General features: G+C 71.6%; 43 protein-coding genes and 3 pseudogenes. 10 read left to right on the top strand and 36 right to left on the bottom strand.

Annotation, left to right across the window (positions count from 1 at the left end):
* From ABT297_RS10750 to ABT297_RS10735, 4 genes and pseudogenes are all read left to right on the top strand, one after another.
* Window positions 1-963, top strand: a pseudogene (locus tag ABT297_RS10750) (hypothetical protein); the annotation flags it as partial.
* Between the two features lie 178 nt (window positions 964-1,141).
* Window positions 1,142-1,894 (top strand): ABC transporter ATP-binding protein, encoded by a 753-nt coding sequence (locus tag ABT297_RS10745; protein ID WP_350547317.1) that lies wholly within the window; start codon window positions 1,142-1,144, stop codon window positions 1,892-1,894.
* A 3-nt stretch (window positions 1,895-1,897) separates the two neighbouring features.
* Window positions 1,898-2,635, top strand: coding sequence for an ABC transporter permease (locus ABT297_RS10740; RefSeq protein ID WP_350547314.1), 738 nt, complete (start codon window positions 1,898-1,900; stop codon window positions 2,633-2,635).
* Window positions 2,636-2,701: 66 nt separating this feature from the next.
* Window positions 2,702-3,364 (top strand): TetR/AcrR family transcriptional regulator, encoded by a 663-nt coding sequence (locus ABT297_RS10735; RefSeq protein ID WP_350547311.1) that lies wholly within the window; start codon window positions 2,702-2,704, stop codon window positions 3,362-3,364.
* Here the strand turns inward: ABT297_RS10735 and ABT297_RS10730 are convergent.
* The 3 genes from ABT297_RS10730 to ABT297_RS10720 form a co-directional block, all read right to left on the bottom strand.
* Window positions 3,358-3,750, bottom strand: a complete 393-nt coding sequence (locus tag ABT297_RS10730) for a hypothetical protein (protein WP_350547308.1) — start codon at window positions 3,748-3,750, stop codon at window positions 3,358-3,360. The genes ABT297_RS10735 and ABT297_RS10730 overlap by 7 nt on opposite strands.
* A 378-nt stretch (window positions 3,751-4,128) precedes the next feature.
* Complete coding sequence (locus ABT297_RS10725) at window positions 4,129-5,901, bottom strand: ABC transporter ATP-binding protein (protein WP_350547305.1); 1,773 nt, start codon at window positions 5,899-5,901, stop codon at window positions 4,129-4,131.
* On the bottom strand, window positions 5,898-7,760 hold the full coding sequence (locus ABT297_RS10720; RefSeq protein ID WP_350547498.1) for an ABC transporter ATP-binding protein: 1,863 nt from the start codon (window positions 7,758-7,760) through the stop codon (window positions 5,898-5,900). The genes ABT297_RS10725 and ABT297_RS10720 overlap by 4 nt, the downstream gene beginning before the upstream one ends.
* A gap of 117 nt (window positions 7,761-7,877) precedes the next feature.
* Between ABT297_RS10720 and ABT297_RS10715 the strand changes: the two genes are divergently transcribed.
* Window positions 7,878-8,537, top strand: a complete 660-nt coding sequence (locus ABT297_RS10715; protein ID WP_350547302.1) for a TIGR03085 family metal-binding protein — start codon at window positions 7,878-7,880, stop codon at window positions 8,535-8,537.
* A 138-nt stretch (window positions 8,538-8,675) separates the two neighbouring features.
* Window positions 8,676-10,517: an AMP-dependent synthetase/ligase gene (locus ABT297_RS10710; RefSeq protein ID WP_350547299.1), complete on the top strand. Its 1,842-nt coding sequence runs from the start codon at window positions 8,676-8,678 to the stop codon at window positions 10,515-10,517.
* 74 nt (window positions 10,518-10,591) lie between these two features.
* On the opposite strand, the gene yczR is transcribed toward ABT297_RS10710, so the two are convergent.
* Both yczR and ABT297_RS10700 read right to left on the bottom strand, forming a co-directional pair.
* Entirely contained in the window at window positions 10,592-12,067 is a 1,476-nt protein-coding gene (gene yczR, locus ABT297_RS10705) for a MocR-like transcription factor YczR (RefSeq protein WP_350547296.1), read from the bottom strand.
* 24 nt (window positions 12,068-12,091) lie between these two features.
* A complete protein-coding gene (locus ABT297_RS10700; protein ID WP_350547293.1) occupies window positions 12,092-13,027 on the bottom strand; it encodes an EamA family transporter in 936 nt (311 codons plus the stop codon).
* Window positions 13,028-13,098: 71 nt separating this feature from the next.
* Here ABT297_RS10700 and ABT297_RS10695 point away from each other — a divergent pair, with 71 nt between their 5' ends.
* Window positions 13,099-14,046, top strand: coding sequence for a LysR family transcriptional regulator (locus ABT297_RS10695; protein WP_350547290.1), 948 nt, complete (start codon window positions 13,099-13,101; stop codon window positions 14,044-14,046).
* A 4-nt stretch (window positions 14,047-14,050) separates the two neighbouring features.
* Here ABT297_RS10695 and ABT297_RS10690 read toward each other — a convergent pair whose 3' ends face one another.
* A complete protein-coding gene (locus tag ABT297_RS10690; RefSeq protein ID WP_350547287.1) occupies window positions 14,051-14,887 on the bottom strand; it encodes a CPBP family intramembrane glutamic endopeptidase in 837 nt (278 codons plus the stop codon).
* A 163-nt stretch (window positions 14,888-15,050) separates the two neighbouring features.
* Here ABT297_RS10690 and ABT297_RS10685 point away from each other — a divergent pair, with 163 nt between their 5' ends.
* Together ABT297_RS10685 and ABT297_RS10680 are read left to right on the top strand one after the other, a co-directional pair.
* Window positions 15,051-16,277 (top strand): sensor histidine kinase, encoded by a 1,227-nt coding sequence (locus ABT297_RS10685; RefSeq protein WP_350547284.1) that lies wholly within the window; start codon window positions 15,051-15,053, stop codon window positions 16,275-16,277.
* On the top strand, window positions 16,274-16,924 hold the full coding sequence (locus tag ABT297_RS10680; protein WP_350547281.1) for a response regulator transcription factor: 651 nt from the start codon (window positions 16,274-16,276) through the stop codon (window positions 16,922-16,924). Before ABT297_RS10685 ends, ABT297_RS10680 begins: the two co-directional genes overlap by 4 nt.
* 79 nt (window positions 16,925-17,003) lie before the next feature.
* Here the strand turns inward: ABT297_RS10680 and hisF are convergent, their stop codons facing one another.
* The 9 genes from hisF to ABT297_RS10635 form a co-directional block, all read right to left on the bottom strand.
* Entirely contained in the window at window positions 17,004-17,777 is a 774-nt protein-coding gene (gene hisF, locus ABT297_RS10675; RefSeq protein ID WP_350547278.1) for an imidazole glycerol phosphate synthase subunit HisF, read from the bottom strand.
* Between the two features lie 254 nt (window positions 17,778-18,031).
* Window positions 18,032-18,760, bottom strand: coding sequence for a bifunctional 1-(5-phosphoribosyl)-5-((5-phosphoribosylamino)methylideneamino)imidazole-4-carboxamide isomerase/phosphoribosylanthranilate isomerase PriA (priA, locus tag ABT297_RS10670; RefSeq protein WP_350547275.1), 729 nt, complete (start codon window positions 18,758-18,760; stop codon window positions 18,032-18,034).
* Window positions 18,761-18,777: 17 nt separating this feature from the next.
* A complete protein-coding gene (locus ABT297_RS10665) occupies window positions 18,778-19,092 on the bottom strand; it encodes a hypothetical protein (RefSeq protein ID WP_350547272.1) in 315 nt (104 codons plus the stop codon).
* A gap of 15 nt (window positions 19,093-19,107) precedes the next feature.
* Window positions 19,108-19,746 (bottom strand): imidazole glycerol phosphate synthase subunit HisH, encoded by a 639-nt coding sequence (gene hisH, locus ABT297_RS10660; RefSeq protein ID WP_350547269.1) that lies wholly within the window; start codon window positions 19,744-19,746, stop codon window positions 19,108-19,110.
* A 16-nt stretch (window positions 19,747-19,762) separates the two neighbouring features.
* Complete coding sequence (locus ABT297_RS10655) at window positions 19,763-19,906, bottom strand: CG2302 family histidine operon protein (protein WP_350547266.1); 144 nt, start codon at window positions 19,904-19,906, stop codon at window positions 19,763-19,765.
* Window positions 19,903-20,517, bottom strand: a complete 615-nt coding sequence (gene hisB, locus ABT297_RS10650; protein ID WP_350547263.1) for an imidazoleglycerol-phosphate dehydratase HisB — start codon at window positions 20,515-20,517, stop codon at window positions 19,903-19,905. The genes ABT297_RS10655 and hisB overlap by 4 nt, the downstream gene beginning before the upstream one ends.
* Window positions 20,518-20,602: 85 nt before the next feature.
* Window positions 20,603-21,679, bottom strand: a complete 1,077-nt coding sequence (locus ABT297_RS10645; RefSeq protein ID WP_350547260.1) for a histidinol-phosphate transaminase — start codon at window positions 21,677-21,679, stop codon at window positions 20,603-20,605.
* A complete protein-coding gene (gene hisD, locus ABT297_RS10640; RefSeq protein WP_350547257.1) occupies window positions 21,676-22,977 on the bottom strand; it encodes a histidinol dehydrogenase in 1,302 nt (433 codons plus the stop codon). Before hisD ends, ABT297_RS10645 begins: the two co-directional genes overlap by 4 nt.
* Before the next feature lie 266 nt (window positions 22,978-23,243).
* The gene (locus ABT297_RS10635; RefSeq protein ID WP_350547254.1) at window positions 23,244-23,717 is read right to left on the bottom strand and encodes a hypothetical protein; all 474 of its coding nucleotides are present in this window, start codon (window positions 23,715-23,717) and stop codon (window positions 23,244-23,246) included.
* Between the two features lie 572 nt (window positions 23,718-24,289).
* Here ABT297_RS10635 and ABT297_RS10630 point away from each other — a divergent pair.
* A complete protein-coding gene (locus ABT297_RS10630; RefSeq protein ID WP_350547251.1) occupies window positions 24,290-25,018 on the top strand; it encodes an LON peptidase substrate-binding domain-containing protein in 729 nt (242 codons plus the stop codon).
* 577 nt (window positions 25,019-25,595) lie between these two features.
* Here ABT297_RS10630 and ABT297_RS10625 read toward each other — a convergent pair.
* The 21 genes and pseudogenes from ABT297_RS10625 to ABT297_RS10525 all read right to left on the bottom strand — a co-directional run bounded on the left by ABT297_RS10625 (window position 25,596) and on the right by ABT297_RS10525 (window position 49,177).
* Complete coding sequence (locus ABT297_RS10625; RefSeq protein ID WP_350547248.1) at window positions 25,596-26,564, bottom strand: hypothetical protein; 969 nt, start codon at window positions 26,562-26,564, stop codon at window positions 25,596-25,598.
* 152 nt (window positions 26,565-26,716) lie between these two features.
* A pseudogene (dnaE, locus tag ABT297_RS10620) lies at window positions 26,717-29,980 on the bottom strand (DNA polymerase III subunit alpha); the annotation flags it as partial.
* A gap of 97 nt (window positions 29,981-30,077) precedes the next feature.
* Window positions 30,078-30,869 (bottom strand): annotated as a pseudogene (locus tag ABT297_RS10615) (MinD/ParA family ATP-binding protein); the annotation flags it as partial.
* A gap of 420 nt (window positions 30,870-31,289) precedes the next feature.
* Window positions 31,290-32,099 (bottom strand): hypothetical protein, encoded by an 810-nt coding sequence (locus ABT297_RS10610; protein ID WP_350547239.1) that lies wholly within the window; start codon window positions 32,097-32,099, stop codon window positions 31,290-31,292.
* Window positions 32,100-32,196: 97 nt separating this feature from the next.
* Window positions 32,197-33,126 carry an RluA family pseudouridine synthase gene (locus ABT297_RS10605; RefSeq protein ID WP_350547236.1) on the bottom strand — a complete coding sequence of 310 codons (930 nt, stop codon included), beginning with the start codon at window positions 33,124-33,126 and terminating at the stop codon, window positions 32,197-32,199.
* Window positions 33,119-33,568 carry a signal peptidase II gene (gene lspA / locus ABT297_RS10600; protein WP_502885545.1) on the bottom strand — a complete coding sequence of 150 codons (450 nt, stop codon included), beginning with the start codon at window positions 33,566-33,568 and terminating at the stop codon, window positions 33,119-33,121. The genes ABT297_RS10605 and lspA overlap by 8 nt, the downstream gene beginning before the upstream one ends.
* A gap of 122 nt (window positions 33,569-33,690) precedes the next feature.
* Window positions 33,691-34,122, bottom strand: coding sequence for a TraR/DksA family transcriptional regulator (locus ABT297_RS10595; RefSeq protein WP_350547230.1), 432 nt, complete (start codon window positions 34,120-34,122; stop codon window positions 33,691-33,693).
* A 441-nt stretch (window positions 34,123-34,563) separates the two neighbouring features.
* Window positions 34,564-36,081 carry a potassium/proton antiporter gene (locus ABT297_RS10590; RefSeq protein WP_350547227.1) on the bottom strand — a complete coding sequence of 506 codons (1,518 nt, stop codon included), beginning with the start codon at window positions 36,079-36,081 and terminating at the stop codon, window positions 34,564-34,566.
* The gene (locus tag ABT297_RS10585) at window positions 36,078-36,365 is read right to left on the bottom strand and encodes a DUF167 domain-containing protein (RefSeq protein ID WP_350547224.1); all 288 of its coding nucleotides are present in this window, start codon (window positions 36,363-36,365) and stop codon (window positions 36,078-36,080) included. Before ABT297_RS10585 ends, ABT297_RS10590 begins: the two co-directional genes overlap by 4 nt.
* Before the next feature lie 69 nt (window positions 36,366-36,434).
* A complete protein-coding gene (locus tag ABT297_RS10580; RefSeq protein ID WP_502885553.1) occupies window positions 36,435-37,001 on the bottom strand; it encodes a hypothetical protein in 567 nt (188 codons plus the stop codon).
* A 467-nt stretch (window positions 37,002-37,468) separates the two neighbouring features.
* Window positions 37,469-38,257 carry a DivIVA domain-containing protein gene (locus tag ABT297_RS10575; protein ID WP_350547218.1) on the bottom strand — a complete coding sequence of 263 codons (789 nt, stop codon included), beginning with the start codon at window positions 38,255-38,257 and terminating at the stop codon, window positions 37,469-37,471.
* 49 nt (window positions 38,258-38,306) lie between these two features.
* The gene (locus ABT297_RS10570; protein WP_350547215.1) at window positions 38,307-38,612 is read right to left on the bottom strand and encodes a YggT family protein; all 306 of its coding nucleotides are present in this window, start codon (window positions 38,610-38,612) and stop codon (window positions 38,307-38,309) included.
* 19 nt (window positions 38,613-38,631) lie between these two features.
* A complete protein-coding gene (locus tag ABT297_RS10565; RefSeq protein ID WP_350547495.1) occupies window positions 38,632-39,315 on the bottom strand; it encodes a cell division protein SepF in 684 nt (227 codons plus the stop codon).
* A 127-nt stretch (window positions 39,316-39,442) separates the two neighbouring features.
* Window positions 39,443-40,150 (bottom strand): YggS family pyridoxal phosphate-dependent enzyme, encoded by a 708-nt coding sequence (locus ABT297_RS10560; protein WP_350547212.1) that lies wholly within the window; start codon window positions 40,148-40,150, stop codon window positions 39,443-39,445.
* Between the two features lie 68 nt (window positions 40,151-40,218).
* Window positions 40,219-41,331, bottom strand: a complete 1,113-nt coding sequence (ftsZ, locus tag ABT297_RS10555; protein ID WP_350547209.1) for a cell division protein FtsZ — start codon at window positions 41,329-41,331, stop codon at window positions 40,219-40,221.
* 406 nt (window positions 41,332-41,737) lie between these two features.
* On the bottom strand, window positions 41,738-42,496 hold the full coding sequence (locus ABT297_RS10550; protein ID WP_350547206.1) for a cell division protein FtsQ/DivIB: 759 nt from the start codon (window positions 42,494-42,496) through the stop codon (window positions 41,738-41,740).
* Window positions 42,497-42,509: 13 nt separating this feature from the next.
* Window positions 42,510-43,949, bottom strand: a complete 1,440-nt coding sequence (gene murC, locus ABT297_RS10545; protein ID WP_350547203.1) for a UDP-N-acetylmuramate--L-alanine ligase — start codon at window positions 43,947-43,949, stop codon at window positions 42,510-42,512.
* 136 nt (window positions 43,950-44,085) lie between these two features.
* On the bottom strand, window positions 44,086-45,195 hold the full coding sequence (gene murG / locus ABT297_RS10540) for an undecaprenyldiphospho-muramoylpentapeptide beta-N-acetylglucosaminyltransferase (RefSeq protein ID WP_350547200.1): 1,110 nt from the start codon (window positions 45,193-45,195) through the stop codon (window positions 44,086-44,088).
* Window positions 45,195-46,601 (bottom strand): FtsW/RodA/SpoVE family cell cycle protein, encoded by a 1,407-nt coding sequence (locus ABT297_RS10535; RefSeq protein WP_350547197.1) that lies wholly within the window; start codon window positions 46,599-46,601, stop codon window positions 45,195-45,197. Before ABT297_RS10535 ends, murG begins: the two co-directional genes overlap by 1 nt.
* A 66-nt stretch (window positions 46,602-46,667) precedes the next feature.
* The gene (gene mraY, locus ABT297_RS10530; RefSeq protein ID WP_350547194.1) at window positions 46,668-47,789 is read right to left on the bottom strand and encodes a phospho-N-acetylmuramoyl-pentapeptide-transferase; all 1,122 of its coding nucleotides are present in this window, start codon (window positions 47,787-47,789) and stop codon (window positions 46,668-46,670) included.
* Window positions 47,786-49,177 (bottom strand): UDP-N-acetylmuramoyl-tripeptide--D-alanyl-D-alanine ligase, encoded by a 1,392-nt coding sequence (locus ABT297_RS10525; protein WP_350547492.1) that lies wholly within the window; start codon window positions 49,175-49,177, stop codon window positions 47,786-47,788. Before ABT297_RS10525 ends, mraY begins: the two co-directional genes overlap by 4 nt.
* Window positions 49,178-49,450: the final 273 nt, after the last annotated feature.

The raw sequence follows: 49,450 nt of genomic DNA, 5'->3' as shown, positions 1-49,450 counted from the left end.
ACCGCCGTCGAGGCCACCGAGGACTCGCAGGACGACGCGGCCGAGGAGCCAGCAGCCGAGGCCGAAGAAGCATCAGACGTCGAGCCCACCGAGGACAGCGCGGAGGACGCCGCCGCCGAAGCCGACGAGGCTCAGGAGGAAACCGCCGAGGAGCCAGGGGCCGAGGCCGTGGAGGACACGGCCGACGAACTGGTCGAGGCGATCGAGGCCGAGGTCGACAACACCGAGGATCAAGGGCCGGCCGAGGAGGTCAACCTCGTCGCGGACATCGGAGAGGTGACCGGCGAGGCCGACGAGGCAGGGGCCACCGACGAGGACGCCACGGGAGAGCCCCAGGCCGAAGCCGCCGACGAACACGACGCCGCGGACGAGCCCCAGGCCGAAGCCGCCGACGACGAAGGCGAAGCCGAGGACGTAGCGGAGGAGCCTGAGGCCGAAGCCGAGGACGCCACGGAAGAGCCCGAGGCCGAAGCCGCCGACGAACACGACGCCGCGGACGAGCCCGAAGCCGAAGCCGACGCTGAGGACGAGGACCAGGAGGTCCTGGCGCTCGTGGGCGACGTCGGGGGCGCTGAAGGCGGCGAGGCGGAGGACGCCGAGCCGGTCGCCATCGTCGTGGTCGAGGAGGACGAGGACGACGAACTCGAGTACGCGGCCGTCGCCGCGCCGTTGCGGCCCGGGGACATTGTCGAGCAGCGCATCGTGCTGTGGAAGCGGAAGCGGGCCGACAAGTTCCGGCAGCAGTTGGTGAAGGCGCAGTCCAAGTTCGTCGACGACCCGGTCAAGGCGGTCGCCCGCGCGTCCGCCGTGGTCAGCGACGCGATCGAGACCCTCGCCGAGAAGCTGGAGGAACAGCAGCACGCCCTCAACCCGGCCACGTCGTCGGAGCGGCCCGACACCGAGGCGCTGCGCGTGGCGATGCGGCAGTACAAGGACTTCCTCGAGCGGCTCCTGTCGCTCTGACGCAACCTGCAACCCCAGTACAGGGGACGGACCGGCACCGGTCCGTCCCCTGTCGCATTTACGGGTTTGACGGGCCGGGAAGATTTCATCTAGCGTTGAGTTCATCAGGCGTTGAGTTTCGAGACCTCAGCGTCGCACCGCCCGAAACCACTGACCGACCGCCCGGAAGGAACCCACGATGAGCAACGCGGTCGAGGTCGAACACCTCGTCATCGCGCGCGGCAAGAGGCGGGTGCTGCACGACTTCACCTGCACCGTGCCCAGCGGCAGCGTCACCGGCCTGCTCGGCCCCAGCGGCAGCGGCAAGACCACGTTCATGCGCGCCGTCGTCGGCGTACAGAAGGTCGCCAGCGGGACCGTCACGGTCCTCGGCCACCCCGCGGGGTCGAAGCCGCTGCGCGACAAGGTCGGCTACCTCACCCAGGCACCGAGCGTGTATGCCGACCTGACCATCCGTGAGAACACGAGGTACTTCGCGTCCCTCTACGGCCTCAGCGCGAAGCAGGCCGACGCGGCGATCAGCGACGTCGGGCTGAGCCAGGCCAAGGACCAGCTGGTCGGCCAGCTCTCCGGCGGCCAGCGCGCCCGCGCCTCGCTAGCCTGCGCGATCGTGAGCAAACCGTCGCTCCTCGTGCTCGACGAGCCGACCGTCGGCCAGGACCCGGTCCTGCGCAACGAGCTCTGGCAGCACTTCTACGCGCTGGCCAACGCCGGCTCGACGCTGCTCGTGTCGAGCCACGTGATGGACGAGGCCGGCCGCTGCGACCGGCTCCTGCTGATCCGCGAGGGGTACCTCATCGCCGACCAGACCCCCGCGGAGGTACGGCAGAGCGCCGGCACCGACGACCTGGACGAGGCGTTCCTCAGGCTCGTGCAGGCACAGGACACGAAGAAGCTCGCCCAGGCACAAGACACGAAGAAGGTGGGCTGACCCATGTCACTTCGGCTGACCTTCGGCACCGCCGGGCGCATCCTCCGCCAGCTCCGGCACGACCGCCGGACGATCGCCCTGATCCTCGTGGTCCCCACCGTCCTGTTGACCCTGCTTCGGTACCTCTACGACGACAATCCCCCGCTGTTCGACCGCGTCGGCCTCATCATGCTGGGCGTGTTCCCGCTGGTGATCATGTTCCTGCTGACGAGCGTGGCGATGCTGCGCGAGCGCACCAGCGGCACCCTGGAGCGCCTCCTCACCACGCCGATCGGCAAGGTCGACATCCTGCTCGGCTACGGCATCGCGTTCGCGGTGGCCGCCGCGGTACAGGCCGTGACCGTATCGACGCTCGCGTTCTGGCTGCTCGGCCTGGACACGCTGGGGCCAGCATGGCTCGTCGGCGTCATCGCGGTCGGCAACTCCGTGCTCGGCATGGCGCTCGGCCTGCTGGTCAGCGCCTTCGCGGACAGCGAGTTCCAGGCCGTGCAGTTCATGCCCGCCGTGGTACTCCCCCAGGTCCTGCTCTGCGGCCTGCTGCAGCCACGGGACCGGATGCCCGGCTGGATGGAGGCGATCAGCGACGTCATGCCCATGTCGTACGCCGTGCAGGCCCTCACCGAGGTCGGCACCCACACGGACCCGACGTCGATCATGTGGCGGGACCTCGCCATCATCGTCGGCTGCGTGATCGTGGCACTCTTGCTCGGTGCGGCCACGCTCCGCCGCCGCACCGCATGAACCATGCCCGCCCCGTCGACCCGGTGCGGGAACGCAAGAGGCAACAGGAACGGCAGAAAGAGGCTCATGGCCCGCACCGGACGACGCCCCGGCAACCAGGACACGCGAGAGGCCATCCTGGCCGCCGCCACCAATGCCTTCGCGGAGCGCGGCTTCGACGGGGCGTCCATCCGCCAGATCGCCACCAGCGCCGGGGTCGACCCGGCGCTGGTGCACCACTATTTCGGGTCGAAGGACAAGCTGTTCCTCGCCGCGATGAATGCCCCGCTCGACCCCGGCACGGTCCTGCCGAAGGTCTTCGAGCCCGGCCTGGACGGCGTCGGCGAGCGCCTGGTGCGCGCCTTCCTCACCGTCTGGGACTCCCCCACCGGCAACACGGCGGCCGCCCTGGTCCGCAGCGCGCTGCAGCACGAGTGGTCGGCCCGCATGCTGCGCGAGTTCCTGGTGAGCCAGATCCTGCGCCGCGCGACCCGCGCGCTCAACCTGGACCCGGCCGAGGCCCCGACGCGGACCGCTCTGGTCGCCTCGCAGATGATCGGCCTGGCAATGATGCGGTACATCCTGAAGCTTGAGCCCCTGGCCTCCATGACCCAGGACGACGTCGTGCGCAACATCGGCCCCACCATCCAGCACTACCTCGCCGACCCCCTCCCCGGACCGCCGGCCACAGCGGCACATGCCGACATTTCGGATGATTCGGTGTGGGGGACCGCGCCGAGAGGTCAGTAGTCGCCGAGGTCGGCGCAGTGGGTGCGGGCCTGGGGGGTCAGCAGCAGGGCGAGGAGCGCGGCGGCGCACAGGGCCGGTACGAGGCCGAAGAACAGCGGGGCGTCCAGCAGCCACACCAGGAGGGGGATCGTGGCGCCGACGAACGCCCAGAACACGAGGCTCGCCAGCCAGGCCCAGTGCTCGCCGCGCCGCACGCGGGTGCCCAGGAAGACCAGGACCGCCGCCAGCGGGGACAGGCACAGGATCGCGTTGAAGAACAGGACGAAGTCGAGGTAGCCGGTGCCGCCCTGGGCCACCGGGTCGATCTTCATGCCGGACAACAGCACGCCGAACGCGGTCAGCGCGAGCGTGCAGATGACGCCGCCGACCGCATTGAACCCAGTCACCGCGATGCGTACCTGCATTGGCACGGATCGGCGCCCCCCGGCTGACATGCGCCCAATGTAGGCCATCGGCGCGTTCGCCCCGCCCCGACGCATAGAGCCGCATGTACATGGAATCCGTCCCGGTGACAAACCCACGCCCCGGGCCCACGATCGAGACCACCGAAATCGACAAGCCCCGGACACGACACAACGCCCGAGCAAGCACCACACGACCGATCACCACAGCCGCGGCCAAAGCCCCGGACGCGGCCAAACAGCCCGCACAGAACCGACCAACGCGGACGGGACCGCGCGGCACAGACAGCCTTCGGGGCACAGACGGATCGCGCGGCGCAAAAGAACCAAGCGGCACAGAAGGACCGCGCGGCACAGGCGGGGTCAGCGGGTTTGTTCGAGCCAGGATGCGTAGAGGCGGGCGTAGATCGAGTCGGGCTCGGTGACCAGGCGGGCGTGCGGGCCGCGCTGGGCCACGCGGCCCTTGTCGACCACGATGACCTCGTCCGCGGCCTGGGCGGTCGAGAGGCGGTGGGCGATCGCGATCGTCGTGCGGCCGCGGGTCACGGCGTCCAGCGTGCGCTGCAGGCGGACCTCGGTGGCCGGGTCGACGGCGCTCGTGGCCTCGTCCAGGACGAGCAGGTCGGGGTCGGCCACATACGCCCGGGCCAGCGCCACCAGCTGCCGCTCACCCACCGACAGCGCCTCGCCGCGCTCGCCGACCTGGGTGTGCAGGCCGTCGGCCAGGCCCTCGACCCAGTCGATGAGGCCGAGCTCCGTGAAGGCGAGCTCGAGCTCCGCGTCGGTGAGGCCGGGGCAGGCGAAGCGGACGTTGTCGGCGACGCTCCCGTCGAACAGGAAACCGTCCTGCGGGACCATGACGACGCGGCTGCGCAGCGAGTCGAAGCGGACGTCGCCGAGCGGCACGCCGGAGAGCAGGACGCGGCCCCGGCTCGGGTCCATGAGCCGGGTCAGCAGCTTGGCGAACGTGGTCTTGCCGCTGCCGGTCTCGCCCACGACGGCGACCCGGGTGCGGGCCGTGACGGTGAGGTGGACGTCGGTGAGCACCTCGGGGCCGTCGGGGTAGGCGAAGTGGACGTGCTCGAACCGCACGTCGATCGGGCCGTCCGGCAGGGCGCGGCCGTCGGCGCCGGGGTCGGCGACGTCGGGCTCGGTCTCGATGACGTCGAGCACCCGCCGCCAGCCGGCGATCGCGTTCTGCGCCTCGTTGAGCACCTCGGTGGCCACCTGCACCGGCTGTATGAACAGCGTGGCCAGGAACAGGAACGCGGTGAGCTGGCCGGCGCTGAGCCGGCCGCCGACGCCGAGCAGGGTGCCGACGACCACGACGCCGGCCAGCGCGAGGCCGGCCGCGAGCTCGCCGAAGCTCATGCTGGTCACGTTGTTGGTCTGGGCGCGAAACTGGCTGCGCCGGTTGCGCTCGATCGAGCGGTCCAGCCGCTCGCCGGTGCGGCCCTGGATGCCGTGGGCGCGCACGACCGGAGCGCCCACGACGCTCTCGGCGATGACGCCGAGCATCGCACCGACGCTCTCGCGAACCTCGAGATACAGCACGCTGAGCCGGCGCTGGAAGAACCGCACGACGAAGACCAGCGGCGCGAAGGCGGCGAAGACGACGAGGGTCAGCTGCCACGAGTAGACGAGCATGACGATCGTGGTGACCGTGAGCTGGCCGAGGCTGATGATGAACAGCAAGCCGCCGAACTGCAGAAACTGGCTGATCTGGTCGACATCGCCGGTGACCCGGGAGACGAGTGCGCCGCGCCGCTCCGACTGCTGATGCAGCATCGACAAGTCGTGGATGTGCCGGAACGTGCGGGCGCGGATGCCGGCCAGCGCGGTCTCGCTGACGGTGAAGAGGCGCACGTTCATGAGGTAGGCGCTGAGCATGGTCAGCAGCAGCACACCCGCGGTGACCGCCACGATCGTGCCGACCACGCCGAGGTCGGGCCCGCCGGATGCGTGGAGGCCCAGGTCGATGCTCTTCTGGATGGCGACCGGCACGGCGACCCGGCCGGCGGTGGCGACCAGGGCCAGGCCGAGCGTGCCGGCCAGCCCGGTGAACAGCTCCGGGGACAGCGCCAGGCCGCGCCGCAGGATGCCCGCCCTGGGGGTGGCCTCGACGGTGCTCGTCACGCGCTCACGCTCTTCTCGTCCAGGCGGTCGTCCAGGCCGTCGTCCGAGCCGTCGTCCAGGCGGTCGCCGTCGAAGGCGTGCTCGCGCTCCCGCTCCTCCTCGGCCTTCTCGTAGGCCGTGACCAGGTCGGCGTAGCCGGGCGCGCGGTCCAGCAGCTCGCTGTGGGTGCCGCGGGCCACGACCCGCCCGCGCTCCACGTAGACCACCTCGTCGGCCAGGGCGATGGTGGCCCGCCGGTAGGCCACGACGAGGATGGAGGCCGGCTGCGTGGCGCCGTCGGCGCGGCGCAGAGCGGCGAGGATCGCGGCCTCGACGCGCGGGTCGACGGCGCTGGTCGCGTCGTCGAGCACGAGCAGGCGTGGGGCGCCGGCGAGGGCCCGGGCGATGGTGAGCCGCTGGCGCTGCCCGCCGGACAGCGACGTGCCGCGCTCGCCGACGGTCGTGTCGAGCCCGTCGGCGAGGTGCCCGACGAACCCGTCGGCCTGGGCCAGCCGCAGCGCCCGCCAGGCCGCGCCATCGTCGATGCCGGGCCGGTCGAGCGTGATGTTGCCGCGGATGGTGTCGTCGAAGACGAACGGGACCTGGGCGACCAGCGCGGTGCTGCGCACGAGCGCGTCCTGGGTCAGGTCGCGCACGTCGGCGCCGTCGAGCTCGACGACGCCGGAGACGGGATCGACGAGCCTGGCGGCGAGGGCGGCGATGGTCGACTTGCCCGAGCCGGTCGGGCCGACGAGCGCGACGGTGCGCCCGGCCGGCACGTCGAACGTCACGTCGGTGAGCACGCCGGGGCCGGCGCCGTCCTCGGCGGCATAGGCGAAGCCGACGCCGGTGAAGCGCAGCGCGGCCGGGCCGGTGCCGGGCAGGTCGGTGTCGCCGTAGACGGTGTCGCCCTCGGCGTCGAGCACGTGCCGGATCCGCTCCCAGCCCACGACGCTGCGCGGCAGCTCGGCGAGGACCCAGCCGATGGCCCGGACCGGGAAGGCCAGCACGGTGAACAGGAACGCGACGCTGACGACCTCGGAGACGTCGGCGGCGCCCTGCCGATAGCGCCAGCCGCCGACGACGAGCACCGCGAGGGTCCCGGCGCTGGGCAGCGCGTCGAGGACGGGGTCGAACAGCGCGCGGACGCGGCCGACCTGGATCATGGCGTCGCGCAGCTCGACGGCCTTCGCGGCGAAGCGCTCGGTCTCCGACGCCTCGCGCCCCATGGTCTTGATCACGAGCGCGCCGTCGAAGCTCTCGTGGGCGACCGCGCTGACCTCGGCGCGCAGCTGCTGGGCCCGGGCGACCCGCGGCGCCATGCGGCGTGAGTAGGCCACGTTGACGCCGAGCAGGGCCGGGAAGATCGCGACGCCGACCAGCGCCATCGCCCAGTCGGTGACGAACAGCGAGACGACCGCGACGACGAGCATGACCACCGTGCCGACCGCGAACGGGAAAGGCGCGATCGGATACCACGCCGACTCCACGTCGGCGTTGGCGTTGGACAGCAGCGTGCCGGTGGGGTGGCGCTGGTGCCAGGCCAGCGGAAGGCGCAGATAGCGGCGGGTCACCGCGCGGCGATACTTCGCCTGGAGGTTGAACTGCATGGCCCCGGCGCCCAGCCGGCGGCCGAAGATGCCGACGATCTTGCCGAGGCTGATCGCGAGGATCGCCAGGCCGGCGAGCAGCAGCGTGCCGGTGGCGACGTGACCTCGGTCCAGTGCCGGCACCACGATCCGGCCGACCACCGCGCCGGAGACGAAGGCGGTCGCGATCGTGAGGATGCTGAACAGCACGCTGCCGACGACCGAGACGACGAACATGTGAGGCTCGTCACGGACGGCGTGACCCAGCACCCGAAAGCCCTTCGCGAGCACCTTGCCGCTGGTCACATCAGCTCCCTGCTTTTCGCGGCCTCCGGCCCGGTAAGCGACCCCGACCGCCCGCCAACCTTACCGACGACCTACGACACTTTCGGGGCTAGCGTTACGTACATGACTTCCTTCGCCCGCGCCGAGCGCGCGGCGCTCGCCGACGCGCTGCTCGCCGCCGGCCCCGACGCGCCCACCCTCTGCGAGGGCTGGGCCACCCGCGATCTCGCCGCGCACCTCGTGCTGCGCGAGCGCCGGCCCGACGCGGCCGCCGGCATCCTGATCAAGCCGGTCGCCGGGCACACGAAGAAGGTTCAGGACCGCCTCGCCGCCGGCGACTACGCGGCGCTAGTCGAGAAGGTGCGCACCGCTGCGCCGCACGTGCGCCCCGCGTTCGCCGAGGAGGCCGTCAACCTCGTCGAGTTCTTCATCCACCTCGAGGACGTCCGCCGCGCGGCGCCGGGCTGGGTGCCGCGCGAGCTGCCGGAGGCCTACGCGCGGGCCCTGGGCTCCCGCGCCAAGGGCTCGGCGCGGCTGTCGGCCCGCCGGTTCCCGGCCCGCATCGTGGTGCGGTCGCCGGGCCTGCGGCCAACCGCTGAACCGATCGTGGAGCCGTTTACGGTCGGCAAGGGCGACCCCGACCCGGCCCGGCAGGTGACCGTCGAGGGTGATCCGGGCGAGCTGTTGCTGTTCTTCACCGGCCGCCAGGCCGCCGCCGGCGTGGAGCTCACCGGGCCGGAGGATCTGGTCGAACGCCTTCGAGGAGCGCGACTGGGCATCTGAGCGGCACCGGACGGATGCTCACGTTTCGGTTTCGGGTCTAGCCGGTAACGGGATCGACGGTTTACCTTCTGGTAACCGGAAGACGTGACGACAGTCACGGCGCCGGTGCTCGCTGCCGGACGCCCCGGAAGGCCGATCATGACCAAGACCCAGCGGATCGAACTGCCGTACCGCTCGATTCCGGACATGTTCCTGCACCGAGTGGCCGAGACTCCGGACGCCCTGGCCTTCGGCCACCCCGCCCCCGACGACGCCGCCGACCCGATCTGGTTGACCTGGCGCGAGGTCGGCGAGCGCGCCCGCGCCATCGGCGCCGGCCTGACCACGCTCGGCGTGCAGCCCGAGGACCGCGTCGCGGTGCTGTCCAGCACCCGCCTCGACTGGATCCTCGCCGACCTCGGCATCATGCTGGCGGGCGCCGCCACCACCACGGTCTACCCGACGACCGAGCCCGAAGAGGCCGTGTACATCGTCGCCGACTCCGGTTCCAAGGTGCTCATCGCCGAAAACCCGGCCCAGGCGGCCAAGATCCAGGGCGCGGACCTGCCGAACCTGACGGCGGTCGTGCTGATCGACGGGGCCCCCAGCGGTACCGAACCCGTGAAGACGACGACCCTCGCGGAGCTGGAGGAGGCCGGACGTGCGGTGACCACCGCGGACCCGGAGCTCATCGACCGGATCGCGGCCGGCGTCGAAGGCGACCAGCTCGCCACGCTGATCTACACGTCGGGCACCACGGGCCGGCCCAAGGGCGTCGAGCTGCTGCACGCCGGCTGGGTCTGGCAGGGCATGACGCAGCAGGACACGGGCGTGCTCAACGTCGACGACCTGCAGTATCTGTGGCTGCCGCTGGCGCACTCGTTCGGCAAGACACTGCTGTGCGGGATCCTGTACGTCGGCGTGCCCACATATGTCGACGGCCGGGTCGACAAGATCATCGACAACCTCGGCCGGATCCACCCGACGCTCATGTGCGCCGCGCCGCGGATCTTCGAGAAGGTGTACAACCGCGTGGTCACCGGCGCGCAGGCCGATGGCGGTGCCAAGTGGAAGATCTTCTCCTGGGCGGTCGTGGTCGGCAAGCGCGCCTCCGCCGAGCGGCTGGCCGGCCGCGAGCCGGGCGGGATGCTCAAGGTCCAGGCCGCGATCGCCGACAAGCTGGTCTTCAGCAAGCTGCGCGCCCGCCTCGGCGGCCGGATGCGCGCGATGATCTCCGGCTCGGCGCCGCTGTCCGCGGAGATCGGCGAGTTTTTCTTCGCCGCCGGCCTGCCCATCCTGGAGGGGTACGGGCTGACCGAGACGTCCGCGGGCTCGTTCGTCAACCGCGAGGGCCGCGCGCGGATCGGCACCGTCGGCCAGGCGCTCGGCGACCTCGAGGTGAAGCTCGACACCGACGGCGAGGTGCTGCTCAGGGGCACGCCGGTCATGCGGGGATACCACAACCTGCCCGACGAGACCGCCGCGGCGTTCACCGAGGACGGGTGGTTCCGCACCGGCGACATCGGCGAGCTCGACGCCGATGGCTATCTGCGCATCACCGACCGCAAGAAGGACCTGATCAAGACGTCGGGCGGCAAGTACGTCGCGCCCAGCTACATCGAGGGCCTGTTCAAGTCGGTGTGCCCGTACACCTCGCAGGCGATCGTCGTCGGCCAGGCCCGCAACTACGTGACGATGCTGATCACCCTCGACCCCGACGCGATCAAGGCGTGGGCGGAGGGCACCGCGCTGGCCGGGAAGTCCTACGCCGAGATCGCCGCCTCCAAGGAGGCCGAGGAGCTCGTGGCGGGCTACGTCAATGAGCTCAACACCAGGCTCAACCGCTGGGAGACCGTCAAGAAGTTCAAGATCCTCGGCCGCGACCTGTCCATCGAGGACGGCGAGCTCACCCCCTCGCTCAAGGTCAAGCGCCGCGCCGTGGAGAAGTCGTTCGAGCAGGACATCGACCGCATGTACGCGGGCGCGCTCGCGGAGATCTGACACAGGCCTCGCTCACACCCCACAGTGTCGTGGCCCCCGGGGACCGCCATCCCCGGGGGCCGCGACGCGACTGCTCAGGCCACGACCACCTGCGTCGACCACGAGTGGCGGCGCGGGCGGTCCAGGTCGGTGCGGGCCTCGGCGAGCCGGCGCACCGCCTCGACCAGGTCGGCCTCCGGCAGCGTGAACGGCAGGCGCATGAACCGCTCCATCGTCCCGTCCGCGCCGAAGCGTGGCCCGGACGCGACCCGCACGCCGAGCTCCTCCGCGGAGCGGGCCAGGGCGCTGGACACCGGCGCGTCGAGCTCGGCCCAGATGACCATGCCGCCGCGGGGCAGCACGAAGCGCCAGTCCGGCAGCTCCGCGCGCAGCGCCTCGGCGAGCGTGTCGCGCTGTACCAGCAGCTGCTTGCGCCGCGCGGCGACGATCGTGTCGCGGTGCTGCAGCAGGCGGGTGGCGACGAGCTGGTCGAGCACCGGCGAGGCCATGTCGACGCCGACGCGGGCCGCGGCGAGCCGGGCGATGAGCGGCGCCGGGCCGCGCACCCAGCCGATGCGCAGGCCGCCCCAGAAGGCCTTACTCATCCCGCCGATCGTGAGCACCCGCGCGGTGCGGTCGAACGAGGCCACCGCGGGCGGCATCCCGCCGTCGGCGAGCTCGGGGTCCAGGGCCAGGTCGACGAACGACTCGTCGACGATCAGGTCGGTGCCGGCGGAGTGCGCGGCCGACGGGAGCCGCTCGCGCAGCGACGCCGGCATGAGGTGGCCGGTCGGGTTGTGGAAGTCGGAGATGAGGTACGCGACCCGGGCCTGCGCCGCGCGGACCGTCGACAGCAGCAGGTCGGCGTCCCAGCCGTCGGGGCCGATCGCGTACGCGCTGAGCCGCGCCCGGCCGGCCAGGAACGCGCTCAGCGCGTTGGGATACGTGGGCGTCTCCACCAGGGCGCGCTGCCCGGGCGCGACGAGCAGCCGCAGCAGCAGGTCGAGGGCCTGCTGCACGCCGCCGGTGATCATCACCTGGTCGGGCTCGGTCGGCAGGCCGCGCTCGGTGTAGCGGCGGGCCACCGACTCCCGCAGCACGAGCAGCCCGGCCGGCTGGTAGCCGGGGCCGCACAGGTACGGCTCGAGATCGGCGACGGCCGCGGCGGCGGCCGCCGGCAGCTCCGGCGGGGCCGGCATCGCCGCGCAGCCCAGGTCGATCAGGCCGGCGTCGTCGCTGGGAGTCTCCAGCCCGGAGGCCCCGACCCGGTGCCCGGCCGGCAGCTCGGTCCAGCTCCCGGCGCCGCGGCGGCTGGACACGTGCCCACTCTCGCGCAGTTCCCGATATGCGGCGGTCACGGTGGTACGGCTGATGCCCAGCGCCGCCGCGAGCTCCCGCTCGGCGGGCAGCCGCACGCCCAGGGCCAGCCGGCCGTCGATGAGCAGGCCGCGCACGGCGTTGGCGAGCACGACATACTCCGGGCGGCGCCCGCCGGGGCCGCGCACCCCAACGGCAACCTTCCAGGCGTTGAGCATGCGGGCCAATTGCGCGCCGCGGACGATCGCAGACAAAGGCCAGTCTCCCTTGATTGGCTATCACACCGGACCGATTGGCCTCAGACTGGCACGTGCCGACTCGGCGGGCAAGTCCAATTCCGCACCGGACCTGGAGACCATTCGCGGCCCACCGGTCGCGCCCAGCAGCACCCCGCCGAGGATCGCCGCGCCGCCGACGAGGTCGTACCAGTGGATCCGCTCGTGCAGGAACAGTGCCGCGGACAGGATCGCGAAGACCGGCGCGAGGGCGGCGAACGGCGCGACGGTACCGGCGCCGTAGCGGGCGATGAGCCGGCCCCAGACACCGAAGCCGAGCAGCGTGCTGACGTAGGCGATGAAGGCGATCGCGCCGACGGCGGTCAGGTCCAGGCCCTTCAGCGCGCCCCAGACGTGCGACGGGCCGTCGACGGTCAGCGTGAGCAGGACCAGCGGCGGGGTCGCGACCGCGCTCACCCACACCATGAAGTTCAGCATGTTCTCGGCCGAGGCCTTGCGCATCGCGACGTTCGCCAGGCCCCAGGCCGCACCGGCCGCCAGGACCAGCAGGAACGCGCCGACCGGACGGTCCAGGCCCAGTTGCGAGGCGATGAGCACGATGCCCGCGCCGGCCAGCACCACGCCGGCGACGCGCCGCGGCCCCGGGCGGTCGCGCAGCAGGACGGTGGCGAAGACGAGCGTGAAGACGACCTGGCTCTGCAGTACCAGCGCGGAGAGCCCGGACGGCAGCCCGGCGGCCATACCCGCGAAGAGCAGCGAGAACTTGACCACCCCCAGTGCCACGCCGGTGGCGATCACCCAGCGCCACGGCGCCCGCGGCCGGCCGACGAGGAACACCGCGGGCAGGGCGGCCACGCCGAAGCGCAGCGCGCAGAACAGCAGCGGCGACATGCTGTCCAGGCCCACATGGATGACCACGAAGTTGACGCCCCAGATGGCGGTCACCAGGATCGCCAGGGCGAGGTCGCGAGGTTTCATGCCTCGATGATTGGCGCGGAAAATGTGAAGTACTATCGAAAAATTCTTCATCGTTGATTTAGCATTGCTTCATGCTTGACCTTCCCCGGCTCCAGGCGCTGCGCGCGGTGCAGACGTTCGGCACCGTCACTGCCGCCGCGGGCGCGCTGCACTGCACGCCGTCGGCGATCTCCCAGCACATCGCGAAGCTCGAGCGTGAGACGAAGGCCACACTCGTGGAGAAGGACGGGCGGCGGCTGCGGCTCACCGAGGCCGGCCGGATCCTCGCCGAGCATGCCGGGCTGGTGCTCGCCGCGGTCGAGGAGGCCGAGGCGGCGCTGGCCGCACACCAGGAGACCGTGTCGGGCCGGCTGAGCGTCTCATCGTTCCCGACCGCGTGCCGCGGCCTGCTCCCTCACGCGCTGCGCCGGCTCGCCGCCGAGCACCCGGGCCTGGAGCCGACGCTGCTGGAGAGCGACCGGGAGACGAGCTTCGACGGCATCCTGCGCGGCATCATCGACGTGGCCCTCATCGACGACTGGGTGGAGATCCCGGTGACGTATCCGCCGGGGGTCGCCAGCGTCGAACTCGGCCTGGACGTCGCCGACGTGATCCTGCCGGCCGGGCACCCGCTGGCGTTCGGCACCGGTGCGGTGAGCCTCGACGAGGTCCGCGAGGAGCGCTGGATCGCGTCGAGGCCGGGCACCGTGTGCCACGAGTGGCTGCTGCGGATGCTGCCCGGGCTGTGCCCCTCGATCCTGGTCAACGAGTTCGAGACGCAGCTGACCTTCGTGGCCGAGGGGCTCGGCGTGGCGTTCGTACCGCGGCTGGCCCGCACGTCGCTGCCGGCCGGCACCGTGGCCCGCCCGGTCACCCCGGAAGCGGCCCGGCGGGTGTCCGTCGCATGGCGCGCCGCCGCCGGCGTCCGGCCCGCGATCGGCGCCACCGTCGCAGCCCTCCAGGACGCCTGGCGACACCGCGCGAGCACGGCCGACCCCCTCGCATGGATGCCCGGCCAGGACATGGTGCACGTGGTCTAAATCATCAACCGGACATTCGAGGCGGTTCGGGCCGGGCGGAGACGCGCTGCGGCCGCCGGCCGCTGACGATGCGCCAGATAGGCGCGGCCGCGCACACGACGGCGAGCACCATCGTCGAGCAGGCCATGACCTGGAGCTGACTCATGCCGCCCCCGTCGATGAGCAGTTGCTCGTACAGCAGGCCGATGACCACGTTGTTGCCCGCATGCGCCAGGCTCGTCACCCAGACCGATCCGCTGCGTGCGTAGAGCCAGCAGAGCATCACCTGCTGCAACATGAACTGGACGGTCCACAGCAGCATGCTGACGGTGTGGTCGGTGAACTCGACATAGCCGAGGTAGGCCAGCGGATAGTGCCACACCGCCCAGATGAAGCCGGTGACCACCACCGACCATCCCGGCCGGCCTGGGATGAGCCGCGGCCACAGGAAGCTGGTCCAGCCGAACTCCTCTCCCCAATAGAGCGGCGTGAGCACGGCGGGCAGCAGGAGCAGCAGAGCTATGCCGGCCGGGCCGCCGGCGGGGGCGAGGTCCGGCTGCCACCAGCCCCGAGCCGCCGCGAGCAGGAGCGTCACCCCGGTGATGGCAAACGGTCCGAGCCAGGCGAGCAGCCAGTATTTCCGAGCGGCGCGCAGCCGCAGCCGGAGCCCCGCGTCGGTGAACCCCTCGCGGGTGACCCAGCGCCGCACCACCAGGGCACCGATCGCCGGCGTCAGCGCGACTGGAAGCTGGACGAGTGGATTGACAAGCGACAGCCCGAGGCCGGACCGGGCGATGAACAGGTACGGCCACGTCACGCCGAAGGCGATGGCCAGATAGACGAGAACTCCCCGGCTCCGCACCGGTACTCCCCTCACCGTTGGACAGGACGGCCAACACCGTGCCTTGCCGGGGTGCGGCAGCACATCGCGTCCGGGTGCGAATCGCGGCTGGCACGGGGGTGCCAGCCGGGCAATGGCTCCCCAGTGGGAGGCGCGCGGCCGAACAGGCTGCGACACTTCCCGCATGTCTCGCAGGCTCCCGAACCCGGTGTCGTACCGGGGCTGGCTGCATGCCGCGCTCGGTGCGGCCGTCTGGTTGCCGGCCGGCATGGTCGGGGTGGTCATCGCTGTGGCACTGTCCCCGATGACCGCCGTACGGCCTTATGCGACGATCACCGGCACCGTCCTCGCCATCCCCATCGGCGGGCTGCTCCGGATGACCCGGGTGGCCTCCGTCCGGCTGGCCAACAACCTGCTGGGCGCCGGCCTGCCGGAGGCGACGCCGCTGGGCGGGTGGCCGACCCGGCTGCGGACCGCTGGGTGGTTGCTCGTCCACGCGCTCTCGGGCGGCGCGCTGCTGGCGATCTCGCTGGGAGCGGTGATCGCCGGCGCCGGGATCCCCGCACTGTGGCTGGGCGGCGGCGGAGCCTTCGACTACCTGGGCCTCTCCCTGTCGGTCGCCCCGGGCCTACCGGGCGCCTGGGCCGCCCCGTTCGCGCTCGCCCACATCGCGGTGGCCATCGCCGCGGGCGCCGGCTACGTCGCGCTGCTGCGCCGGCTCGTGCCGTTCCTGCTCGGGCCCGGTACCGCCGAACGGATGGCCGCCGTACAGCGGCACGCCGATCAGCTCGCGCACCGCAATCGACTGGCCCGCGAACTGCATGATTCGATCGGCCACACGCTGACCGCGGCCACCATCCAGGCCGCGGTGGCCAGCAAGCTCGTGCATTCCGACCCGGAACGGGCGCGGCGCGCGATGGACAGCATCGAGGAGGCGTCCCGCGCCGCGCTGGAGGATCTTGACCACGTGCTCGGTGTGCTGCGCGAGGGCGCGCCGACCCGGGAGCCGCAGTACACGCTTGCCGACGTGCCGGCGCTACTCGACCGGGTGCGCAACGCCGGCAGCACGGTCAACGCCGAGTTCAGCGGCGAGCAGGATCGGGTGCCGGTCGCGGTGTCCCGCGAAACGTACCGGATCGTGCAGGAGGGGCTGACCAACGCGATGCGCCACTCCGGCCCGATCACGGTACGGATCGCCATCGGCCAGGACAGCGTCGACATCGAGCTGACCAACCCGATCGCGGCCGCCCCGGCACGAAGCACCGCCGGCCGGTCCGGCGGGTTGGGCCTCGCCGGCATCGCCGAGCGGGTGCAAGTCCTGCGAGGCGAGGTCACCGCCGGCCCGGTCGCCGGCGACACCGGCTGGTACTGGCGGCTCGCCGCCTGGCTTCCGTTACGGTCCACGCCATGATCCGTCTGCTGATCGCCGATGACGACGAGCTCACCCGGACCGGTCTTCGCTCGCTGCTGGCCATCGAACCCGACCTCGACGTGGTCGCCGAGGCGGCAGACGGCACCGAGGTGTTGCCGCTGGTCGTCGAGGCGCGCCCGGATGTGGTGCTGATGGACGTGCGGATGCCCGCGCTGGACGGCATCCGGGCAACCGAGCTGCTTCGCGCCGAACTGGCCGATCCCCCGAAAGTGCTGGTCATCACCACGTTCGAGAACGACGACCACGTCTACGACGCGCTGCGCGCCGGGGCCAGCGGATTCCTGCTCAAGCGGGCGAGGCTGGCCCAGATCGCGCACGCGATCCGATTGGTCGTCGCCGGAGAGTCGCTGCTGTTCCCGGATGCGGTACGCCGGCTTGTCGCGACCCGCCCCGCGCCGCCGCCCGACATCCGGCACCCGCGGCTGACCGCTCGGGAGACCGAGATCCTTCGCCTGATCGCGGCCGGGCTGTCCAACACCGGCATCGCGACCACCCTGGTGATCAGCCTGGAGACGGTCAAGACCCACGTGGGCAACGTGTTCGCGAAACTGGGCGCCGCCAACCGCACCCAAGCGGTGATCATCGCCTACGAGACCGGCATCGTCACCCCGGGCAGCGGCAAATGAGGGTTCGTTTATCGACGCTGGGCGGCGCCCATCTTCGGCGCCGCGTCGGCATGACCGTCACCGCCGGAAAGATGGCCGGCTAACGGGTTGGGTGGCCGGCCTCCCGCAGGGCGGTCTTCACGTCGCCGATCGACAGCTCGCCGAAGTGGAACACGCTCGCGGCGAGCACGGCGTCGGCGCCGGCCGCGACGGCCGGGACGAAGTCGTCGACCTTCCCGGCGCCGCCGCTGGCGATGACCGGGATGGTGACGACCGCGCGCACCGCGCGGATCAGCTCCAGATCGAAGCCGTCCTTGGTGCCGTCGGCGTCCATCGAGTTGAGCAGGATCTCGCCGGCGCCGAGCTCGGCCACCCGCGCCGCCCACTCGACCGCGTCGAGCCCCGCGCCGCGGCGCCCGCCGTGCGTGGTCACCTCGAAGCCGCTCGGCTGGCGCCCCGGGCCGTCCGCCGAGCGGCGCACGTCCAGCGACAGCGTGAGCACCTGGTTGCCGAAGCGCTGCGCGATCTCCGCGATCAGCTCCGGCCGGGCGATCGCGGCGGTGTTGACCCCGACCTTGTCGGCGCCGGCGCGCAGCAGCGTGTCGACATCGCCGACGCTGCGGACGCCGCCGCCGACGGTCAGCGGGATGAAGACCGTTTCGGCGGTACGGCGGACCACGTCCAGCATCGTCGCGCGCCCGTCCGACGAGGCGGTCACGTCCAGGAACACCAGCTCGTCGGCGCCCGCGGCGTCGTAGGCGGCGCCCAGCTCGACCGGATCGCCGGCGTCGCGGAGGTTGAGGAAGTTGATGCCCTTGACCACTCGGCCGGCGTCCACGTCCAGGCAGGGAATCACCCGCACCGCAACGGTCATGCCGTCACCTCCGCTTCGCTCCGGCCGCGGCATGACTGACCTGCCTTCCCAATGACCGGCCCCTCCGCTCCGCTCCGGACCGGCCATGCCGTCACCCCCGCTTCGCTCCGGCCGCGGCATGACTGACCTGCCTTCCCAATGACCGGCCCCTCCGCTCCGCTCCGGACCGGCCATGCCGTCACCCCCGCCCAGTCTGGCTCGATGAGGCTGCGCGCTGATCGACCCAGACCAGGCGCCGCTCCGCTCCGGACCGGTCATGCCGACTCCTTCAGCACCTGCAGCGCCTCGGAGACCGTGAAGGCCCCGGCGTAGAGCGCCTTGCCCACGATGACGCCCTCGACGCCGGCCGGCTCGAGCGCGGCCAGCTGGCGCAGGTCGTCGAGCTTGGACACGCCGCCGCTGGCGATCACCGGCTTCTTGGTGCGGCCGGTCACCTCCAGCAGCAGGGTCAGGTTGGGGCCGGTCAGCGTGCCGTCGCGCATCACGTCGGTCACCACGTACCGCGCGCAGCCGGCCTTCTCCAGGCGGTCGAGCACCTCGAACAGGTCCCCGCCCTCCTTCGTCCAGCCGCGCGCGGCGAGCTGGTGGCCGCGCACGTCCAGGCCGACCGCGACCTGGTCGCCGTAGGTGGCGCAGACGTGGTCGCACCAGTCCGGGTTCTCCAGCGCCGCGGTGCCGAGGTTCACCCGGGTCGCGCCGGTGGACAGCGCCGCCTTCAGCGACGCCTCGTCGCGGATGCCGCCGGACAGCTCCACCTGGACGTCGAGGCGCCGCACCACGTCGGCCAGCAGCGCCGCGTTGGACCCGCGCCCGAACGCGGCGTCGAGGTCGACGAGGTGGATCCACTCGGCGCCCTGCCGCTGCCAGGCCAGCGCGGCCTCGAGGGGGTCGCCATACGTCGTTTCGCTGCCGGCGGCGCCCTGGACGAGGCGGACCGCCTGGCCGTTGGCGACGTCGACGGCGGGCAGGAGCTGCAGAGCCATGATTCAAGATCCTTCGGTCAGATCCGGCGGTCAAGGACGAGCACGGTGAGCGCCGGGGTGGCGACGATGACGAGCGCGCTGATGCCGATCCGCGCCGTCATCGATTCGATGAACAGCCACACGAGGGTCAGGAGCACCAGCACGAGGGTGACGATGACCGAACGCTGCGCGCGGGACCGGCGAGCAAAAAGCTTACCGGTCCGCCCGATGCGCACCTTCGGCACCAGCCGCCGCATCGCGGTCCGGCGCGCGCGTTTGCGCTCGTTGCGGCGCATGCGCGCGGCGCGCTCCGCCTCCAGCAGCGCGCGCCGCTTCGCCCGTTCCTTGCTCACGCCGTGCTCACGAGCTCAGAGCGTCCCGAGCCAGTTGGTCAGCAGCGCGGCGCCCGCGTCGCCGGACTTCTCCGGATGGAACTGGGTCGCGCGCAGCACGTCGGTCTCGAACGCCGCGACGAACGGCTCGCCGTGCACCGCCGTGGCGACCCGCACACCGGCCTGACTCCTGGCATCGTGTGCCTGCGCGTCGATCACCGTCGGGGCGTAGGAGTGCACGAAGTAGAACCGGGTGTCGGCCGGCAGGCCCGCGCCGAGCACCGTGTCCTGCGGCCAGTTCACCGTGTTCCAGCCCATGTGCGGCACGACCGGCGCGTGCAGCGCCTTCACCTCGCCCGGCGCCAGGCCCAGGCCCTTGGTGACCACGCCGTGCTCCTCGCCGGACTCGAACAGGATCTGCATGCCGACGCAGATGCCGAGCACCGGCGCGCCGGCCCGGATCCGCTCGGCGATCGTCGGTCCGGCGCCGAGCTGCTCAATGCCGGCCATGCACGCCGCGTAGGCGCCGACGCCGGGCACCACCAGGCCGTCGGCCCGGGCCGCCTTGCCGAGGTCGTCGGTGACCTCGACGTCGGCGCCGACCCGCGCGACGGCCCGCTCGGCCGAACGGAGGTTGCCCGAGCCGTAGTCGAGAATCACTACCCGTTTCGCCACGGATGGACTTCCCTTCTCACATCCACAGCAGGCCGCCGGCCGCGGACAGCGCGGCCAGCAGCAGCGTGATCACGAACGGCACCTTCGACTTGCTCTGCTGCCGTAGCGACAGCGCCCCGCCGAGGAGCAGGCCGGCCAGCGCGAGCAGGGCGATGCTCACAGCGCACCCTTGGTGCTCGGCACCGCGCCGGCGTTGCGCGGGTCGATCGCGCACGCCTGCCGCAGCGCCCGGGCGACCGCCTTGAACTGGGCCTCGACGATGTGGTGCGCGTCGGGCTGGGCGCCGTGCCGGCCCGCGCGCAGGATGCTCACGTGCAGTGTCACCCGCGCCGAGTGCCCGAAGGACTCCCAGATGTGCCGGGTCAGGCTGGTCGGGTAGTTGCCGCCGATGTGCGGCGCGATGTTCGCCGGCTCGTCGTGCACCACGTAGGGCCGGCCGGACAGGTCCACCACCGCCGAGGCGAGCACCTCGTCCAGCGGCACCTGCGCGTGGCCGTACCGGGTCACGCCGGCCTTGTCCCCGAGCGCCTCCGCGAACGCGGCGCCGAGCGCGAGCGCGGTGTCCTCGACGGTGTGGTGCGCGTCGATCTCCAGGTCTCCCACGGTGTGTACCCGCAGATCGAACCCGCCGTGCTTGGCGATCTGGTTGAGCATGTGGTCGTAGAAGCCCACGCCGGTGGAGATCTCCCCGGCACCGGTGCCGTCGAGGTCGAGCTCGACCAGGACCTTGGTCTCCTTGGTGACGCGCTCGACGCGGGCGGTACGGCTCACGCCGACACCTCCACTTCGCTCCGGTCACGGCGCGAGTCAACCCTGCGCCCCTGGTGAGCGGTCTCTCCGCTCCGCTGCGAACCGTTCACAACAGCTCCTCGAGTGCGTTCAGGAAGGCGGAGGTCTCCTCGGGCGTGCCGGCGGTGACGCGCAGCCAGCCCGGCAGACCGACGTCGCGGATGAGCACGCCCCGGTCCAGCAGGGCCTGCCACACGCCCTTGCTGTCCCCGCGCGGCGCGCCGAACAGCACGAAGTTGGCGTCGCTGTCGGCGACCGGGAGCTCCCAGCCGAGCAGCGTGGCGACGATCCGGTCGCGCTGCTCCTTGACCGCGTCCACGGTGGACAGCAGCGCGCCGGTGTGCGCCAGCGCCGCCCGGGCGACCGCCTGGGTCATGGCGCTGAGGTGGTACGGCAGGCGCACCAGCTGCACCGCGTCGACCACGGCCGGGTCGGCGGCAAGGTAGCCGACCCGCCCGCCGGCCAGCGCGAACGCCTTGCTCATCGTGCGCGTCACGACCAGGCGCGGGTACCGCTCGACGAGGCTCAGCGCGAAGACGGTGCCCTTGCGGGCGAACTCCGCGTAGGCCTCGTCCACGACGACCATGCCCTCGGCCGCCTCCGCGACCGCCTCGACGACCTCCAGCGGCAGCGCCGTGCCGGTCGGATTGTTCGGCGAGCAGAGGAAGACCAGGTCGGGCCGCAGCTCGCGGACCTTCGCGACGGCGTGCTCGGCGGTCAGGGCGAAGTCGCCGGCGCGCCGACCGTCGACCCAGGTCGTGCCGGTGCCCGCGGCCAGCAGCGGATGCATCGAATACGACGGGGTGAAGCCCAGCGCGGTGCGCCCCGGCCCGGCGAAGGTCTGCAGCAATTGCTGCTGGATCTCGTTGGAGCCGTTGGCCGCCCATACGTTACGCCAGGTCAGCCCGTGGCCGAGATACTCAGCGAGGTCGGTGCGCAGCGCCACCGCGTCCCGGTCCGGATACCGGTTGAGGTCGCGCAGCACGGCGGCCAGCGACCTCTCCATCTCCGCGACGGCCGCATCCGGTACCGGATAGGAGTTCTCGTTCGTGTTCAGGCGGACGGCCACGTCCAGCTGGGGCGCGCCATACGGCGTCAGGCCCCGCAGCTCGTCCCGCAGGGGAAGATCCTCGAGCGTCGTCATCCGCTGAACCGCGCCTTCACCGCCGCGCCGTGCGCCGGCAGGTCCTCGGCGTCGGACAGCGCCACCACGTGGGCCGCGACCTGCTGGAGGGCGTCGTGCGAGTACTCGATCAGCTGCACACCGCGCAGGAACGTCTGCGTCGACAGCCCGGACGAGTGCCGCGCGCAGCCCCCGGTCGGCAGGACGTGGTTGGAGCCCGCGCAGTAGTCGCCGAGCGAGACCGGCGACCAGGCGCCCACGAAGATCGCGCCGGCGTTGCGTACCCGCTCCGCCACGGTCCGCGGGTCGCGGGTCTGGATCTCCAGGTGCTCGGCGGCATACGCGTCGACCACCCGCAGCCCCTGGTCCAGGTCGCCGACCAGCACCGTCGCCGACTGCGGGCCGCTCAGGGCCTCGGTCACGCGCTGCACGTGCTTGGTCGCGGCGACCTGCCGCGCGACCTCGGCGTCGACCGCGTCGGCCAGCTCCACCGACGTGGTGACCAGCACGCTCGCCGCGAGCGGGTCGTGCTCGGCCTGACTGATCAGGTCCGCGGCCACGTGACGCGGGTCGGCGCTGTCGTCGGCGAGGATCGCGATCTCGGTCGGCCCGGCCTCGGCGTCGATGCCGACCGTCCCGCGCAGCATCCGCTTCGCCGCCGTCACCCAGATGTTGCCCGGCCCGGTGATCATTTCGACCGGCTCGCACGCCGGCTCCTCGTCCGTGAACCCATACCCCAGCATGGCGATCGCCTGCGCGCCGCCCGCCGCGTAGACCTCGTCCACCCCCAGCAGCGCGCACGCCGCCAGGATGTTGCGGTTGGGCAGGCCCGTGTCCTTCTGCGGCGGGCTCGTCACCGCGATCGAGGCCACCCCGGCCGCCTGGGCCGGCACCACGTTCATGACCACGCTCGACGGATACACGGCCAGGCCGCCCGGCACATACAGCCCGACGCGGCCAACCGGCAACCACCGCTGGGTCACCGTGCCGCCCTCGCCGAGGACGGTCGTGACCTCGGCCCGGCGCTGATCGTCGTGCACCTTCCGGGCGCGCGCGATCGACTCCAGCAGCGCGGCGCGCACCCCCGGGTCGAGCTCGGCCTCGGCCCGCTCGATCTCCTCTTTCGGCACCCGCAGCTGCTTGACCTCGACGCCGTCGAAGCGATGTGTCGCCTCGCGAATCGCGCTCGCGCCATGCTCGCGGACCGCTTCGACGGTCGGGCGCACCTGCTCGGTGGCGACGGATACGTCGATGGCGGCTCGGGGCAGCAGACGGCGCGGGTCCTCGGCGGAGCCGCGCAGGTCGATCCGGTTCAACACCCTTGCGAGTCTATTCGGCGTCGCCAGCGGTTATGCGCCGCCATCCCGCCCTGCGGGCTGTCGGGATCTTGCCCACGCTCGCGGCGTCACGCCGTTACCTGACTTTCACGCCGCCTGGCTTCCTGACCGCCTGGTCTCTCGCCCACTGGCTTTGCGCCGGTCTGGCGCGAACGGCCGCCGGCTATTCACCCGCCGTCCTGCGCTGTGGCCTGACGGGACCGCTCCCACCACCAGTCGGCCTACCCGGTCGACCTCGGCGTGCCCGCTCAGCGGCCGGCGAGCGGTATTGGGTGCAGACCCCGGTACTCAGCCAGGTCCTCCGCCTCGGCGATGAGGGCGTCCAACTCGTCATCCAGCCCGGCCTCGCCGACAAGCTGGTTGGTGGCCAGCAGCTGCATGAGCATCCGATCCTCCCACGCGACGACGGGCGCCGACGCGTCGGAGGGGCCCAGGCGGTACCGGATCAGCATCTGCATCTCATGGGTCAACACTGCCTCGCCGAAGCGCGCCCGGCAGAGGTCGGCGAGACCCTTGATCCCATACGGGTCGACGGGAGGCCGGAATACGCGATGGACCACGACGGTGAAGACGGCGTCGATCATGCCGGCGAACTCGTCGTCGTCGCCGTCATGGGCGTCGAACTCCTCGCGCAGGGCGGCGGACTCATCATGGCGTTCAAGCATAAAGGCGCGCAGGTACGCACCCAGCAGGGTGCGTACCTGCGCGTCGTCGTTACCCATCAGCACTTCTTCTTAGGTTTTCCGTCGGGATCGCCATACTTCCACTTGTTATACATCCGCTTGATCCCGAGGAGGAGGTACCCGAAGCCGAGAATGGCATCGCCCCAGTCGCTCCCAGTTGCGGGGCCGGTGACGTGCGGTCCCACGGGCGGGCCCTGGAAATGACCGATCTACGAACGTACGGTAAGGCCGTATCGACCTGGACGCCGCGCATCGGGGTGCGGAAGCCGCTTTTGTGGGAGGCGTTCGCCCTCATGGATGTCCCAGCCGGCTGGGCCGAGCGGTCGACGGCGCGCTAATCCCGGGCGGTCACAATGTGAGCGGCGGTGACGTAGCGGACATCGGCCATGTGTTCGGCGGGCAGCAGCCGCCGAGCTGCCAGGCATTGGCGGACGGCCTCGGTCGTCTCGGTGCCGGTAACCGTGGCAGCCACACGGTGATCAGTGCGGAGCGTCAGGGTCGTAGACCACGCTCACGTGAAGCTCGTAGCCCGGCGGAATCCCTCAGGCCGAGAAAGCTGACAGGCCTGTCCCCAAGCGCCGCTCGCGGCGCGCTCGGCTACGCTTCGGCTCGTGGAGGCAGCGAACGAACCGGAGCACACCCAGACGCTCCTGCCGCTCTTTCCGCTCGGCACGGTGCTGTTCCCCGGGCTGGTGTTGCCGCTGCACGTCTTCGAGCCGCGATACCGCACCCTCGTGCAGCATCTCACCGAGCTCCCGGCGAACCTGCCCCGCGAGTTCGGTGTCGTCGCGATCCGGCGCGGCTGGGAGGTCGGCCGGCAGACCGAGTCGGCGGACGCGGCGATCACGGCCGGCGAGTCGCTCTCGCTCTACGAGATCGGCTGCGCCGCGGAGATCCGGCAGATCACCGAGCTGCCCGACGGCCGATTCGACCTGATGACGGTCGGCCGGCGCCGGTTTCGGCTGCTGAGGCTGGCACGCAACGACACGCCGTACCTGACCGGCGAGATCGAGTGGCTCCCCGAGCCCAAGGGCGAGCCGGAGCGCGAGGGCGAGCTCGCCGCCGGCGTGCTCGCCGCCTATCAGGATTACCTGCGCGCAGTGCGGTCCGACAACGACGGGGAGCAGCTGCCCGACGACCCGACCGTGCTGTCGCACCTTGTCGCGGCCACGGCCTCGCTGACCCTCGAGGATCGCCAGTCGCTGCTCGCCGAGCCGGACACGGTCAGCCGACTCAAGGCCGAACGAGCCCTCCTGCGCCGGGAGACCGCCCTCCTCGGCCAGGTGCGCGCCGTGCCCGTCGCCCTGGCCGACCTCGCGATCCCGTCCAGCCCGAACTGACTCGGCGGCGCCGGTAAATGCCCCAATAAGGGGCAAAGCCGCTAACCAGGAATGCAAGCTATAAATCGCCCAATATGCGGCCCGCCCTGATCCACCCAACGTTCGAGCCGAGCTGGGGCGCGAACTTAGAGCGACCGTCAATTGGGCACTCGGCATCGCGAGAAGCCGAGTTCGGGCGGCGCAGTCCGCGCCTGCGATCCGCGTCGACCGACCATCATGTTCGCCGTGATCACGGAGTAAAAATGCACAAAAAGCAGCACGTTCACTCCGTGATCATGAAGAAGTCCGGCACTGTGGGCGCCGGACGCGGCGGACTGCCGCTGCCAGCCAATTGCGGTCGCTCTTAGGCCGGTCAGACCGAGGCCCGGCTGCGGCACGAGCCCAGGTCAGACCGAGGCCGGGCCGCGTCCACGAACCCAGCTCGGCAGACCAAGGCCCGCTAGGGGCACGAACCCCGGCCAGACCCAGACCAAGGCCGCGGCTACGAACCCAGCTCGGCAGACCAAGGCCGGCTTGGGGCGCGAACCCAGGTCAGACCGAGACCGAGGCCGGGCCGGGCCGGGGACACGAATCCGGGTCAGGAGCGCGGCGGTTCGGGCTGATGCGAAGACGCGGGCGCGGCCGATGGGTACGACGGACCGGGCCCCTGCCAGGACGGGACGTCGGAGCGCGGAGCCTCGGGCAATGGAGACGCCCCAGGGTCGGCCCAGCTCGCTCCCGGCGGCGGCAGCGCGGGCACCGACAGGTCCGGCGACTCCGAGGGTCGACCGAACGAAGCCGTAGAGGACCCGGGCGAACCGAACGAGCCCGGCGCGGGTGGACCGAACGAGCCCGGCGAAGGCGAATTCGGATGGGCCGGCCCCGGCTGGTCAGCACCCGGCTGAGGCTGCTCCGGATGGCTCGCGGCCGGGTAGGGCTCGGCGGGCCGGTCCAGGTATTCGGCGGGCATGTTGTCGTAGCGCAGCGTCGGGGAGGCGTGGAAGCCGGCCAGGCCCGTGTACACCACGCCGGCCGCCAGGGCCTGGATGAGCAGCGTGCCGCGCACCCACGGGATGAAGCCGAACAGCAGGCTCGACGTGCCTGTGCGCAGCTTCACCGGGCGGAAGATCTGGGTGCCGACCGGGGCGTGCTCGGCCAGGTCGATGTAGTGCGCCCAGCCGATCTTGTTGCCGAGCCACGCGCCCAGGACCGAGGCGCCGGCCGAGCCCAGCACCAGGGCGGTCAGGACGATCGGGCCCCGGTATCGGCGCAGCAGCAGCCAGGCGACGACGGCGATCACGGCGCCCATCGCGATCGACATCAGGATGAACCAGCCGTCGTCGGCCCAGTAGCCCTCGGGCTCGCCCTCGACGGGATACGGGCCGTATTGCGTCTGCACGAGCTCCACGTGCGGCGCGAGCCTCGACCACAGCAGGCCGAACGGCGCGCCCAGGCCGGCGACCACCGCGGCGGCGCCGAGGGCCAACAGCACCTCCCGCCCGATCGGCACGCGCGTCGGCCCGGAGGCCTCCGGCTGTTCGACGGGCGAAATCGGCGCGACGCTCACGATCCCATCCTGCCAGGCGCGAGCCCCGACCCGGCAAGCGAGTCCGCCGCGCCCCCCGAGCCCGGCGAACTCTTGGGATCGGACAAAGCCGCCGAGTCAGCCAGATGTCCGGAATGCCCGGAAGGCTGGGCGTCGCCGGCCGGCGGGGGCAGGGTCAGGTCGGGCAGCGTCAGGTCCATGGCCATCAGCCGCGGCGCCTCCTCCCGCCGGTCCACCCGCCCCTTCACCGCCACGACGACGTCCTCGGCCACCCACTGGTCGACGAGCTCATACGTGTCGGGGAAGAACATGACCTCGACGCTGCCGTCGAGGTCCTCCAGCACCGCCGACGCCCACGGCCGCCCCTGCCGGGTGACCTTGCGCTGCACCCCGGAGAGGATGCCGGCGAGGCGGACGACGGCACCGTCGGGAACGGCGCCCTCCTCGGCGAGCGACGCGACCGGCCGGTCGGCGGAGCGCCGCAGCACGTGCTCCAGACCGCGCAACGGGTGGTCGGAGACGTAGAGGCCGAGCATCTCGCGCTCGAAGGCGAGCCGCTCCGGCTTGTCCCACTCCGTGGCCGGGACCTGCGGGGCGCTCATGAACGGGGCGCCGAACAGGTCGAACTGCCCCATGGCCTCGTTGCGCTTGATGTCCATGACGGCGTCGAGGGCGTCGGCGTGGACGCTGAGCAGGCCGCGGCGGGAGTGGCCGAAGGAGTCGAACGCACCCGCCTTGATGAGCGACTCGATGGTCTTGCGGTTGCAGACCACCTGGTCGACCTTGCCCAGAAAGTCGTAGAAGTCGGCATACGCCCCCTTCTCCCGGCGGGCCCGGATGATCGCCTCGACCGCGGCGGGGCCGACGTTGCGGATCGCGCCGAGGCCGAAACGGATGTCCGCGCCGTCGGCGGCGAAGCGGCCCTGCGAGGAGTTGACGTCGGGGGGCAGGACCCGGATGCCCATGTGCCGGCACTCGGCGAGGTAGACGGCGGAGCGGTCCTTGTCGCCACCGACCGAGGTGAGCAGGGCGCTCATGTACTCGGCCGGGTAGTTGGCCTTGAGATACGCCGTCCAGTACGCCACGAGCCCGTACGCCACGCTGTGCGCCTTGTTGAACGCGTAGTCGGAGAACGGCACGAGGATGTCCCACAGGGTGCGGATCGCGCCCTCGGAATAGCCCCGCTCGCGCATGGCCGGCGCGAACCGCGTGAACTCCTCGTCCAGGATCTCCTTCTTCTTCTTGCCCATCGCCCGCCGCAGCCGGTCGGCGGCGCCAAGGGTGTAGCCGGCGACCCGCTGGGCGATCGCCATGACCTGCTCCTGGTAGACGATCAGGCCATAGGTGTCGCCGAGGATGTCCGCGAGGGGCTCGGCCAGCTCGGGATGGATGGGCGTGACCGGGCGGCGGCCGTTCTTGCGGTCGGCATACTCGTTGTGCGCGTTGGCGGCGATCGGCCCGGGCCGGTAGAGCGCGCCGACCGCGGAGATGTCCGCGAAGCTGTCGGGCGCCATCGCCCGCAGCAGCTGGCGGACCGGCGTGGCGTCGAACTGGAAGACGCCGAGCGTGTCGCCGCGGGACAGCAGCTCATACGTCGGCCGGTCGTCCAGCGGCGCGTCCTCGATGACGACGTCGACGCCCCGGTTGTGGCGGATCGCGTCGACCGCGTCGTCGAGGATCGTGAGGTTGCGCAGGCCGAGGAAGTCCATCTTGAGCAGGCCCATCGCCTCGCAGGCGCCCATGTCCCACTGGGTGATGATCGCGCCGTCCTGCTCGCGCCGCTGGATCGGCAGCACGTCGAGCAGCGGCTCGCGGGACAGGATGACCCCGGCGGCGTGCACGCCCCACTGGCGCTTGAGCCCCTCCAGCCCGCGGGCGGTGTCGACGACGGTGCGCACGTCGGGCTCGGACTCGTAGAGCCGGCGCAGCTCGCCGCCCTCCTTGTGCCGCGGGTGCGCCGGATCGAACACCCCGGACAGCGGCATGTCGCGCCCGAGCACCGGCGGCGGCACGGCCTTGCTGATCCGCTCGCCGAGGGAGAACGGGAAGCCCAGCACGCGCGCGGCGTCCTTGACCGCGGCCTTCGCCTTGATCGTGCCGTAGGTGATGATCTGCGAGACGTGGTCGGCGCCATACTGCTCGGTCGCGTAGCGGATCACCTCGCCACGCCGGCGCTCGTCGAAGTCCATGTCGATGTCGGGCATGCTCGGGCGCTCCGGGTTGAGGAAGCGCTCGAAGAGCAGCCCGTGCGCGAGCGGGTCGAGCTCGGTGATGCCCAGCGCGAAGGCGGCCAGCGAGCCGGCCGCCGAGCCCCGGCCTGGGCCGACCCGGATCCCCTCGCGGTGGGCGTGCGCCACGAGGTCGGCGACGACGAGGAAATAGCCGGCGAGGCTGGCGCCGGTGATCACGGAGAGCTCGTAGTCGGCCTGCCGGGCGTGCGGCTCGGGCACCCCGCCCGGGAACCGCCGGGCGAGGCCGCGGCCGACCTCGGCGCGCAGGTGGGAGTCCTCGGACTCGCCGGGCGGCACCGGGAAGCTCGGCATGAGCCGGCGGGGAGCGAAGACCTCGGCGTAGTCGCCGATCCGCTCGGCGATGGCCAGCGTCGCGTCGCAGGCGCCCGGGACCTCGGCGTCCCAGATCCGGCGCATCTCCTGCGCGGACTTGAGATAGAAGTCGCGGGCGTCGAACTTGAAGCGCTTCGGGTCGGCGAGCGTGGTCGCGGACTGCACGGCGAGCAGCGCTTCGTGGGCGTCGGCGTCGCCGGCGAAGGCGTAGTGCAGGTCGTTGGTGGCCACGGGGGTGAGCCCGAGCCGCTTGCCGAGGCGCAGCAGATCGGCGCGGACCCGGGTCTCGATGTCGAGGCCGTGGTCCATGAGCTCCAGGTAGAGATTGCCGGCGCCGAAGATGTCGCGCAGCTCGCCGGCGGCCGCGCAGGCGCGCTCGAAGTCGCCGATGCGCAGCCAGGTCTGGATCTCCCCCGACGGGCAGCCGGTCGTGGCGATCACTCCCGGCGCGTGCCGCTGCAGCAGTTCCCGGTCGGCGCGCGGCTTGTAGAAATACCCCTCCAGGCTGGCCAGCGACGACAGCCGGAACAGGTTGCGCAGCCCGGTGGCGTCGGCGGCCAGGAGTGTCAGGTGGGTGTAGGCACCGCCGCCGGAGACGTCGTTCTCCCCGCCGTCGGCCCACCGCACCCGGGTCCGGTCCCGCCGATGGGTGCCGGGCGTCAGGTAGGCCTCCACGCCGAGGATCGGCCGGATCCCGGCCCGGACGGCCTGATGGTAGAAGTCGTGGGCGCCGAACATGTTGCCGTGGTCCGTCATGGCCAGCGCTGGCTGGCCGAGCCGGGCCGCCTCGGCGAACAGCGGGCCTAGGCGCGCCGCTCCGTCGAGCATCGAATACTCGGTGTGCACGTGCAGATGTACGAAAGACTCCCCCACGGCCCCGAACCTATCGCCGGGGTACGACATTTTGCGAGACACTCCGCGGCATGACCCGACCGGCACGAAGAGGTCTTCGCGCGGGCGATCGGCGAGGTCACCGGGCGTACGGATCCATCATGACCGCGGTCGCCCGCAGCCAGGCGCGCTTGGTCGCCGGCGCGAGCATCGGGTATTCGATGTTGGAGCCGCTCTCCAGCGCCGGGTCGTAGGGCACCACCACGACGGCCCTGGTCCGGGTGCGGAAGTGCCCCGCCAGGTCGTCGATGAGCGGGGTCGGGTTGGGCGTCGGGCAGGAGAGCAGGGTCACCGCGTTGGCGACGAGCTCCTCCATGCCGGCCTCGTCGAGCAGGTCGAGCATCCAGTCGGCGGTGAACGCGGCGTCCTCGCGCGGCACGCTCGTGACCACCAGCTGGTCCGCGGCCTGCAGCACGGTCTGCCAGTTGGGGCTCTCCACGTTGTTGCCGGTGTCGACGCAGATCACGTCGTGGGTGCGGCGCAGCAGCTCGAGCACGCGACGCACCGTGTGCGGGTCGAGACGCTGCGCGAAACGCGGGTTCTCCTCGCCGGCGAGCACGTCGTAGGAGCCGTCGGAGGCGTGCCGCAGGTAGTCGTCGAGCATGTCGTAGAGGTCGTAGCCGGTCGCGTGCTCGACCCGGACCAGGTCGGCGATCAGGTGCCGGATGGTGCGGGCGTGCCGCGCGCTGCCGGCCCGCAGGCCGAGCGTGCCGCGCAGCTCGTTGTCGTCCCACGCGATGACGCCCTTGCCGCGGACGCTGCCGATGGTGGCGGCGGTCAGCACGGTCGCGGTCGTCTTGTGCACGCCGCCCTTGGGGTTGGCGAAGGCCAGCACCTTCGGGGTGGGGATCTCCTGGCGGAGCACCTGCACCATCTGCTCGGCCGGGTCGACCGGGCGGGCTTGATACTCGACCATGGGGCCGCGCCGCACGGGCCCGTCGGAGCGGGGCGGCGCGTCATAGGGTCGCGTGCCGTTGCTAGTTCGCATTGGCTCGTCATCGTAAGGCCGCGAGAGCGGATAAGGGTCCGCGGGTTGTTCGAATCGGCCGTCGTAATCCAGATCACCCGGGCTCGCCCGGCCCAGCAGGGCCCGGTCGAGCAGCGAGCGCCATCGGGGAGCCGGCTCCGCCGACCTGTCCCAACCGGCATCGCCCCGCTCAGCCACGCTTGGCCCTCCCTCACACCGGCGCGCAGAAACTCGTACCCCAGGCTACGGACCGAACAGTATTCGGACCACACCTGCGGGCCCATCCCCTGCATCAACTGCGCGACAGGCCGAAGAGATATCGCCTCAGGACGGACCGGGGGACGCGGTCGCCGGCTCGGCCCACTCGCTCACCGGTTCCGCGACCGTGGTCTGCTCGGGCAACGGGGGCAGGAACACTGTGCGATCGAGTCGTTGCAGATCGGTGATCGGGTCGACGACGCGGGTCTCGGGCCGGGCGGCGACGGCGCGCAGGGCGGCCGGCGGGGCGTGCACGACGGCGGCATAGACGCATGAGCAGTGCTCGCTGTAGGCGGTGGCCTCCTTGTCGGCGACGATGGCGCCGGAAACGTACATGTCGCGCGTCTCGCTCGACGCGCCGCCGGCGCGGGCCAGCAGCTCGCGATAGTGGCTCGCCTCCTCGGTCTTGCGCCGGGCGGTCTCGTCCATGGCCGCGACCACGTCATCGGGCAGCCGGTACGCGCCGAGCCGGACGAGCTCGGTCTGCGTTCTCGGCAGCGGCAGCCGGGCGAAGACGCTCGACACCGAGACATCCGCGAGCACCGGGGCGAGCCGGTCGGGCGCCAGGTAGGCGGTGAACGACACCAGCGCGTACACCGGCCCGTCGCCCGTCAGCGCGGCCAGCTCGTCACGGCCGGCCTGCACGTACGCCGGGATCGACGCGCCCTGCGCGACCCCGACGCCCAGCACGTCGCCCAGCGACGGGTCGCTGCGGGGACGCTCCGACCGGTGTACCGCGAGCAGCGTCGCGGTCACCGCGACCACGCCGACAACGGCGGTGAACACCCGCAGGCGCTGGGCGCCGCGGAAGATCCGGGCGAGGACGTCGCCGACCGGCGGGAGAAGGCGCTGGTCAAGTTGCTGGAGCCACTTCATCGCCACGCCAGGGTCGCACGCGCTCGCTCGAGGATGACGCACGGGGTCTTGAGATCGAGCCGATCTACGTCGACGACGTGACGCCGGCCCGAACCGGTTACGCGGCGGCGCTCAGCACATCGAGCGCCGCCGCCAGGTCCGCTGGATACCCGCTGACGAACGACACGTCCTCGCCGGTGCGCGGATGCTCGAACCCCAGCTCACGGGCGTGCAGCCACTGCCTGGACAGCCCCAGCCGGGCGGCGAGCGTGGGGTCCGCGCCGTAGGTCAGGTCGCCCACGCAGGGGTGGCGCAGCGCCGAGAAATGCACCCGGATCTGGTGCGTGCGCCCGGTCTCCAGCCTGATGTCGAGCAGGCTGGCCGCGGGGAACGCCTCGATCGTGTCGTAGTGGGTGATGCTCGGCCGCCCGCCGGAGACCACGGCGAACTTGTAGTCGTGGCTCGGGTGTCGGTCGATCGGCGCGTCGATCGTGCCGCGCAGCGGGTCCGGGTGGCCCTGGACGACGGCGTGGTACCGCTTCTCCACCTCGCGGGCCTTGAAGGCGCGCTTGAGGGCGCTGTACGCGGGCTCGCTCTTGGCCACCACCATGAGCCCGGTCGTGCCGACGTCGAGCCGGTGCACGACGCCCTGCCGCTCCGCGGCGCCGCTGGTGGCGACCGTCTGCCCCATCGCCGCCAGCCCGCCGATCACGGTCGGGCCGGTCCAGCCGGGGCTGGGGTGCGCCGCCACGCCGACCGGCTTGTCGACCACCACGATGTCGTCGTCGCTGTAGACGATGACCAGCCCGGCGACCGGCACCGCCTCGACCACGACCGCGTCCGGCGGGGCCGGCAGGGTGACCTCCAGCCAGGCCCCGGCGCGCACCTTGTCCGACTTCGGGCGGACCTCGCCGTCGACGGCGACGTCGCCCGCCTCGACCAGGTCCGCCGCCGTCGTGCGGCTGAACCCGAAGAGCCGGGTGAGCGCCTGGTCGAGCCGCGTGCCGTCCAGCCCGTCGGGCACCGGCAGCGAGCGGATCTCACGCATCGCGCCTGGCCCGGGTCCCGTCGCGCAGGCGCCCCGTGAACTCCAGCAGGATCGCCAGAATCACCCCGACCGTCAGCGCAGAGTCCGCGATGTTGAACACCGGGAAGTGCCCCGCGTGGTCATCCAGGAAGCTGAACATGTCGACCACGTGCCCGCGGAACGGCCCGGGCGCCCGGAAGAGCCGGTCGCCGAGGTTGCCGGCCGCGCCGCCGAGGACGAGGCCCAGCGCCACCGCCCACGCGGCCGACACGGTGCCCTTGATCATCCAGAACAGCCACGCGATCACGCCGAACGCGATGAGCGGGAAGATCCACGTCTGGTTGGGCAGCATGCTGAACGCCGCCCCGCTGTTGCGGGTGTGGATGACGTAGATCAGGCCGCCCAGGAGCTTCACCGGCTCGCCGTGGACGATGGTCGAGGTGGTCCACTGCTTGACGGCCACGTCGATCGCGATGACCGCGACCGCGATGAGGCCGAAGACGGCCCAGGCCCGGGTTCGCGACCGAGTCCGCCGCTCTGGCTCGGACTCGGGCTCGATCCGATCCTGGGTGGGATCCTGGGTGGTCAGCGCCGCTCCTCCAACTGCTTGCAGGTGACGCAGAGCGTAGCGGACGGGAACGCGGCCAGGCGCTCGACGGGGATGGGGTTGCCGCACTTCTCACACCAGCCGTAGCCGCCCTCGTCGAGCCGCTCCAGCGCCCGCTCGACCTGCGAGATGCGCTCGGCCAGGTTGTTGGCGATGGTGATCTCCTGCTCGCGCTCGCCGGTCTTGGTGCCGGTGTCGGCCTGGTCGTCCCCGGCGGAGTCGGTCAGGCGGTGCTGCTGCAGCTCGTGGATCTCGAGCAGCGTCTGGTCGTGCTCCGACTTGAGCTCGTCGCGGCGCTCGATCAGCGCGACGCGGATCTTCTCGGTCTCGGCTGCCGTGCGCGTGCCACGGGCGGACGTCGCCCCAGCGGTCTTGGCCGCGGTGGTCTTCGGTTCTGCGGTCTTGGCCATCGTGGCTCCCTCGGCCGCACGGGCGGCGTTTGACGTGGTCGGCACTTTCCTGGTGCTGATGGTGCTGTTGTTCGCGACGTCGCGGCCGGAATTCCTCTCGGCCGGCGCCGCCGTCCGCTTGGTGGCCTTTTTGGCCGATGTGGCGTTCGTGACGTTGCCGCTCTTGGCCCGGGACGATGTCCCGGTGGTGGTCCCGGCTTGCCGAGCGGCGGGTTTCTGTGCTCTTCTCACAGTGGTAACTCCCGTCACATCGGTGGCACTGCCCCGCCCGGCACCGCTCGCTGACCGGCCTTTCGGCACGGCATCAGCCCGCTCGGCCATGGCTCCCCCAGATGCAAAATGGGCGCGCGACACGCGTCGCGCACTCCAGTGGCTGGCAAGAATACGGAATGTACACGCGTCCGACAAACGCGACACACGCATTCAGACCAATTGGATCAATTATTGGCGCCGATCCTCGCCATGTTCGGCAAACCAACGGGCGAGTCTTCCACGCCTGCTCACGGCCCGCAGCCGTTGCTCCGCAGCGTCGCGCACCTGCTCGGTGGTGACGATCAGGAGGCTGTCGCGGGTCTTCAGACGAGTCTCGGGCGCCGGCACGAACGCACCGCCGTCGCGCAACACGAGCGTCACGACCGCACCGACAGGCAATCGTAACTCGTCCACGTGCACCCCGTTGAGCTTCGAGCCCGCAGGCACCTCGACCTGCAGCAGATCGGCTCGCATCCGCTCCAGCGGGGCCGCCTCCACCTGCAGGTCCGTCGGTTCGGCCGGCGCGGTGACGCCCAGCCGGCGCGCCACCGGGGGCAGTGTCACGCCCTGCGCCGCCGTGTAGATCACCACCAGCACGAACACCACGTTGAACAGGTTCTGCGCCCCGGGCAGGCCGGCCGAGAGCGGGATCGTGGCGAGCACGACCGGCACCGCCCCGCGCAGGCCGGCCCAGGACAGGAAGGCCTGGTCGCGCCAGCCGAAACCGGAGCGGGTGAACGCGAACGGGGCGGCGCTCAGCAGCACCGACAGGGGGCGGGCCAGCAGCACCAGCACCAGGCCGACGACCACCGCGGTGACCACCGCGCCGCCCAGCTCGCTCGGCGAGGCGAGCAGGCCCAGCAGCACGAACAGCCCGATCTGGGCCAGCCAGGCCAGGCCGTCGGCGAAGCCGAGCATGGCCCGCCGGTGCGGCAGGCGGGCGTTGCCGAGCACGACGCCGGTGACGTACACGGCGAGGAACCCCGAGGCGTGCGCGACCGCCCCGGCGGCGTAGGCGAGCACGGTCAGCCCGATCGCGGCGAGCGGGTAGAGGCCCGCCGAGGGCAGCGCCGCGCGGCGCAGCGCCCAGGCGCCGCCGAACCCGGCCAGCAGCCCGATCGCGCCGCCGGCCACGAGCTCGTAGCCGACCAGGGCGAGCTCTTCGTACCAGGGCGCCTGGCCGCCCAGGGGCGCGGACAGCAGCACGACCAGGATGACCACGGGAGCGTCGTTGATCCCGGACTCCGCCTCCAGCAGCGCGGCCAGGCGCGGGCGCACCGGCACCCGGCGCAGCGTGGAGAAGACGGCCGCGGCGTCGGTCGAGGACAGCACCGCGCCGTAGAGCAGCGCCTGCTGCCAGCCCACGCCGAGCGCCGCGTGGACGACCGCGCCGACCACCGCGACGCTGACGACCACGCCGAGCGTGGAGAGCACCAGCGCCGGCCCGAGTACCGGCCGCAGCGTCGACCAGCGGGCCGTCAGCCCGCCCTCGGCGATGATCACGACGAGCGCGCAGATGCCGAGCGTGCGGGTCAGCTCGGCGTCGGCGAACCTGATGCCGAGGCCGGCGTCGCCGATCACGAGGCCGAGCAGCAGGTACACCAGGAGGCTGGGCAACCCCAGCCGGACCGACAGCCGCACCGCACCGACGCACACCAGCAGGACGGCCGCGCTGACGAGCAGCGCGATGTTGAGCTCGTGACTCAACGGCGCCCCGCCAGCAGCTCGGCGACCCGCTCCGGCAGGTCCTCGGGCGGATCGGCGAGCTCGACCAGCTTGTCACGGCTCGCGGCGCCGGCCTTGAGCCGCAGCGCGGACGGACGCACCCCGATCGCGGCCGCGAGTGCTCGCAGCGCCGCCTCGGTCGCCTGCCCCTCCACCGGGCGGGCGCCCACCGCGACGATCACCGCCGGCCCGTAGGGCCCGGGGTGGCTACCGCCGACCGCAGTGCGCGACGCACCCGGCCTGACACGGATCGCGATGGTGGTCACTGCCCCATTGTGCGGGTTCACTCGACCGAGGTCGATCCTCCGCCCGGCGAAATTGGTCCGGCGGCCCCGTCAGCGGCGGGCGGCGAGCAGGACGTCGTTGGGGGCGCAGGCGCTGCACGGGGTGAAGCCCAGCTCGACCGCCTCGTGCGCCGGCAGCGGCTCGTGCTCGCGGCCCAGCAGATGCGGGCAGGTGGACACGTGATAGCGCGGGCGGCCGTCGATCACCAGGACCTCGGCGTCCAGTGCGGCGACCCGAGCCAGGTCCGCCGCCGAGGATTGCTGGATCGGCGGCTCGTCCGCCGGGTCCTCGTCGTCGAACTCGTCATCGTCGTCATCGTCGTCGTACGCGAGGGCCCCGTGGACACCATGATCGTAGCCGGACGGGTACTCGTCGTAGCGGCCCTGCTCGTCGTCGCTCGGCGGCCCGAGGGCGGGCTCCGGTTCGTCGCGCACCGGCGCCATCATCGCCGTCTCGTCCGCGGCGGCCCGGCCGCCGGCGGCGGTGCCGTAGGTGGTCCCCGTGCGGGCGCCCGCGCCGACCGCCTGCCGCTCGGCACGCCGGCCGTACTCGCCGGAGCCCGACAGGTCGAGATCCTCGACGCCCAGGTGGGAGGCGAGCGGGTCGTAGCGCTCCACGGGCACCTGCCGCCCGGTGCGGGTGGTGCGTGCCGAGCGCGCCGCCGCGGCCTGGCGGCCGCCGACGATCAGCGCCACCGCGGCCAGCAGGCTCGCGCCGATCGACGCCACCAGCAGCGCGTCCGAGCCCTGCACCAGGCCCAGCACCAGCAGGCCGACGGCCACCACGATCAGCAGCAGGCTTCCGACGATCACGGCCCAGTCCCTCCGCAAAAGGCGATCCCGGCGCGAGTGCAGAGCCTCCCCGGGCGAGTGTCTCTCAGCCGGTACAACGACCGAGCCTGCCGGAAGTGTCCCGTAAGCGACCGGCGCCCCAGCCGAAAATTCGACTGGGGCGCCGCGTGTCGCGTTGACCGGCCGCATGTGACATGGCTGCCGGCCGGGTGCTGTGTGTGCCGTGTGCTGTTCGGTTCACTCCTGCGGGTGACGTGCCGCGTCGCCTCGGACCTGGACCTGGCTCGTGACGGTCAGCGACCCGCGCCCTCGTAGCCGCCCGCGAGGCCGGCCGTGGCCAGGCCGCCGCCGACGGCCGGACGCGCCGCGCCCTCGTTGCGCGCGGCCATCTCGGCCTCGAGGCTCTGCTCGCGGCCGGTGAGGTCGCGCAGCTGGCTCTCCAGGTAGGCCTTGAGGCGGGTGCGATACTCCCGCTCGAACTGCTTGAGCTCCTCGATGTGCTTCTGCAGCGCGGTGCGCTTCGCGTCGAGGCCGCCCATGGCCTCCTGGTGGCGCTGGCGGGCGTCGCGCTCGAGCGCGTCGGCCTTCGCCCGCGCGTCGCGGGTGACCTCCTCGGACTTGGTGCGAGCCTCGGAGAGGAGCTTGTCGGCCTCGCGGCGGGCGTCGGAGACGTGGTCGTCCGCGGTGCGCTGGGCCATCATGAGGACGCGCAGCGCCTGCTGCTCGCCGTCGCCGCCGCCCGTGGCGCCGCCCTGCGCCCGGATCTGGTCGAGCTCCTGCTGCATGCCGCGAGCGGCCGCCTCGGCGGACGACTTCTCCCGCTGAACGCGCTCGAACTGCGTCTTGAGATCGGCGAGCTCCGCGGCGAGGCGAGGGTCGCCACCGCCACCGGGCGCGACACGCGCCGGGCCACCACCGCGCTCGAGCTGCGCGCGCAGCTCGTTGTTCTCTTCGATCAGCCGGGCGAGCTCGCGCTCGACCTCGTCGAGGAAGGCGTCGACCTCTTCCTCGTCGTAGCCCCGTTTGCCGATAGGGGGCTTCTTGAAGGCGACGTTGTGAACGTCGGCCGGGGTCAGCGGCATCGAAACTCCTCGGGTCAGTTGCGGCCGCGAGGCCGCCGAGCGGTGCGTGTCACGAGAACGCCGCGATCAGCCGCCCTAACACGACGTACATCAGCACGAACAGGATAACCAGCAGCACAAGCGAGGACAGGTCCACGGCCACGGTACCAATACGCAGCGGTCGAATCACCCGCCTCAACGCTTTGAGTGGCGGATCGGTGACGCTCCACACCACTTCCAGCGCCGCCGCCGCGCCCCGGCCGGGCTGCCAGCGACGTCCGAACTGGATGACGTAGCCCATCACGAAGCGTGCGAGGAGCACCACCAGGAACAGGTAGAGCAGCAGATGCACAATCTGCAAGGTGATGGACACCACGGCCGTTGAAGTCCTCGCATCAGCTCTGGTTGAAGAACCCGCCCTCGGCGATCTTGGCTTTGTCCTCCGCGGTGACCTGGACGTTTGCCGGAGAGAGCAGGAAGACTCGGTTGGTCACCCGCTCGAAGTTACCACGCAGCCCGAACACCAGACCCGCCGCGAAGTCGACCAAACGTTTGGCGTCCGCCTCGTCCATCTCGGTGAGGTTCATGATCACCGGAACGCCGTCCCGGAAGTGCTCGCCGATCGTGCGCGCCTCGTTGTAGGTCGTGGGGTGCAGCGTAGTGATCGCGTAACGGCGGTCGTCGTTGTCTTCCTCCACCGCAGGACGCTCCCGGAGTGAGCTCGACGGGGTAAGCGCGAGATTGTCACGGGTCGGATAGCTGACCGACGAGCTCGGGCGCGTGATCGAGCGCACGGTGCTCGTCCGGCTCGCGGCGCTCGCCTCGAGCCGCTCGGCCGACGAGAGGCGCTCGGACGCGGACAGACGCTCGGACGCGCTCAAGCGCTCGGAGACCGACAGACGCTCCGAGGCGGTGTGCCGCTCCGAGGCCGTCCGGGAGCGCGGCGCCGGCACCTCGTCGACCTCCTCGTCGTCGTCGAGGAGGTCGTCGCCGTATCGGTAGTGACGGTCGTCGTAGCCACGATCGTCTTCGTCCTCGACGAGACCGAGCCAGACGCCCGCCCTGCGCAGAGCACCCATACGCGCTCCTCCGTCCACCGCCATGCGGCACTTCCCCCCGTTGTCCGTGCCACCGATCACGTCGTGCGACACCGCCCCGCCGGCGCAGAACCACACCCGTGTAATTTTTTCCGTTACCGCGGCCAGGCTACCGCAGCGGGGTGCGTTTTCCGAGCAATGCGCTGCCGACACGGACATGTGTCGAGCCATGCAGAATCGCGGATTCAAGGTCGCCGCTCATACCCGCGGAAATCCAGTCCGGCACGCCGCCCGGCCCGGAAAAACGCTGCCGAATCCGGGAGGAGATCGCGGCGAGGCGTGCGAATGCGTCGTCGGGCTCCCAGCCGAGCGGCGCCACCGCCATGACCCCGAGCAGCCGCAGCGCCGGGCTGGCCGCGATCGCCTCGGCCACCTTCTCCACAGCGCCGGTGACCGCGCCGCCGCGCCGCTCGTCGTCGTCCAGGCTGACCTGCACCAGCGCGCCGAGCGGGGTCTCCCGCCCGGCCCGCACGGCGGCGTCGGCCAGCGCGTCGGCCAGCCGCAGGCTGTCCACGGAGTGCACGACGTCGGCGTAGCCCGCCACCGACCGCGCCTTGTTGCGCTGCAGCTGCCCGACGAAGTGCCAGCGCACCCCGGAAACGGCCGCCGCCTTCGGGGCGGCCTCCTGGTCGCGGTTCTCGCCCACGTCGAGCACGCCCAGGTCGGCCAGGCGCGCCACGTCCTCGGCGGGATAGGTCTTCGTGATCGCCACGAGCGTGACGGAATCCGGCACGCGGCCGGCGGCCCGGCAGGCAGCGGTGATCCGCTCCCGCACCGCCGCGAGATTGGCCGCGATCTCCGATGTGCGCGCGTCCACGGGAACCCTCCGAATATGCCGATCAGGTAGGCCGCCGGGGCGGCCTACCTGATTCAAGCAGAGATCGATCAGGCGCCGTTCTTGAGGAAGTCCGGCACGTCGACGTCGTCGAAGAGCACCCGCCGGGGCGGCGGTGGGGCCTGGCGCTCCGGCGCCGGAGGCTCCTTGGGCTGGCTGTGCTGACCGCCGTGCGCCGCGCGCGGCGCGCGCGCCTCGACCGGCCGGTACGCCGGGGCGCCCCCGTCGAACCCCGCCGCGATGACCGTGACGCGCACCTCGTCGCCGAGCGCGTCGTCGATGACCGCGCCGAAGATGATGTTCGCGTCCGGGTGCGCGGCGTCGGTGACCAGCTGCGCAGCGTCGTTGATCTCGAACAGGCCCAGGTCGGACCCGCCGGCGATGGACAGCAGCACGCCGCGCGCGCCGTCCATGCTCTGCTCCAGCAGCGGGCTGGAGATCGCCGACTCGGCGGCCTCGACCGCACGGTTGTCCCCGCGGGCGCTGCCGATGCCCATGAGCGCGCTCCCGGCGCCGCTCATGACGCTCTTGACGTCGGCGAAATCGAGGTTGATCAGGCCCGGCGTGGTGATCAGGTCGGTGATGCCCTGAACACCGGAGAGCAGGACCTGGTCGGCCTGGCGGAAGGCGTCCATCATGCTGATGCCGCGGTCCCCCAGCGCCAGGAGCCGGTCGTTGGGGATCACGATGAGCGTGTCGCACTGATTGCGCAGCTCCTCGATGCCCGCCTCGGCCTGCACCTGCCGGCGCTTGCCCTCGAACGAGAACGGCCGGGTGACCACACCGATGGTCAGCGCGCCGAGCTTCCGCGCGATGTTGGCCACGACGGGCGCGCCGCCGGTGCCTGTGCCGCCACCCTCGCCGCAGGTGACGAAGACCATGTCGGCGCCCTTGAGCACCTCTTCGATCTCGTCCCGGTGGTCTTCGGCCGCATTCTTGCCGACATCGGGATTGGCGCCCGCACCCAGCCCGCGGGTCAGTTCCCGGCCGACGTCGAGCTTGACGTCGGCGTCACTCATCAGCAGGGCCTGGGCGTCGGTGTTGATCGCGATGAACTCGACGCCCTTCAGGCCAACCTCGATCATGCGATTGACGGCGTTGACCCCGCCGCCGCCGATGCCGACGACCTTGATGACCGCGAGATAGTTGTGCGGATGTGCCATCGGACCACCTTTCCTTTCGAGGTTGGCGAGCGCCGATCCTGTCCGGAGTCGTCGAACTGGAAACCCGGTCCGGCCCCGCGGTGGGACCTGTCCCGAGCCTGACCCCGCGACGGGCGGCGTCCGCCAAATGCGAACGCACCGGATGAGGGTCCCGCAAACCCTCACCCTTTACTAGAGGCTTATAGTTATGTCAACTAATGCCTTATCGCAAGGTAAGGGCATGACTGTCGTGATCCAAGGACCGTGCCTCGGCGTGTCGGCTAATCGCCACGACGCCGTCGACGATTTTCCTAACGGCTTCCAGGTGCCCCTTGTGACGGCCGCTCTCCTCGATCATCCGCGGGAGCACCCCCGGGATCGACACGACGCGGCCGTGGCGGCGCCCCGCGCGAGGGGTTCCGAGGGCTCATTTCTCCAGAACCACCCTGGGCGCGCTCACGTCGAGGGTGTGGCCCGGTTCGATCTTCGTGAGCTGCAGCACCCGAATCTTCGCCGCGTTCTGCGTCGCGTCGCCCCATACGACCAGCCGGCCGTCGGTCAGCTCCAGCCGGATCCGGGTCGGCGACTCGGCGACGAGCGCGACCATCTGCGCGCGCACCGCCGGCGGCAGCTCGGCGAGCACGCTCAGCGCGCCGGCCGTGGTGGCGTCGCCGGGCTCGGGCCGGGCGACGCGGATCACCGGCAGCCCGGGCGGGGACGCCTCGACCGGCAGGAACGCCACGCCCTCGGCGTCGAGCAGCGTATACCCGCCGACCTTGGGCACCACCGCCACCGCCGTGCGCTCCCGCACAGCGATGGCGAGCGTGTGCGGGTAGCGGACCGAGACGGTCGCCGTGCGCACCGGCTTGAGCTGCCGGACCCGCTGCCCCACGGCGCCCAGGTCGAGCCGGGCGAGCGGGGCGCCGCCCGGGACGGCCGCCGCCCGGCGTACGGCATCGGGGTCGAGGACGGACACGCCGGAGACCTCGATCCGCTCGACGCCGAGCGCCGGGGTGAGGTAGACGATCGCCGCCGCCCCGCCCAGCAGCGCGGCCACGCCCAGCGCCACCAGCCAGGGCAGCGCCGCGAGGAGGCGGTGCCGCCTGGCCCGCTTGGCGAAGCGCCGCACCGACTGCGGGGCGTCGCGAGGGGCCAGGACGAGCCGCCAGCCGCGCGTCTGGGTCACGGGCGATCAGTCCTCAGTCGTCGGCCCGGGAGTGCCGGCCCACGTACTCCTCGGGTTCGGCCTCACCCTTGAGCGCGGCGAGCAGCTCGTCGCCCATGAGCGAGATCGGCGGCGCGCCCATCGTGACGACCACGTCACCCTCGCGGACCCGGGCGACGACCTCGCCGGGCACGTCCTCCCAGGAGGACACGAACACCTTGCGATCCCCGGGCAGGTCGACGGCGGCGGTGAGCGCCACCCCGCCCTCCCCCGGCTCGCGGACCTCGCCGGGGCCGAAGACCTCCATGATCACGGCCTCGTCGGCGAGCGACAGGCCCGCGGCGATCTCGGCCTGGAAGTCCCGGGTGCGGTACACCCGGTAGGGCTGGAACACCACGACAAGGCGCCCCTCGCCGGCCACCTCGCGCAGCGTGCGCAGCGCCGCCGCGATCGGCACCGGGTGGTACGCGTACTCGTCGTAGATCCGCACCCCCGCCTCGGCGCCCTTGAACTCGAACCGGCGGCGCACGCCCGGGAAGGTCGCGAGCGTCTCGATCGCGGTCTCCGCGGGCACGCCCAGCCGCAGCGCGACGAGGATCGCGCCGGCCGAGTTGAGCCCGAGGTGGGCGCCCGGCACGGGCAGGAACACCTCGCCGAGCGGCACGCCGTCGTGGTGAGCCACGTAGCGCACGCCGTTGGCCGAGGAGCGGACCTCGCTGATGCGCAGGTCGGCGTCGGGCGCGGTGCCGTAGGTGACCACGTCCACGCCGGCCGCGCGGGCACGCACCGCCATCCGCATCGCCCCGGCGTCGTCGGCGCAGGTCACCACGAAGCCGCCCGGCTCGACCCGGCCGCAGAACTCGACGAACGCATCCTCGAGGCCCTGCAGGTCGCCGTAGGTGTTGAGGTGGTCGGCGTCGATGTTCGTGACGACCGCGACGTGCGGGTCGTACAGCAGGAACGACCGGTCGCTCTCGTCGGCCTCGGCCACGAAGAGCTCGCCGCTGCCGTGGTGGGCGTTGGAGCCGACCTCGGAGATCTCCCCGCCGATGACGAACGACGGGTCCAGCCCGGCGTGCTGGAGGATCAGCGTGATCATCGACGTGGTGGTGGTCTTGCCGTGCGTGCCGGCCACGGCGACGCTGCGCCGGCCGTTCATCGTCGCGGCGAGCGCCTCCGAGCGGTGCAGCAGCCGCAGTCCCCGCTCGCGGGCGGTGACGAGCTCGATGTGGTCCTTCGGGATGGCCGTCGAATACACCACGGTGTCCACGCCGTCGAGGTTGGACGGCTGGTGGGTGCGGTAGATCGTGCCGCCGAGCGCCTTGAGGGCGGCCAGCTGGGGCCACTCCTTGAGCTCGCTGCCCGACAGCGGGATGCCGCGGGTCAGCAGCAGCCGGGCCAGGCCGCTCATGCCGACCCCGCCGACCCCCACGAGGTGAACCTTGCCAAGTTCCTCAGCAGTGAGCTTGCTCATGCCGAAACCTCCGCTTCGCTCCGGCTGCGGCACGAGTCATCCCTGCGCTCATGATGAGCGGCCACTCCGCCCAGTCTGGCTCGATGAGGCTTCGCACTGACCGACCCAGACCAGGCGCCGCTCCGCTCCGTACCGCTCATGCCTCTCCCACCACCTTCAGCACGTACCGACGAAGGGCCTCGTCGCCGTCGCGGCGGCCGTAGCCGGCGGCCGCGCGGCTCATCGCGGCGAGCCGGGCGCCGTCGCGCACCAGCGGCACCACGGTCTGCGAGATGAGCTCGGGCGACAGGTCACCGTCCTCGACGATCAGGCCGCCGCCGGCCTCGACCACCGGCAACGCGTTGCGCCGCTGCTCGCCGTTGCCCCACGGCAGCGGCACGTAAACCGCCGGCATGCCGATCGCCGCGGTTTCCGCGCAGGTCATCGCGCCACCCCGGCACAGCGCCAGGTCGCCGGCGGCGTAGCCGAGCTCCATCTCGGAGAGGAACTTGATCCGGACGTACGGCGCGGCGAGGCCGGCCGGCACCTCGAAGTCCTCGTTGCGCGCGCCGATGATGTGCAGCACCTGTACCCCGGCCGACGTGATCGCCTTCGCCGCGCCGGCCACCGCCTGGTTGATCGAGCGGGCGCCCGAGGAGGCGCCGAACACGAACAGCGTCGGCAGGTTGGGATCGAGCCCGAAGCGGGCCCGCGCCTCGGCGCGCCAAGCGGCCCGGTCCAGCGTGGTGATGCTCCGCCGCAGCGGCACGCCGACGACCTCGGCCTGCGCCACCGCCGGCATCTGCTGCCGCTGGTGCGGGAAGCCGAGCACGAGGTGCTTGGTGAAGCGCATGCCCATCTTGTTGGCCACGCCGATGGGCACGTTGACCTCGTGGATCACGCTCGGCGTCTTGCGCCGCCAGGCCGCCAGGTAGGCCGGAACCGACACGTAGCCGCCGAAGCCGACCACGACGTCGGCGTTGACCTCGTCGAGGATCGCGCGGGTGGCCCGTGCCGCCTTCCACATCCGGTCCGGGGTGCGGACCAGGTTCATGTTGACCGAGCGGGGCAGTTGGTACGCCGGAACGTGACGCAGCTCGTAGCCGCGCTGCGGGATGATCTCGTTCTCCATCCCGCTTGGCGACCCGATGCAGGTGATGCGGACGCCGGGGTCGTGCCTGCGCAGGCAGTCGGCGAAGGCGAGCAGCGGGTAGATGTGCCCGCCCGTGCCTCCGCCGGCCAGCACCACCGAGCGCAGCGCTGCCATCAGGTGCTCCTTCCGCGGGGCGGCCCGTTGGGCGAATGACTCGCCGAGGGCCGGCCCGTCGTGCGTGTCGAGGGGTCCACGCTGTCGCCGTCCTCGCGGGCGCGCGGAAGCGGCGGCAACGGCGCCCAGAGTAGTCGTACCCATTTCCGGGGTGGACGGGCGTGCATGGCTAGCGCGCACTCCGGCTCGGCCCGGGCGGCTGAAGTCAGGATGCCGGCCGCGGCGAGCGCTACAACGAGGGCGGTGCCGCCGTAGGAGATGAACGGCAGCGGAAGGCCGGTGATCGGCATCAGTCCGACCACCCCGCCGATATTGATGATCGCCTGGCCGACGAACCAGATGGTGATCGCGGCCGCCATCAGCCGGCGGAACGGGTCCTCGACCCGGCGGGCGATGCGCAGCCCGGTGTACGTCAGCATGCCGAACAGCAGCAGGACCACCATGCAGCCGACCACGCCGAGTTCCTCGGCGACGATGGCGAAGATGAAGTCGTTGTGCGCGTGGGGCAGCCGGCCCCACTTGATGTGGCCCTGGCCGAGGCCCACGCCGAACCAGCCGCCGTCGGCCATCGCCCAGAGGCCGCGCAGGTACTGGTACCGCCCCTTCTCCCCTTTCGGGTCGATGCTCGGGTCGAAGAACACCTTGAGCCGGTCGAGCCGGTAGTCCTTGTTCGCCGGCAGCAGAATGAGGGCCACCACGCCGGCGGTGAAGAAAGCGCCGAGCCAGCCGAAGACCTGCAGCCGGGCCCCGGCCGCCCAGAGCAGTCCGGTGAACAGCACGACCATGCAGATCATCGAGCCGAGGTCGTTGTAGCCGACGAGCAGCAGCAGGGTGACCGCCACCGGGAACAGCGGGATGAACAGCCCGCGCCAGGACAGGATGGCGCGGCCCTTGCGCACCAGCAGGTCGGCACCCCAGACCACCAGCGCGATCTTGGCCAGCTCGGCCGGCTGCAGCTGCAGGTCGCCGATGCCCAGCCAGAGGTCGTTGACCCAGATCGGCCCGAGATGGATCGACTCCACTTTGGCGCCGGGCGGCGTACGCCGTGCGGCGACCCACCCCATCAGGTCCACGAAGGACATGAGCAGGAACGACGCGAGCAGCAGCGGGATCGCCAGGGCGCGGAAGGTGCGCATCGGCAGCCGCTGGCAGACCCAGAAGGCGAGCAGCCCGACCACCGCCCAGAGCCCCTGCTTGGCGATCGAGGTGAACGGGCTGCCCGTGGTCGCGTAGTTGCCGACGCTGGTCACGGAGAAGACCATGATCAGGCCGATGAACACGAGCAGCCCGACGCTGGACAGCAGTAGGTAGTACGACGCCAGCGGGCGGTCGAGCAGTCCGCGCAGCGTGCCGACGAAGTTGCCGGCCCAGCCGCCGTCCGGAACTTCCTCCCCGTCGCTCCTCATGCCGCCATCATTCCGTCCGTACCACGCCTGGGCGTGGTACGACGCGCTGTCTCCGGTCCCGCTCGTTTACGAGGCGCCGCTCATGACTCTCAGGAAGTCGGCGGCGAAGAGGCCCAGGGCGGCCGCCACGCCGAGGCCGGCGATGATCCAGAACCGGACGACGATGTTGACCTCGCTCCAGCCGGCCAGCTCGAAATGGTGCTGCAGCGGGACCATCCGGAAGATGCGCTTGCCCGTCGTGCGGTACGAACCGATCTGCATCACCCAGGTCACCACGATGATGACGAAGAGCAGGCCGAGCAGCGGCAGCAGCAGGATCGTCTTGGTCGCCACGGCCAGGCCGGCGATCAGCGAGCCGAGCGCCATGGAGCCGGTGTCGCCCATGAAGATCCGGGCCGGGGAGGTGTTCCACCACAGGAAACCGACCAGCGCGCCGACGGCGGCGCCGGCGATCAGCGCCATCTCCAGCGGGTCGCGCACGTCGTAGCAGTAGTCGGCGTTGTACGCGGGGTCCGCGCACCAGTGGCGGTACTGCCAGAACGCGATCGCCATGTAGCTGACGAGCACCAGGATCGAGGTGCCCGTCGCCAGGCCGTCGAGGCCGTCGGTCAGGTTCACCGCGTTGGACATCGACATGACGACGAAGACGAAGAAGATGACCGCGGCGATCTTGCCGATGTTCAGCCAGTCGATGTCGTGCACCCACGACAGGTTCGGGCTGGCCACCGTCGCGACGACCTGGCGGCCGGTCTGGGTGGCCGGCACGTAGAGCGCGATCGCGCCGAAGATGGCGCCGATGAGCGCCTGGCCGATGAGCTTGCCGCGCTTGTTGAGCCCGTCGCTGTTGCGCTTGGCGACCTTGAGGTAGTCGTCGAGGAAGCCCAGCAGGCCGGTGAAGACGAACAGGCCCAGCAGCACCACGGCGGTGGCGGTCGGGCCGCTCGGGCGCAGCTGCTTGTCGGGCAGCGTGGTGAGCGCGATGTGACCGCCCGTGTAGGCGACCAGCGTGGCGAAGATGAACACCACGCCGCCCATCGTGGGCGTGCCCTTCTTGCCGAGGTGCGTCTGCGGGCCCTCGGTGCGGATGGGCTGGTCGGCCTTCAGCCGGGTGAAATACCTGATCGCGATCGGCGTGCCGAACAGCGAGATGAGAAACGCCACGAAGGCGGCGACGAATACGGCCCTCACTTGCGGACGCCTTCCGAACGGAGGGCGTCGGCGACGTCCCAGGTCCGGTAGCGCGACCCCTTGACCAGGACCACGTCGCGAGGAAGCAGCTCGGCGCGCAGCAGCGCCACGGCGGCCTCCTGATCGGTCACGAGCACCGAGTCTCCTCCCCAACTCGCCACGGCGGCCGCCCCGTCCAGGATCGGCGCGGCCTGCTCGCTGACGGCCACGAGACGGTCCACGCCGAGCTCCGCGGCGAGGCGCCCGACCTCCTCGTGGCCGGTTCGCTCGTACTCGCCGAGCTCCGCCATGAAGCCGAGCACCGCGATCTTGCGCCGCCCGCCGGCCACCGCGACGAGCGCACGCAGCGCGGCCGCCATGGACGCCGGGTTGGCGTTGAACGAATCGTCGATGACCGTGACACCGTCGGCACGGTCGAAAACATCCATCCTGCGGATCGACAAACCCTCGAGATCGCCGAGTCCCGCGGCGATCGCGGCCGGCTCAATGCCGGCGTGCGACGCGACGACGGCGGCGAGCAGCGCGTTGCCGACGGAATGGCGCCCCGCCACGTCGAGACGCACCGGCACCGCCTCGGCGCCGGGTATGTGCAGGGTGAAACCGAAGCGCCCACGGTCCAGCGCGACGACCTCGGTGGCCCGCACCTCGGCGTCGTTCGCCTCGCCGCTCAGCACGACCCGGGCGCTCGTGCGGGCGGCCATCGCCCGCACCCGCTCGTCGTCCGCGTTGAGCACGGCCACGCCGTCCGGCCCGAGGGCCTCGACCAGCTCGCCCTTGGCCTGCGCGATGCCCTCGACGGAGCCGAACTCGGCGATGTGGGCGACGCCCACATTGAGCACGACGGAGACGTCCGGAGGGGCGATCTCGCAGAGATACCGCAGATGCCCGGCACCTCGCGCGCCCATCTCGAGCACCAGGAAGCGGGTCCGGGCATCGACCTTGAGCACCGTGTACGGCGTGCCGAGCTCGTTGTTCTCCGACCCGAACGTGGCCACCGTCGGCCCGTGCGTCGCGAGCAGCCGGGCGACGAGGTCCTTCGTGCTGGTCTTGCCCGACGAGCCGGTGAGCGCGATGACGGTCAGCCCGGGCAGGCGGTCGATGACCTCGCGAGCCAGCAACCCCATCGCGTGCCGCGGGTCCTCGACCACGATCGTGGGCACGCCCGAGACGGGGCGGCTGCCGAGCACTCCGGTGGCGCCGTCGGCCATCGCCTTGGGCGCGAACTCGTGCGCGTCGACCTTGGCGCCCGCGAAGGCGACGAAGAGGCTGCCGGGCCCGACCTTGCGCGAGTCGTACTCCACCGGGCCGTCGACGAGCGCGGCGGCGTCGCCGTCGTGCAGCTCGCCTTCCACGATGCGGGCGATCTCCCCCAGCGACATCTCGATCATGCCGTCACCTCCGCTGCGCTCCGGCAGCGGCATGGTTGAAGGCTGATTCCATGATGAGCGGCCCCAACGCCCAGTCCGGCTCGATGAGGCTTCGCGCTGACCGACCCGGACCAGGCGCCGCTTCGCTCCGTACCGCTCATGCCGTCACCTCCGCTGCGCTCCGGCAGCGGCACGATTGAAGGCTGATTCCATGATGAGCGGCCCCAACGCCCAGTCCGGCTCGATGAGGCTTCGCGCTGACCGACCCGGACCAGGCGCCGCTTCGCTCCGTAC

The sequence above is a fragment of the Dactylosporangium sp. NPDC000555 genome (assembly GCF_040300025.1).
Taxonomy (GTDB): domain Bacteria; phylum Actinomycetota; class Actinomycetes; order Mycobacteriales; family Micromonosporaceae; genus Dactylosporangium.
Note: the sequence above shows the minus strand (reverse complement) of the source record. Positions and strands in the feature narration are given on the sequence as shown.

Coding starts and splice junctions, on each gene's coding strand:
- ABT297_RS10745 (WP_350547317.1), top strand. CDS start 1,142: ATGAGCAACGCGGTCGAGGTCGAACACCTCGTCATCGCGCGCGGCAAG.
- ABT297_RS10740 (WP_350547314.1), top strand. CDS start 1,898: ATGTCACTTCGGCTGACCTTCGGCACCGCCGGGCGCATCCTCCGCCAG.
- ABT297_RS10735 (WP_350547311.1), top strand. CDS start 2,702: ATGGCCCGCACCGGACGACGCCCCGGCAACCAGGACACGCGAGAGGCC.
- ABT297_RS10715 (WP_350547302.1), top strand. CDS start 7,878: ATGACTTCCTTCGCCCGCGCCGAGCGCGCGGCGCTCGCCGACGCGCTG.
- ABT297_RS10710 (WP_350547299.1), top strand. CDS start 8,676: ATGACCAAGACCCAGCGGATCGAACTGCCGTACCGCTCGATTCCGGAC.
- ABT297_RS10700 (WP_350547293.1), bottom strand. CDS start 13,027: ATGAAACCTCGCGACCTCGCCCTGGCGATCCTGGTGACCGCCATCTGG.
- ABT297_RS10695 (WP_350547290.1), top strand. CDS start 13,099: ATGCTTGACCTTCCCCGGCTCCAGGCGCTGCGCGCGGTGCAGACGTTC.
- ABT297_RS10685 (WP_350547284.1), top strand. CDS start 15,051: ATGTCTCGCAGGCTCCCGAACCCGGTGTCGTACCGGGGCTGGCTGCAT.
- ABT297_RS10680 (WP_350547281.1), top strand. CDS start 16,274: ATGATCCGTCTGCTGATCGCCGATGACGACGAGCTCACCCGGACCGGT.
- hisF (WP_350547278.1), bottom strand. CDS start 17,777: ATGACCGTTGCGGTGCGGGTGATTCCCTGCCTGGACGTGGACGCCGGC.
- priA (WP_350547275.1), bottom strand. CDS start 18,760: ATGGCTCTGCAGCTCCTGCCCGCCGTCGACGTCGCCAACGGCCAGGCG.
- ABT297_RS10645 (WP_350547260.1), bottom strand. CDS start 21,679: ATGACGACGCTCGAGGATCTTCCCCTGCGGGACGAGCTGCGGGGCCTG.
- ABT297_RS10635 (WP_350547254.1), bottom strand. CDS start 23,717: ATGGGTAACGACGACGCGCAGGTACGCACCCTGCTGGGTGCGTACCTG.
- ABT297_RS10610 (WP_350547239.1), bottom strand. CDS start 32,099: ATGAAGTGGCTCCAGCAACTTGACCAGCGCCTTCTCCCGCCGGTCGGC.
- ABT297_RS10605 (WP_350547236.1), bottom strand. CDS start 33,126: ATGCGTGAGATCCGCTCGCTGCCGGTGCCCGACGGGCTGGACGGCACG.
- ABT297_RS10595 (WP_350547230.1), bottom strand. CDS start 34,122: ATGGCCAAGACCGCAGAACCGAAGACCACCGCGGCCAAGACCGCTGGG.
- ABT297_RS10575 (WP_350547218.1), bottom strand. CDS start 38,257: ATGCCGCTGACCCCGGCCGACGTTCACAACGTCGCCTTCAAGAAGCCC.
- ABT297_RS10565 (WP_350547495.1), bottom strand. CDS start 39,315: ATGGGTGCTCTGCGCAGGGCGGGCGTCTGGCTCGGTCTCGTCGAGGAC.
- ftsZ (WP_350547209.1), bottom strand. CDS start 41,331: ATGGCACATCCGCACAACTATCTCGCGGTCATCAAGGTCGTCGGCATC.
- murC (WP_350547203.1), bottom strand. CDS start 43,949: ATGAGCAAGCTCACTGCTGAGGAACTTGGCAAGGTTCACCTCGTGGGG.
- murG (WP_350547200.1), bottom strand. CDS start 45,195: ATGGCAGCGCTGCGCTCGGTGGTGCTGGCCGGCGGAGGCACGGGCGGG.
- ABT297_RS10535 (WP_350547197.1), bottom strand. CDS start 46,601: ATGAGGAGCGACGGGGAGGAAGTTCCGGACGGCGGCTGGGCCGGCAAC.
- ABT297_RS10525 (WP_350547492.1), bottom strand. CDS start 49,177: ATGATCGAGATGTCGCTGGGGGAGATCGCCCGCATCGTGGAAGGCGAG.